At 61.5% G+C, this 56,225-nt stretch carries 54 protein-coding genes and 1 other RNA gene (2 of these 55 cut by a window edge); 23 read left to right on the forward strand and 32 right to left on the reverse strand.

Annotation, left to right across the window (positions count from 1 at the left end):
• Positions 1-580: the 5' portion of a 2OG-Fe(II) oxygenase gene (locus IB241_RS07830; protein WP_192298236.1), read on the reverse strand. Its footprint begins 53 nt before the window's first position; the window shows 580 of its 633 coding nt (coding positions 1-580); its start codon is at positions 578-580; the stop codon falls past the left edge of the window.
• A gap of 132 nt (positions 581-712) precedes the next feature.
• Here IB241_RS07830 and IB241_RS07835 point away from each other — a divergent pair, with 132 nt between their 5' ends.
• Complete coding sequence (locus IB241_RS07835; RefSeq protein ID WP_192297892.1) at positions 713-1,465, forward strand: DUF2059 domain-containing protein; 753 nt, start codon at positions 713-715, stop codon at positions 1,463-1,465.
• Positions 1,466-1,585: 120 nt separating this feature from the next.
• Here IB241_RS07835 and IB241_RS07840 read toward each other — a convergent pair whose 3' ends face one another.
• Positions 1,586-2,509, reverse strand: a complete 924-nt coding sequence (locus IB241_RS07840; RefSeq protein WP_192298237.1) for an alpha/beta hydrolase — start codon at positions 2,507-2,509, stop codon at positions 1,586-1,588.
• A gap of 99 nt (positions 2,510-2,608) precedes the next feature.
• Here IB241_RS07840 and IB241_RS07845 point away from each other — a divergent pair, with 99 nt between their 5' ends.
• The gene (locus IB241_RS07845; RefSeq protein WP_192297893.1) at positions 2,609-3,184 is read left to right on the forward strand and encodes a DUF6436 domain-containing protein; all 576 of its coding nucleotides are present in this window, start codon (positions 2,609-2,611) and stop codon (positions 3,182-3,184) included.
• 30 nt (positions 3,185-3,214) lie between these two features.
• Entirely contained in the window at positions 3,215-5,569 is a 2,355-nt protein-coding gene (locus IB241_RS07850; RefSeq protein ID WP_192297894.1) for a penicillin acylase family protein, read from the forward strand.
• Between the two features lie 144 nt (positions 5,570-5,713).
• Here IB241_RS07850 and IB241_RS07855 read toward each other — a convergent pair whose 3' ends face one another.
• Entirely contained in the window at positions 5,714-6,679 is a 966-nt protein-coding gene (locus IB241_RS07855) for a GlxA family transcriptional regulator (protein ID WP_192297895.1), read from the reverse strand.
• A gap of 163 nt (positions 6,680-6,842) precedes the next feature.
• Between IB241_RS07855 and IB241_RS07860 the strand changes: the two genes are divergently transcribed.
• Positions 6,843-7,481 (forward strand): HD domain-containing protein, encoded by a 639-nt coding sequence (locus IB241_RS07860; RefSeq protein ID WP_192297896.1) that lies wholly within the window; start codon positions 6,843-6,845, stop codon positions 7,479-7,481.
• 134 nt (positions 7,482-7,615) lie between these two features.
• Here the strand turns inward: IB241_RS07860 and IB241_RS07865 are convergent, their stop codons facing one another.
• From IB241_RS07865 to IB241_RS07895, 7 genes are all read right to left on the reverse strand, one after another.
• A complete protein-coding gene (locus IB241_RS07865) occupies positions 7,616-8,500 on the reverse strand; it encodes an ABC transporter permease subunit (protein WP_056860728.1) in 885 nt (294 codons plus the stop codon).
• The gene (locus tag IB241_RS07870) at positions 8,497-9,417 is read right to left on the reverse strand and encodes an ABC transporter permease subunit (protein ID WP_065902286.1); all 921 of its coding nucleotides are present in this window, start codon (positions 9,415-9,417) and stop codon (positions 8,497-8,499) included. The genes IB241_RS07865 and IB241_RS07870 overlap by 4 nt, the downstream gene beginning before the upstream one ends.
• On the reverse strand, positions 9,414-10,556 hold the full coding sequence (locus IB241_RS07875) for an ABC transporter ATP-binding protein (protein ID WP_192297897.1): 1,143 nt from the start codon (positions 10,554-10,556) through the stop codon (positions 9,414-9,416). The genes IB241_RS07870 and IB241_RS07875 overlap by 4 nt, the downstream gene beginning before the upstream one ends.
• Positions 10,557-10,623: 67 nt before the next feature.
• Entirely contained in the window at positions 10,624-11,718 is a 1,095-nt protein-coding gene (locus tag IB241_RS07880) for a polyamine ABC transporter substrate-binding protein (protein WP_192297898.1), read from the reverse strand.
• Between the two features lie 156 nt (positions 11,719-11,874).
• A complete protein-coding gene (locus tag IB241_RS07885; protein ID WP_192298238.1) occupies positions 11,875-12,969 on the reverse strand; it encodes a polyamine ABC transporter substrate-binding protein in 1,095 nt (364 codons plus the stop codon).
• Between the two features lie 193 nt (positions 12,970-13,162).
• Positions 13,163-14,527: an aspartate aminotransferase family protein gene (locus IB241_RS07890; RefSeq protein WP_192297899.1), complete on the reverse strand. Its 1,365-nt coding sequence runs from the start codon at positions 14,525-14,527 to the stop codon at positions 13,163-13,165.
• 58 nt (positions 14,528-14,585) lie between these two features.
• The gene (locus IB241_RS07895) at positions 14,586-15,944 is read right to left on the reverse strand and encodes a glutamine synthetase family protein (protein ID WP_192297900.1); all 1,359 of its coding nucleotides are present in this window, start codon (positions 15,942-15,944) and stop codon (positions 14,586-14,588) included.
• 608 nt (positions 15,945-16,552) lie between these two features.
• Here IB241_RS07895 and IB241_RS07900 point away from each other — a divergent pair.
• Both IB241_RS07900 and IB241_RS07905 read left to right on the forward strand, forming a co-directional pair.
• Positions 16,553-17,929 (forward strand): glutamine synthetase family protein, encoded by a 1,377-nt coding sequence (locus IB241_RS07900; RefSeq protein WP_003213894.1) that lies wholly within the window; start codon positions 16,553-16,555, stop codon positions 17,927-17,929.
• 231 nt (positions 17,930-18,160) lie between these two features.
• On the forward strand, positions 18,161-18,790 hold the full coding sequence (locus IB241_RS07905; RefSeq protein WP_192297901.1) for a TetR/AcrR family transcriptional regulator: 630 nt from the start codon (positions 18,161-18,163) through the stop codon (positions 18,788-18,790).
• 120 nt (positions 18,791-18,910) lie between these two features.
• On the opposite strand, the gene IB241_RS07910 is transcribed toward IB241_RS07905, so the two are convergent.
• From IB241_RS07910 to argE, 10 genes are all read right to left on the reverse strand, one after another.
• A complete protein-coding gene (locus tag IB241_RS07910) occupies positions 18,911-19,126 on the reverse strand; it encodes a TOBE domain-containing protein (RefSeq protein ID WP_003176783.1) in 216 nt (71 codons plus the stop codon).
• A gap of 28 nt (positions 19,127-19,154) precedes the next feature.
• Positions 19,155-19,961: an aliphatic sulfonates ABC transporter ATP-binding protein gene (ssuB, locus tag IB241_RS07915; protein ID WP_192297902.1), complete on the reverse strand. Its 807-nt coding sequence runs from the start codon at positions 19,959-19,961 to the stop codon at positions 19,155-19,157.
• A complete protein-coding gene (gene ssuC / locus IB241_RS07920; RefSeq protein WP_192297903.1) occupies positions 19,958-20,746 on the reverse strand; it encodes an aliphatic sulfonate ABC transporter permease SsuC in 789 nt (262 codons plus the stop codon). Before ssuC ends, ssuB begins: the two co-directional genes overlap by 4 nt.
• An 8-nt stretch (positions 20,747-20,754) precedes the next feature.
• On the reverse strand, positions 20,755-21,903 hold the full coding sequence (gene ssuD / locus IB241_RS07925; protein WP_192297904.1) for an FMNH2-dependent alkanesulfonate monooxygenase: 1,149 nt from the start codon (positions 21,901-21,903) through the stop codon (positions 20,755-20,757).
• A 25-nt stretch (positions 21,904-21,928) separates the two neighbouring features.
• Complete coding sequence (locus tag IB241_RS07930; RefSeq protein WP_192297905.1) at positions 21,929-22,897, reverse strand: sulfonate ABC transporter substrate-binding protein; 969 nt, start codon at positions 22,895-22,897, stop codon at positions 21,929-21,931.
• Between the two features lie 97 nt (positions 22,898-22,994).
• Complete coding sequence (ssuE, locus tag IB241_RS07935) at positions 22,995-23,588, reverse strand: NADPH-dependent FMN reductase (protein ID WP_159960795.1); 594 nt, start codon at positions 23,586-23,588, stop codon at positions 22,995-22,997.
• A 352-nt stretch (positions 23,589-23,940) separates the two neighbouring features.
• A complete protein-coding gene (locus tag IB241_RS07940; RefSeq protein ID WP_192297906.1) occupies positions 23,941-24,579 on the reverse strand; it encodes a peroxiredoxin in 639 nt (212 codons plus the stop codon).
• Between the two features lie 277 nt (positions 24,580-24,856).
• The gene (locus IB241_RS07945) at positions 24,857-26,191 is read right to left on the reverse strand and encodes an OprD family porin (protein WP_192297907.1); all 1,335 of its coding nucleotides are present in this window, start codon (positions 26,189-26,191) and stop codon (positions 24,857-24,859) included.
• Between the two features lie 721 nt (positions 26,192-26,912).
• A complete protein-coding gene (argA, locus tag IB241_RS07950) occupies positions 26,913-28,214 on the reverse strand; it encodes an amino-acid N-acetyltransferase (RefSeq protein WP_192297908.1) in 1,302 nt (433 codons plus the stop codon).
• Positions 28,215-28,349: 135 nt separating this feature from the next.
• Positions 28,350-29,498, reverse strand: a complete 1,149-nt coding sequence (gene argE, locus IB241_RS07955) for an acetylornithine deacetylase (RefSeq protein ID WP_192297909.1) — start codon at positions 29,496-29,498, stop codon at positions 28,350-28,352.
• A 158-nt stretch (positions 29,499-29,656) separates the two neighbouring features.
• On the opposite strand from argE, the gene IB241_RS07960 reads away from it, so the two are divergent.
• The gene (locus IB241_RS07960) at positions 29,657-31,024 is read left to right on the forward strand and encodes an inorganic triphosphatase (RefSeq protein WP_192297910.1); all 1,368 of its coding nucleotides are present in this window, start codon (positions 29,657-29,659) and stop codon (positions 31,022-31,024) included.
• A 114-nt stretch (positions 31,025-31,138) separates the two neighbouring features.
• Here IB241_RS07960 and IB241_RS07965 read toward each other — a convergent pair whose 3' ends face one another.
• A complete protein-coding gene (locus IB241_RS07965; RefSeq protein WP_192297911.1) occupies positions 31,139-31,609 on the reverse strand; it encodes an Lrp/AsnC family transcriptional regulator in 471 nt (156 codons plus the stop codon).
• Between the two features lie 127 nt (positions 31,610-31,736).
• Here IB241_RS07965 and IB241_RS07970 point away from each other — a divergent pair, with 127 nt between their 5' ends.
• The 7 genes from IB241_RS07970 to IB241_RS08000 all read left to right on the forward strand — a co-directional run bounded on the left by IB241_RS07970 (position 31,737) and on the right by IB241_RS08000 (position 37,818).
• Positions 31,737-32,075 carry a hypothetical protein gene (locus tag IB241_RS07970; protein WP_192297912.1) on the forward strand — a complete coding sequence of 113 codons (339 nt, stop codon included), beginning with the start codon at positions 31,737-31,739 and terminating at the stop codon, positions 32,073-32,075.
• Between the two features lie 83 nt (positions 32,076-32,158).
• Positions 32,159-33,838 (forward strand): GspE/PulE family protein, encoded by a 1,680-nt coding sequence (locus tag IB241_RS07975; protein WP_192297913.1) that lies wholly within the window; start codon positions 32,159-32,161, stop codon positions 33,836-33,838.
• 66 nt (positions 33,839-33,904) lie between these two features.
• A complete protein-coding gene (locus IB241_RS07980; protein ID WP_010207363.1) occupies positions 33,905-34,825 on the forward strand; it encodes an SPFH domain-containing protein in 921 nt (306 codons plus the stop codon).
• 10 nt (positions 34,826-34,835) lie between these two features.
• A complete protein-coding gene (locus IB241_RS07985; RefSeq protein WP_192297914.1) occupies positions 34,836-35,282 on the forward strand; it encodes an NfeD family protein in 447 nt (148 codons plus the stop codon).
• A 69-nt stretch (positions 35,283-35,351) separates the two neighbouring features.
• On the forward strand, positions 35,352-35,666 hold the full coding sequence (locus IB241_RS07990; protein ID WP_003176799.1) for a DUF2388 domain-containing protein: 315 nt from the start codon (positions 35,352-35,354) through the stop codon (positions 35,664-35,666).
• 190 nt (positions 35,667-35,856) lie between these two features.
• Positions 35,857-36,522, forward strand: coding sequence for an outer membrane protein (locus tag IB241_RS07995; RefSeq protein ID WP_192297915.1), 666 nt, complete (start codon positions 35,857-35,859; stop codon positions 36,520-36,522).
• Between the two features lie 156 nt (positions 36,523-36,678).
• The gene (locus IB241_RS08000) at positions 36,679-37,818 is read left to right on the forward strand and encodes a DegT/DnrJ/EryC1/StrS family aminotransferase (RefSeq protein WP_192297916.1); all 1,140 of its coding nucleotides are present in this window, start codon (positions 36,679-36,681) and stop codon (positions 37,816-37,818) included.
• A gap of 51 nt (positions 37,819-37,869) precedes the next feature.
• Here the strand turns inward: IB241_RS08000 and gcvH are convergent, their stop codons facing one another.
• The 9 genes from gcvH to IB241_RS08045 all read right to left on the reverse strand — a co-directional run bounded on the left by gcvH (position 37,870) and on the right by IB241_RS08045 (position 47,298).
• Positions 37,870-38,253, reverse strand: coding sequence for a glycine cleavage system protein GcvH (gene gcvH / locus IB241_RS08005; protein ID WP_192297917.1), 384 nt, complete (start codon positions 38,251-38,253; stop codon positions 37,870-37,872).
• A gap of 53 nt (positions 38,254-38,306) precedes the next feature.
• Entirely contained in the window at positions 38,307-39,389 is a 1,083-nt protein-coding gene (gene gcvT, locus IB241_RS08010) for a glycine cleavage system aminomethyltransferase GcvT (RefSeq protein WP_192297918.1), read from the reverse strand.
• 156 nt (positions 39,390-39,545) lie between these two features.
• Positions 39,546-41,162 carry an ABC transporter permease gene (locus IB241_RS08015; protein ID WP_192297919.1) on the reverse strand — a complete coding sequence of 539 codons (1,617 nt, stop codon included), beginning with the start codon at positions 41,160-41,162 and terminating at the stop codon, positions 39,546-39,548.
• Positions 41,163-41,342: 180 nt separating this feature from the next.
• Positions 41,343-42,347, reverse strand: a complete 1,005-nt coding sequence (locus IB241_RS08020) for an extracellular solute-binding protein (RefSeq protein WP_192297920.1) — start codon at positions 42,345-42,347, stop codon at positions 41,343-41,345.
• A gap of 161 nt (positions 42,348-42,508) precedes the next feature.
• Positions 42,509-43,726, reverse strand: coding sequence for a 2-octaprenyl-3-methyl-6-methoxy-1,4-benzoquinol hydroxylase (locus IB241_RS08025; RefSeq protein WP_192298239.1), 1,218 nt, complete (start codon positions 43,724-43,726; stop codon positions 42,509-42,511).
• A gap of 9 nt (positions 43,727-43,735) precedes the next feature.
• Positions 43,736-44,221, reverse strand: coding sequence for a DUF4442 domain-containing protein (locus IB241_RS08030; RefSeq protein ID WP_192297921.1), 486 nt, complete (start codon positions 44,219-44,221; stop codon positions 43,736-43,738).
• A complete protein-coding gene (ubiH, locus tag IB241_RS08035) occupies positions 44,214-45,401 on the reverse strand; it encodes a 2-octaprenyl-6-methoxyphenyl hydroxylase (RefSeq protein ID WP_192297922.1) in 1,188 nt (395 codons plus the stop codon). Before ubiH ends, IB241_RS08030 begins: the two co-directional genes overlap by 8 nt.
• Positions 45,398-46,720, reverse strand: a complete 1,323-nt coding sequence (gene pepP / locus IB241_RS08040) for a Xaa-Pro aminopeptidase (RefSeq protein WP_192297923.1) — start codon at positions 46,718-46,720, stop codon at positions 45,398-45,400. The genes ubiH and pepP overlap by 4 nt, the downstream gene beginning before the upstream one ends.
• A gap of 20 nt (positions 46,721-46,740) precedes the next feature.
• Positions 46,741-47,298, reverse strand: a complete 558-nt coding sequence (locus IB241_RS08045) for a YecA family protein (protein WP_058426458.1) — start codon at positions 47,296-47,298, stop codon at positions 46,741-46,743.
• Positions 47,299-47,436: 138 nt separating this feature from the next.
• Here IB241_RS08045 and IB241_RS08050 point away from each other — a divergent pair, with 138 nt between their 5' ends.
• The 4 genes from IB241_RS08050 to IB241_RS08065 all read left to right on the forward strand — a co-directional run bounded on the left by IB241_RS08050 (position 47,437) and on the right by IB241_RS08065 (position 48,841).
• Positions 47,437-47,646: a TIGR02449 family protein gene (locus tag IB241_RS08050; RefSeq protein ID WP_003177365.1), complete on the forward strand. Its 210-nt coding sequence runs from the start codon at positions 47,437-47,439 to the stop codon at positions 47,644-47,646.
• Positions 47,643-47,960 (forward strand): cell division protein ZapA, encoded by a 318-nt coding sequence (locus tag IB241_RS08055; protein ID WP_159937738.1) that lies wholly within the window; start codon positions 47,643-47,645, stop codon positions 47,958-47,960. Before IB241_RS08050 ends, IB241_RS08055 begins: the two co-directional genes overlap by 4 nt.
• A gap of 30 nt (positions 47,961-47,990) precedes the next feature.
• Positions 47,991-48,169: non-coding RNA, 6S RNA (gene ssrS / locus IB241_RS08060), on the forward strand.
• Positions 48,170-48,226: 57 nt separating this feature from the next.
• Positions 48,227-48,841 (forward strand): 5-formyltetrahydrofolate cyclo-ligase, encoded by a 615-nt coding sequence (locus tag IB241_RS08065; protein WP_192297924.1) that lies wholly within the window; start codon positions 48,227-48,229, stop codon positions 48,839-48,841.
• A gap of 24 nt (positions 48,842-48,865) precedes the next feature.
• Here the strand turns inward: IB241_RS08065 and IB241_RS08070 are convergent, their stop codons facing one another.
• Positions 48,866-49,015: a hypothetical protein gene (locus IB241_RS08070; protein WP_092355790.1), complete on the reverse strand. Its 150-nt coding sequence runs from the start codon at positions 49,013-49,015 to the stop codon at positions 48,866-48,868.
• Between the two features lie 194 nt (positions 49,016-49,209).
• On the opposite strand from IB241_RS08070, the gene IB241_RS08075 reads away from it, so the two are divergent.
• The 4 genes from IB241_RS08075 (at position 49,210) to IB241_RS08090 (ending at position 54,598) form a co-directional block, all read left to right on the forward strand.
• Complete coding sequence (locus tag IB241_RS08075) at positions 49,210-49,659, forward strand: EVE domain-containing protein (protein ID WP_192297925.1); 450 nt, start codon at positions 49,210-49,212, stop codon at positions 49,657-49,659.
• A gap of 141 nt (positions 49,660-49,800) precedes the next feature.
• Positions 49,801-50,766, forward strand: a complete 966-nt coding sequence (locus IB241_RS08080; RefSeq protein WP_192297926.1) for an HlyD family secretion protein — start codon at positions 49,801-49,803, stop codon at positions 50,764-50,766.
• Positions 50,763-53,480 (forward strand): ribosome-associated ATPase/putative transporter RbbA, encoded by a 2,718-nt coding sequence (rbbA, locus tag IB241_RS08085; protein WP_192297927.1) that lies wholly within the window; start codon positions 50,763-50,765, stop codon positions 53,478-53,480. The genes IB241_RS08080 and rbbA overlap by 4 nt, the downstream gene beginning before the upstream one ends.
• Positions 53,480-54,598 (forward strand): ABC transporter permease, encoded by a 1,119-nt coding sequence (locus IB241_RS08090; RefSeq protein WP_192297928.1) that lies wholly within the window; start codon positions 53,480-53,482, stop codon positions 54,596-54,598. The genes rbbA and IB241_RS08090 overlap by 1 nt, the downstream gene beginning before the upstream one ends.
• A gap of 118 nt (positions 54,599-54,716) precedes the next feature.
• On the opposite strand, the gene IB241_RS08095 is transcribed toward IB241_RS08090, so the two are convergent.
• On the reverse strand, positions 54,717-55,124 hold the full coding sequence (locus IB241_RS08095; protein WP_192297929.1) for a flagellar basal body-associated protein FliL: 408 nt from the start codon (positions 55,122-55,124) through the stop codon (positions 54,717-54,719).
• 150 nt (positions 55,125-55,274) lie between these two features.
• On the opposite strand from IB241_RS08095, the gene IB241_RS08100 reads away from it, so the two are divergent.
• A protein-coding gene (locus IB241_RS08100) for an NADPH:quinone oxidoreductase family protein (protein ID WP_192297930.1) crosses the window boundary here: on the forward strand, positions 55,275-56,225 show its 5' portion. It continues 27 nt past the right edge of the window; only the first 951 of its 978 coding nucleotides appear in the window; the start codon lies at positions 55,275-55,277; its stop codon lies off the right edge, out of view.

Genomic DNA, 56,225 nt, shown 5'->3' on the forward strand with positions numbered 1-56,225 from the left:
CGCGCGTGGCGGGCAGCACTTCATGGGGCACTTCGCCAGACAGGAACACCACCAGGCTCCCTCCCGCTGGGTCCACGTCGTATTCGACACCGTCCTTGAGGTACATGCGCAACTGGCCGCCCTGCTCGGACAGCCAGGCCTCGTTCAAGTAGATCACCGCCGAGACCGTGCGCCGGTCATCGTCGCGAAAGCGGTCGAGGTGCTTGAGGTAAAACGCCCCTGGCGGGTACATCGCGAAGTGGCTTTCGAAGTCTTCCAGGCCAAGGAACAGGCTGCGGTTCATCGCCAGACGCAGGCTGTCCATCAACGCCATGTAGGTATCGCAGACGGGCGAGTCACCCTCCTCCAGCCACTGGATATGGTCACCACGGATACCCTCACGGACCTCCTGGGTCGGACCACGTCCTACAGCCGCCGGTGCCAATTCACCTTCAGCCGCACGTTTACGGCACTCAGCCGCCAGTTCCAGGGTCAGAGCCTGGGGCACGAAGCCGTCCTGCCGCGACCAGCCCTTTTCAGCCAGGTCGTCGACAATACGTTGCAACAGCGGGTGATCGAGGGGTATTTGCATGGCGCGCATAGTATCCATACGCCTGTGAATCCGACAGAGCCGCCGAGCATCTGAATACACTTTAGTCAGGCGACTGATAGGACTTCTCGACAAATCCTACGCCCGACACGGACAATAGTGGCCGACTGACAGGAGTCCCTAATGCGTCGTTTGTTTTTATCCTTGCTGATGTTCTGCGTAATGCCCGCCTGGGCAGACGGCCATGACCAGTTGTACAAGGTCGCCGGCTGGGCCGAACAACGTGCGCATTTCAATGACGCCCTCAGTGCCGCCCAGCAACGCTACCGCAACAGCCTGCCGCCGGCGGTTTACCAAGCGCTGGTAGACAACAGCAATAAACGCTTCGCCGCCCAGGCCATGGACCAGCGTGCCGAGGCGCAGTTGCGCAAGAATTTGGCGGACCCGGCACCCGCGCTGGCGTTCTTCCAGTCGCCCTTGGGCCGCAAAATCGTGGCCGCCGAGTTGCTGGCCACGCGCCGCGACCAGTTGGCGAAAAATGCCCAGGGCTTGCCGAAAATCGAAGCCGACGCCACTCGCAGCCTGATCATCGGTCACCTGGCGCAAGCACTGCCCGCCCGTGAAGCGGGCGCGGAAGTCAGCCTGGCGATTGCCGGGGTGGCTGCCGACAGCTTGAGCCAGATGATTCCCGGCCTGCTTGGCGGTGGCCAGGCCCAGGGCATGTTGAATGGGCAGCGCGAACGGCTGATGCAGCAGATTGGCAATGATCTGAACAATACGTTGCTGTACGTCTATCGGGATTTGTCCGACCCGGAGCTGGAAGAATTCGCCACGTTTGCCGAATCACCAGAGGGTAAGGCGTATTACCAGGCGGCGCTGGCGGCGATTCGCGCAGGGCTTGCTGTGGGCCAAAGCACTTCAAGCCTGACGCAGTAATCAGTGTGGAATGGGCTTATGTGGGAGCGGGCTTGCTCGCGAATGCGGCGGCTCAGTCAAAACATCTGTGACTGACACACCGTATTCGCGAGCAAGCCCGCTCCCACATTTTGAACGGTGTTACTTCAGTTGGTCCGTGAGGAAACTGAAGTACTCCTGGCGAATCTCCGCAATCTCATTCGCCAAGTGATGCCTGCCCCGCGCCAGCATCAATATCTCCGGCTGATCGAACTTGCCCCGCAGCACCTGCAAATTGTGCCGCCAGTCCACCGTCATATCTTCCTCGCCCTGCACAATCACCGGCCGTCGCGAGCTACGCGGGGCGGCTTCGATGCGCTTGATCCAGCGGGCCAACGCACCCACCCACGCTGTCGGCAGTTGCCGTGGTTGCAGCGGGTCGGCTTCGAGGAACGGCTTGAACGCGGGGTCGTTGGTGTTATCGCTGAACCGCCGCGCAATGCCTTTGACGAACGGCCGCAGCAGGTAATAACTGACCTGCGACCAGCCCCACGAACGCGGTCGCACCAATGGCGACAACAGGAACGTCTTACCCTGGGCCGGGCTGTCGGCGCCATGGTTGAGCAAGTGATCCACCACCACCGCACCGCCGGTGCTTTGCCCGAACAGGTGCCACGGCTGCGGCAATTGCAGCGTCAGGGCCTCGGCAAATAGCGCCTGCAGCACCTGCTGGTACACCGCAAAATCATCAATGCTCGCCCGCTCGCCGCTGGACAGGCCGTGGCCCGGCAAATCGCAGGCAATCACCACAAAGCCCTGCTCCAATGCCCACTTCACCACGTGGCGATACAGCCCCATGTGGTCGTAGAAGCCGTGATACATGAACATCGTCGCCACAGGCTGGGCTGGCCACCACACTTGCGCAACAACCTCGAACCCGGCCACCTCGAAACGCCCCAGGCGACTGACGGCCTGATCAAGCCCGTAGAAACGCTGGTAGACCCGCGCCTCGGCGCTGAGCGGTTGCGCGTCCACCAGGGGCCGCAAGCTTTCGCGCAGATGATCGGGGTCAAAGGTGACGGGCATAAAGGCTTCCAGACTGGCGGCGCAGATGAATATCGAGCTGCGATATTCATCTGTCAGGACAAGCATGGCAAGCTACGCGACCTTCGAGGATACATCTGAATGCGACCGTCCTACCGTTCCGCCCTGTTCGCCAGCCTGCTCCTGGTCATCTGCGCCGGTGTGCTGTGGGCGGCGTATGACTGGTTCCAGGGCCGCTATCTGCGCGCTTTCAGCGAACACACGGCGGTGTTTTCCGGCGATCCGTTGACACTGCCTGCCGACCTCGCCGGCCCCGGCCCGATCCGCCTGGTGCATTTCTGGGACCCGGCATGCCCGTGCAACGTCGGCAACCAGCAACACCTGGGCGAGCTGATCGAGCGCTACGCGCCCCAGGGCGTCGAGTTCTACGCCCTGCAAAAACCCGGCAGCCACGGCCAACTACCGGAAAACCTGCGCCAGATGAAAATCCTCAACGCCCTTCCCGGCGCCGACCAGGTGCCCGCCAGCCCCGCCGTGGGCATCTGGGATCGCAGCGGCAAGCTCGCGTATTTCGGGCCCTACAGCGAAGGGCTGACGTGCAACTCCAGCAACAGTTTTATCGAGCCGATCCTCATGGCACTGCAGAGCGGACGCGAAGTGAATGCCACGCACACCCTGGCGGTGGGCTGCTATTGTTCGTGGCCTAAGGATCAGTAGTCCGTCCCCCATTCTTGCCAAGGAAAGTTCATGAAGCGCGTCTTGCAGGTTCTCGCGGTTCTGCTGGTGTTGGTCGCCCTCGGCGCAGGCCTGTACATCTACAGCAAGCAACCGACCCGCCAGGGCACGGTGATGCTGAGCAACCTGCAAGGCTCGGTCACGGTGCGCTATGACGACCGTGGCGTGCCGCATATCCGCGCCGAAAACGAGACCGATCTGTACCGCGCCCTGGGCTATGTCCATGCCCAGGACCGGCTGTTCCAGATGGAAATCATGCGGCGCCTGGCCCGCGGCGAGCTGGCCGAAGTGCTCGGGCCCAAGGTGCTGCAGACCGACAAGCTGTTCCGCAGCCTGCGCATTCGCGAGCGCGCCACCACCTATGTGGCGCAGTTGGACCATGAGTCCGCGCACTGGAAAGCCCTGCAAGCCTATCTGGACGGCATCAATCAGTATCAGGACAGCCACGCCAGCCCGGTGGAGTTCGACGTGCTGGGCATCCCCAAGCGCGCGTTTACCGCCGAGGACACCATCAGCGTCGCCGGGTACATGGCCTACAGCTTTGCCGCCGCGTTTCGTACCGAACCTTTGCTGACTTACGTACGCGACCAGCTGGGCAGCGACTACCTGAAAGTCTTCGACCTCGACTGGCAACCCAAGGGTGCCCTCAACCTCGCCGCCAGCGATTGGCAAACCCTCGGCGCCCTTGCGTCCCTGAGCGAGCAGGCACTGGCCGACAACGGCTTGCCGCAATTCGAAGGCAGCAACGCCTGGGCCATCAGCGGCAACCGTACCAAGAGCGGCAAGCCGTTGCTGGCGGGCGACCCGCATATCCGCTTCTCGGTGCCGTCGGTGTGGTACGAGGCGCAGCTGTCGGCGCCGGGCTTTGAGCTGTATGGCTATCACAACGCGCTGGTGCCGGTGGCGTTCCTGGGGCACAACCTGGACTTCGGCTGGAGCCTGACCATGTTCCAGAATGATGACCTCGACCTGATCGCCGAGAAGGTCAACCCGGACAACCCCAACCAGGTCTGGTACCACGACCAATGGGTCGACATGACCCAGACCGAGCAACAAATCAAGGTCAAGGGCCAGGCGCCGGTCAGCCTCATCCTGCGCCAATCGCCCCACGGGCCGATCATCAATGACGTGCTCGGGGAAAATGCCGGCAAGACGCCGATTGCCATGTGGTGGGCATTCCTCGACACGCAGAACCCGATCCTCGAAGGTTTCTACCAGCTCAACCGTGCCGACACCCTGGCCAAGGCCCGCGCGGCGGCGGCCAAGGTGTCGGCGCCGGGTTTGAACATCGTCTGGGCCAATGCCAAGGGCGATATTGGCTGGTGGGCCTCGGCCCAACTGCCGATCCGCCCGGCCGGGGTCAACGCCGGGTTTATCCTCGACGGCAGCACAGCCCAGGCTGACAAGCTGGGCTTCTACCCCTTCAGCGCCAACCCCCAGGAAGAAAACCCGGCACGCGGTTACGTGGTGTCGGCCAATGCCCAGCCGGTCTCGCCCACCGGCATGGAGATCCCGGGCTATTACAACCTCGCTGATCGCGGCCAGCAGTTGAATGCGCAATTGAGCGACAAGAGCGTGAAATGGGACGTGAACAACAGCCAGGCCTTGCAACTGGGCACCACCACCGCCTTCGGCCCGCGCCTGCTGGCGCCGCTATTGCCGGTGCTGCGCGAGGTGGTCAAGGACCCGGCGCAGTTGCCACTGCTGGAGCAACTGGCCAGCTGGAAAGGCGACTACCCGCTGGACTCCATCAGCGCCACGCTGTTCAACCAGTTCCTGTTCAACCTCGCCGACGCGGCGTTCCACCCCAAGCTCGGCGACGGCATGTTCAAGACCCTGCTCGGCACCCGTGTGATCGACGCCGCGCTGCCGCGTCTGGCCGCATCGGCGGATTCACCCTGGTGGAATGGCCAGCGTGCCGAGACCGTCAAGCGCGCCTGGGACAACAGCCTCGCGCACCTCAAGGCCACCTTGGGCGATGACCCGAGCCAGTGGCAATGGGGCAAGGCCCACACCCTGACCCACGGCCATCCGCTGGGTATGCAGAAGCCGTTGGACAGCGTGTTCAACGTCGGCCCATTCCCGGCGCCGGGCACCCATGAAGTGCCGAACAACCAGTCCGCCGCTATCGGCCCGGCGCCATGGCCGGTGACCTATGGCCCATCTACCCGACGCCTGATCGACTTTGCCGACGTGGCTCACGCCCTGACCATCAACCCGGTGGGACAAAGCGGGGTGCCGTTTGATCGGCATTATGGGGATCAGGCGGAAACGTATATCGAGGGAGGCTACGAGCAGGCGCACTTCAGCGATGAAGAAGTCACGGCAAACACCCGTGGCACGTTGAAACTGCTGCCAGCCCGATAACGGCTTGGAATCCGGTCAAAATGTGGGAGCGGGCTTGCTCGCGAATACGGTGTGTCAGTTACAGATGTTTCTACTGATCCACCGCATTCGCGAGCAAGCCCGCTCCCACAAAAGCCCGCTCCCACAGTTGGTCCGAGTACAGCTTCAGACCGGCGCGGCAAAGTTGAGCCGGAACTGTTGCGGCGTCACCCCAAGCCTGCGATTGAACACACTGCGCATATGCTGGGCATCACGAAACCCGCACTGATAGGCCACCGTCTTGAGCGGCGTGTGCGTGCTTTCGAGCATCACCCGCGCCGCATCCACCCTTGCCCGCTCGACAAACTCCGCCGGGGTGATCCGCGCTTCACGGGCAAACACCCGGGAGAAGTTGCGCGCACTCATATTGGCCGCCTTGGCCAGGTCGACGATGCCCAGGTCACCAGTCAGGTTGGCCAGCACGTAGAGCTGCACCAACGCCACCGCCGAGGTGGTTTCGGCGTGGGGCGTCAGGAACGGACTGAACTGCGACTGCCCGCCCGCTCGCTGGGTGAATACCACCAATCGCTTGGCCACGCTCAGCGCGACTTCCGGGCCGTGGTCCTGGGCCAGCAAATACAGCGACAAGTCGATGCCCGCCGTAACCCCGGCCGAGGTGTAGAGATTGCCGTCCTGCACGTAGAGACGGTCGGCTTCGACCCTGGCCGACGGGCACAGGCGCGCCAGGTCGGCGGCGTCATTCCAGTGGGTGGTAACGGTTTTGCCCTCCAGCAGCCCGGCGCGAGCCAGCATGAACGCGCCGTTGCAGATCGAACCGAAGCGCTGGGCACGGGCGGCGGCGGCGCGCAGCCAGGCGTCGAACCCGGCGCCGAAATCTTCGAAAGGCAACCGTGGGCCGCCGGCGACCAGCAAGAGGTCATAGGGCTCAAGGGCTTCGCTGTAATGCCGATGGGCCTGCAATGACAAGCCATTGGAGGCGGTCATGTTGCCGTGGCCGAGGCCGATGACGTCCAACTGGTAGTGGTCCTGGGTTGGCAGGAAGCGGTTGGCCTCGCAGAACACGTCCATCGGACCGCTCACGTCCAGTGACTGGACGCCGGGGAAGATCAGGATGGCGACGGTTTTGCTCATGAACAGGCACACCTTCTCTAACTGGATAAACACAGCTCCCACATTGGACTGTGTACACCCTTGGCATGAAGTGGCGGCACATTGGCCGGGATCGCGCCCTCGCGGCGATGGCTCCGCCAGGGGTGCGCGATCAGACTGGAATTCTTCCCACAGGAGAACCACCATGACCACCATCGCCGGCATCCCGATCCCCGACAGCGCCCTCGCCAAGGCCACCACCGAATACATCCGCGACGTCGAATCCGACCTGCTCTACCACCACTCGCGCCGGGTGTTTTTGTTCGGCGCCTTGAGCGGTGAGCGCAAGAGACTGGCCTACAACCCGGAGTTGTTGTACGTGGGCGCGATGTTCCACGACCTGGGCCTGGTGGCTGGCCATCGCAGTGACAACGAACGTTTTGAAGTGGACGGCGCCAACGCGGCGGCAGCTTTCCTCAAGCCCTATGGCCTGAGCGAGGACGACATCGAACAGGTGTGGCTGTCCATCGCCCTGCACACCACCCCGGGCGTACCGCAACATCTGCGCCCGACCGTCGCGCTGGTGACTGCCGGCGTCGAGATGGACGTGCTGGGCATGGACTACGCCGCCTTCAGCGACACCCAGCGCGAAGCGGTGGTGCATGCGCATCCACGCGGTGAAGGGTTCAAGGAGTGCATCCTCTGCGCGTTCGCCGACGGCTTGCGCCATCGTCCGCAGACCACGTTTGGCAACGTGAAGACCGATGTGCTGGTGGATCAGGAGCCGGGGTTCAGGCCGATGAATTTTGTCGAGGTGATTCGCAAATCCCCTTGGGCCGCATAATCGCTGCCTTGAAATGCAATCAAATGTGAGAGCGGGCTTGCTCGCGAAGGCGGAGTGTCAGTCACCAGATTGACCGACTGATCCACCGCATTCGCGAGCAAGCCCGCTCCCACACTTTGACCCCGTTCCGACCTTTAGACCGGTGCGGGTGCTCTACGCTTGTCCGGCTGCTGCCAGCCATCCGCCGCCGCTTCTTCGATCGCTTGCTGGATGGCCTTCTTGCGCATCTCTTCGGCACGACGGCTGAAGAACCACACCAGGAAGGTCACCAGCGACACCGCCAACAGAATCAGGCTGGCCACGGCGTTGATCTCGGGTTTGACCCCAAGGCGCACCGCCGAGAACACTTCCATCGGCAAGGTGGTCGAACCCGGCCCCGACACGAAGCTGGCAAGTACCAGGTCGTCGAGGGACAGCGCGAACGACATCATGCCGCCCGCCGCCAACGACGGCGCGATCATCGGGATGGTGATCAGGAAGAACACCTTCCACGGCCGCGCGCCCAGGTCCATCGCCGCTTCTTCGATCGACAGGTCCAGCTCACGCAAGCGTGCCGACACCACCACCGCCACATACGCCGCACAGAACGTCGTGTGGGCGATCCAGATGGTGACAATGCCGCGCTCCTGGGGCCAGCCGATCATCTGCGCCATCGCCACGAACAGCAGCAACAGCGACAGACCGGTGATCACTTCCGGCATCACCAGCGGCGCGGTCACCAGGCCGCCGAACAGCGTGCGGCCCTTGAAGTGGCTGATACGGGTCAGCACGAATGCCGCCAACGTGCCCAGCGCCACGGCGGCCACCGCCGTGTAGCAGGCGATTTCCAGGGAACGCGCCACCGAGCCCATCAACTGGGTGTTGTCCAAAAGGCCCACGTACCACTTGATCGACCAACCGCCCCACACCGTCACCAGTTTGGATTCGTTGAACGAGTAGATCACCAGGATCAGCATCGGCAGGTAGATGAACAACAACCCCGCCACCAGCATAAAGCTGGAGAAACTGAAGCGCTTCATATCTTGCCCTCCATCTCTTTGGCTTGGCTGCGGTTGAACAGGATGATCGGTACGATCAGGATCGCCAGCATCACCACCGCCAGAGCAGAGGCCACCGGCCAGTCACGGTTGTTGAAGAATTCTTGCCACAGCACTTTACCGATCATCAGGGTTTCCGGGCCACCGAGCAGTTCCGGGATCACGAACTCGCCCACTACCGGGATAAACACCAGCATGCAGCCGGCGATGATGCCGTTCTTGGACAGCGGCACGGTGATCTTCCAGAAACTGTTGAAGGTACTCGAACCCAGGTCGGATGCGGCTTCCAGCAGGCTCTGGTCGTGTTTCACCAGGTTGGCGTACAGCGGCAGGATCATGAACGGCAGGTACGAATAGACCACGCCGATATACACCGCGATGTTGGTGTTGAGGATCTGCAGCGGTTCGTTGATCAGCCCGATGGACATCAAAAAACCATTGAGCAAGCCGTTGTTGCTGAGGATGCCCATCCACGCATACACGCGGATCAGGATCGCGGTCCAGGTCGGCATCATGATCAGCAGCACCAGCACGGTCTGCATCTCTTTGCGCGCACTGGCAATGGCGTAGGCCATCGGGTAGCCGATCAGCAGACACAGCAGCGTGCTGAAGAACGCCATTTTCAGCGAACCCAGGTACGCGGCGATGTAGAGCTCGTCGTCGCCGAGCATCGCGTAGTTGGCCAGGTTCAGCACCAACTGCAGTTTCTGCTCAACAAAGGTGTAGATCTCGGTGTAAGGCGGGATCGCCACGTCGGCTTCGGCAAAGCTGATCTTCAGGACGATGAAGAACGGCAGCATGAAGAACAGGAACAGCCACAGGAAGGGAATACCAATGACCGCATGCCGGCCACTGGGGGTTATTCGTTGCAGGCGGCGCTTGAGCTTCTTCATGTTCATGAGCGCAGTACCACGCCGCTGTCGTCTTCCCACCACACGTAGACCTGGTCACCCCAGGTCGGACGCTGCCCACGGCGCTCGGCGTTGGCGACGAACGACTGCACCAGCTTGCCGCTCGGCAGTTCCACGTAGAACACCGAGTGGCCGCCGAGGTAGGCGATGTCGTGCACCTTGCCGCTGGACCAGTTGTGCTCGCAGGTCGGCATTTCGGAGGTGACCAGCAGCTTTTCCGGACGGATGGCGTAGGTCACCGACTTGTCTTCCACCGCCGTGGCGATGCCGTAGCCCACGTAGATGTCGCGGTCCAGGTCCGGGCACTTGAGCACCGCGTGGCCTTCGGCGTCATCGACCACCTGGGTTTCGAAGATGTTGACGTTGCCGATGAACTCGCACACCAGGCGGCTGGTTGGCGTCTCGTAGATGTCGATCGGGCTGCCGATCTGGGCGATCCAGCCCAGGTGCATGATCGCGATGCGCTCGGCCATGGTCATGGCTTCTTCCTGGTCGTGGGTCACCATCACGCAGGTCACGCCAACGCGTTCGATGATTTCAACCAGTTCGAGTTGCATCTGCGAGCGCAGCTTCTTGTCGAGGGCGCCCATGGGCTCGTCGAGCAGCAGCAGTTTCGGGCGCTTGGCCAGGGAACGGGCCAGGGCCACACGCTGGCGCTGGCCACCGGACAGCTGGTGCGGCTTGCGCTTGGCGTACTGGCTCATCTGCACCAGCTTGAGCATCTCGGCCACGCGGGCGTCGATCTCGGCCTTGGGGATCTTGTCCTGTTGCAGGCCGAACGCGATGTTCTGCGCCACGGTCATGTGCGGGAACAAGGCGTAGGACTGGAACATCATGTTGATCGGCCGCTCGTAGGGCGGCATGTCGGTGATGTCCACACCGTCGAGGTAGATGCGACCTTCAGTCGGGCGCTCGAAACCTGCGAGCATGCGCAGCAGGGTGGACTTGCCCGAACCCGAACCGCCGAGCAGGGCGAAGATCTCGCCTTTCTTGATTTCCAGGGACACATCGTCCACGGCAATCGTCTCGTCGAACTTCTTCGTGACCCGGTCGATTTTGACCAGCACCTTCTTCGGTGTCTGGTCCCCTTCGAGGGCTTTCTTATAGGCGCCGGAGGCAACTGCCATTTACGAAACTCCCAAAAAAAAACGGTGCTGTTCGCTCTGTGCAAGCGAACCCTGGATAGTTTGAGCCTTACTTGCCCGTCTTGACCTTGGTCCAGATACGGGTCATTACACGCTGCACTTTCGGGGGTAGCTCGAAGTTGACGAACGTCCTGTCGAGAACCGCCTGCGGTGGGTAAACCGCTTCGTCGGTGCGTATCGATTGCTTCATCAGTTTGTCCGCCCCCTGATTAGGGTTGGCATAACCGACGTAATCACTGACCTGAGCGATCACCTCAGGTTGCAGCAAATAGTTGATGAAGGCGTGGGCCTCTTTGACGTTGGTGGCATCCTTGGGGATCGCCAGCACGTCAAACCACAGGTTGCCGCCTTCTTTCGGAATCGCGTAGGCGATGTTCACGCCTTTGCCCGCCTCGGTCGCGCGGGCCCTGGCCTGGAACACATCACCAGAGAAACCCGCGGCCACACAGATGTTGCCGTTGGCCAGGTCGGAGATGTATTTGGAAGAGTGGAAGTAGGTCACGTAGGGCCGCACTTTAAGCAGCTTTTCCTCGGCCTTCTTGTAGTCGTCCGGGTTGGTGCTGTTCGGGTCCAGGCCCATGTAGTTGAGCACCGCCGGCAGCATTTCATCCGCCGAATCCATGAACGATACGCCGCACGTGGCGAGCTTCTTCATGTTCTGCGGTTCGAACAGCACCGCCCAGGAGTCGATCTTGTCGATGCCCAGCACTTGCTTGACCTTATCGACGTTGTAACCAATGCCGTTGGTGCCCCACAGGTACGGCACCGCGTATTGGTTGCCCGGGTCGTTCTTTTCCAGGCGCTTGAGCAGCATCGGATCGAGGTTGGCGTAGTTGCTCAACTGCGACTTGTCGATCTTCTGGAATGCGCCCGCCTTGATCTGCTTGCCCAGGAAGTGGTTGGACGGCACGACCACGTCGTAGCCGGTACGCCCGGCCAGCAACTTGCCTTCCAGGGTTTCGTTGGAATCAAACACGTCATACACGGGCTTGATGCCGCTGGCTTTTTCGAAGTTGGCCAGGGTGTCGGTGCCGATGTAGTCCGACCAGTTATAAATATGCACCGTCGATGCGGCCTGCACGCTCAACGTCAGCGTGATACCTGCACCCACCAGCATGGCTTTGCGAAATAAAGAAATTGGCAAGTGGAGGTCCTCTTAAATAGTTGGGCCTTGAAGTTGTTGCCCGGCAACAAAACCGGCGCGCAACTTACCCTCGATAAACCGATCCGGCAAAACTTTCTGTCATTTAATTTGTGGGAGGGGGCTCACTGCTTGGCCTCCTCCCACAGGTTTCAAGGCTTACTTGCCGGACTTGATCTTGGTCCAGCTGCGTGTCATTTCACGCTGAGTAGCGGCTGGCAGGTCGGCAATGGCGTAGAGCTTGGCTTGCACGTCCGCCGGCGGGTAGATGCCCGGGTCGCTGGTGATGTCTTTATCCACCAGGGCGGTGGCTTTCTCGTTGCCGTTCGGGAAACGCACGCTGTTGGTGATCGCCGCCATGACTTCCGGCTTGAGCAGGTAGTTCATGAACTTGTAGGCGGCGTCGACGTTTTCGGCATCTTTAGGGATGGCGACCATGTCGAAGAAGCTGCCAGCGCCTTCTTTCGGAATGTCGTAGGCCACCTTGACCTTGCCACCGGCTTCAGCCGCGCGGGACTTGGCCTGTTGGATGTCACCCGAGTAGCCCACGGCCACGCAGATGTTGCCGTTGGCCAGGTCGGAAATGTACTTGGACGAGTGGAAGTAGCCGATCGAAGGACGGATCTTGAGGAACAGGTCTTCGGCTTGCTTGAGGTCTGGCTTCTTCTGGCTGTCGGTCGGCAGACCGAGGTAATGCAGGGCGATTGGCAACATTTCGGTTGGCGAATCGAGGAAGCTCACGCCGCAGCTCTTGAGCTTGGCGATGTTTTCAGGCTTGAGCAGCACGTCCCACGAATCGATCTTGTCCACGCCCAGCGCAGCCTTGACCTTCTCCGGGTTGTAGCCGATGCCGATGGAGCCCCACATGTACGGGAAGGCATGCTTGTTGTCCGGGTCGCTGACCGACACGGCTTTAAGCAGGGATTTGTTCAGGTTGTCGTAGTTCACCAGTTTGGACTTGTCCAGTTCCTGGTAGACACCGGCCTTGATCTGCTTGGCGAGGAAGTTGTTCGACGGTACGACGATGTCATAACCGGACTTGCCTGCCAGCAACTTGGCTTCCAGGGTTTCGTTACTGTCGAAAACGTCATACACCACTTTGATGCCCGACTCTTTCTCAAAGTTGGCGATGGTGTCCGGTGCAATGTAGTCGGACCAGTTGTAGACGTGCAGGACTTTATCGTCCGCCTGGGCCGCGCCCGCCATTGCGCCCATCAGGGACAAGGCGAGGAGGGTCTTGCCAGCGTTCTTCAAACCTAATGCCTTCATTTGGTGATGCTCCAATTTTTCTTTTTTGGGCCACGTTCTTACAAGGTTTTGCGACCCTTCCAAAGGGCGACAAAACAGGGCGACAGTCTGGCAAGTTCAGAGGCCGGCTTTCAACCAAAGCCTCATCTATAACTGCTCAGCACGCAGCGCTCGAAAGCCTGCGTGCTGAGCCTAGCACTTAGCCCTGCAATGCCGCCAAAGTCAGGTCCAGGCAATGGCGAGCCTTGGTCACCAGCTCGTCGATCTCTGCCTTGCTGATCACCAGCGGCGGCGAAATGATCATGGTGTCGCCCACGGCGCGCATGATCAGGCCATTCTCGAAGCAGAACGTGCGGCAGATCATGCCCACACCCTTGCCTTCATAGCGTTTGCGCGTGGCCTTGTCTTGCACCAGCTCAATCGCACCGAGCATGCCCACACCGCGAACTTCACCCACCAACGGGTGATCAGCCAGTTCCCTCAGACGTTTCTGCAAATACGGTGCCGTTTCCTCGTGCACGCGGCTGACGATTTTTTCATCGCGCATGATACGGATGTTTTCCAGGGCCACTGCCGCTGCCACCGGGTGGCCGGAGTAGGTGAAACCGTGGTTGAAATCGCCGCCTTCGTTGAGCACGTCCACCACTTCATCGCGCACAATCAAGCCGCCCATGGGGATGTAACCCGAGGTCAGGCCCTTGGCGATGGTCATCATGTGTGGTTTCAGGCCATAGAAATCGCTACCGAACCACTCACCGGTACGGCCGAAACCGCAGATCACTTCGTCGGCCACAAACAGGATGTCGTACTTGGCGAGGATTTCCTTGATGCGCGGCCAGTAGGTCTCAGGCGGCACGATCACGCCGCCGGCGCCCTGGATTGGCTCGGCAATAAAGGCGCCCACGTTGTCCACGCCCAGTTCCAGGATCTTCTCTTCCAACTGGTTGGCGGCCCACACACCGAATTCTTCCGGGCTCATGTCGCCGCCTTCGCCAAACCAGTACGGCTGGGCGATATGGACGATACCCGGGATCGGCAAGTCGCCCTGTTCATGCATATAGGTCATGCCGCCCAGGCTGGCGCCGGCTACGGTGGAACCGTGGTAGCCATTCTTGCGGCTGATGATGGTTTTTTTGTTCGGCTGGCCCTTGATCGCCCAGTAGTGGCGGACCATGCGCAACATGGTGTCGTTGCCTTCGGAGCCGGAACCCGTGAAGAACACGTGGTTCATGCCGGCGGGCGCGATGTCGGAAATGGCCTTCGCCAGTTCCAGCACCGGCGGGTGAGCGGTCTGGAAGAACAGGTTGTAGTACGGCAGTTCTTTCATCTGCTTGGCGGCGGCGTCAGCCAGTTCATCGCGACCGTATCCGATCGCCACGCACCACAGGCCGGCCATGCCGTCGAGGATCTTGTTGCCTTCGCTGTCCCACAGGTAAACGCCGTGGGCTTTGGTGATGATCCGTGGGCCTTTCTCTTTCAATTGCTTGAAGTCACTGAACGGCGCCAAGTGATGCTCACTGCTCAAGGCTTGCCATTCACGGGTTTGCGGGTTGTTGCTGGACATACCAATCTCCTAGACTTTTCAGTGAAGGGCGCGCGGGTTACCCCGTGCGCCCGGCGCATCAGACGGCGAAGAGCAGGAATTCCCGCTCCCACGAACTGATCACGCGCTTGAAGTTTTCATGCTCGGCCCGCTTGACCGCGACGTAGCCTGTGATGAATTTCTGACCCAGGTATTTCTCGATGGTCTTGCTGTTTTCCATGCGCTCCAGGGCATCTTCGATGGTCAACGGCAGGCGCAGGTTGCGTCGCTCGTAACCACGGCCGACCACAGGTGCGCTCGGGTTATGGCCTTCGACCATGCCGATGTAGCCGCACAGCAGGCTGGCGGCAATCGCCAGGTACGGGTTGGCGTCGGCGCCCGGCAGGCGGTTTTCCACACGACGGTTCTGCGGGCCGGCATCCGGTACGCGCAGGCCGACGGTGCGGTTTTCTTCACCCCATTCCACGTTGACCGGCGCCGACGTGTCGGGCAGGAAGCGGCGGAACGAGTTCACGTTGGGGGCGAACAGCGGCAGCAATTCAGGGATGAATTTCTGCAGGCCGCCAATGTGGTTGAGGAACAGCTGGCTCATGGTCCCGTCTTCATTGGAGAAGACGTTCTTGCCGGTGGCGATGTCGATGATGCTCTGGTGCAGGTGCATCGCGCTGCCGGGCTCGCCGGTCATGGGCTTGGCCATGAAGGTGGCGGCCACGTCGTGCTTGAGCGCGGCTTCACGCATGGTGCGCTTGAATACCAGGATCTGGTCGGCCAGGGACAGCGCGTCGCCGTGACGGAAGTTGATTTCCATCTGCGCGGTGCCGTCTTCGTGGATCAGGGTGTCGAGGTCCAGCTCCTGCAGTTCGCACCAGTCGTAGACGTCTTCGAACAACGGGTCGAATTCGTTGGCCGCTTCTATAGAGAAGGACTGGCGACCGGTCTCCGGGCGACCGGAACGGCCGATCGGCGGTTGCAGCGGGAAGTCGGGGTCTTCACAGCGTTTGGTCAGGTAGAACTCCATTTCCGGTGCCACGATGGGCTGCCAGCCTTTGTCGGCGTAGAGCTGGAGAACTTTCTTGAGCACGTTGCGCGGCGACAGCTCGATCGGGTTGCCTTGCTTGTCGTAGGTATCGTGGATCACCTGCGCGGTCGGCTCGACGGCCCAGGGCACCAGGTAGACGGCGTTCTGGTCGGGGCGGCAGATCATGTCGATGTCGGCCGGGTCGAGCAATTCGTAATAGATGTCGTCTTCGACATAGTCGCCGGTCACGGTCTGCAACAAAACACTCTCGGGCAGGCGCATGCCTTTTTCGGCGATGAACTTGTTGGTCGGCGAGATCTTGCCCCGGGTGATGCCGGTCAGGTCGCCAATCATGCATTCGACTTCTGTGATCTTGTGGTCTTTCAACCAATCGGTGAGCTGGTCGAGGTTGTTACTCATAAATGCCTCTGGGCTGGGTTTCCTGGCATCCATTAAAGGCCAGGCGTTGGTTGACGCAGCATCCGCGTCGTCTTTTCGTTCCGGATAGGAGCTTACCTGCCATTTGTGGTGGTGTTGCATTCCTAAAGCAAAAGCCGTGCAGAATCATGAGCGGCACCTTGGCAGGCGCGCTTCTTGAGACAGGCATAGGAGTCGCGAGGCGGTAAAGACGCAGGCGGTTGAACCGTCAAGAATATTGACCGGAACACCCACACGGGCAAAGGAAGAATGAGCGATGGAACTGGCCTGCCTGAAGCAGGCAGAGACGCCGGATGGAGACAGGCGACGCATGAAACACCCCGGTATTATTGCTGTTATGGGTTTGAATCGAGCTTAGCCTTGTTCATTTTTTTACACAACTCCCCCGTAAAAAATACAACACGGCCCGCTCAAGCCCGCGAGTCCTACACCATTCAAAGCGGAAAAATCGCCCCAAAAAGCCCCAAAAAAGCCATTGCAGCGCTTTTTTAGGGCAAAAAAGGCCTCGCTTGACTTCGGCATGCCGTTCGGGTTGACTGAAACCAGAAAAGATCAATGATTGATATTTTTAACAACAAAGGTGTTGCATCATGTCGGTACCCCCGCGTGCCGTTCAGCTTAACGAAGCGAACGCGTTCCTTAAGGATCATCCTGAGGTTCTGTACGTAGACCTTCTAATTGCGGATATGAATGGTGTGGTGCGCGGCAAGCGCATCGAACGCACCAGCCTCCACAAGGTTTACGAGAAGGGCATTAACCTGCCTGCCTCTTTATTTGCCCTGGATATCAACGGCTCGACGGTGGAAAGCACCGGCCTGGGCCTGGACATCGGTGATGCTGACCGAATCTGTTATCCGATCCCCGACACCCTGTGCAATGAGCCCTGGCAAAAGCGTCCAACCGCGCAACTGCTGATGACCATGCACGAACTCGAAGGTGAACCTTTCTTCGCCGACCCGCGCGAAGTGCTCCGCCAAGTTGTAAGCAAATTCGACGACCTCGGTCTGACCATCTGCGCCGCCTTCGAGCTTGAGTTCTACCTGATCGACCAGGAGAACGTGAACGGCCGCCCACAACCGCCCCGCTCGCCGATCTCCGGCAAACGCCCGCACTCGACACAGGTCTACCTGATCGACGACCTCGACGAATACGTCGACTGCCTCCAGGACATCCTGGAAGGTGCCAAGGAGCAAGGCATCCCGGCCGACGCCATCGTCAAGGAAAGTGCCCCGGCGCAGTTCGAAGTGAACCTGCACCACGTCGCCGACCCGATCAAGGCGTGCGACTACGCGGTACTGCTCAAGCGCCTGATCAAGAACATCGCCTACGACCATGAAATGGACACCACCTTCATGGCCAAGCCTTACCCAGGCCAGGCAGGCAACGGGCTGCACGTGCACATCTCCATTCTGGACAAGGACGGCAAGAACATCTTTGCCAGCGAGGATCCCGAGCAGAACGCCGCATTGCGTCACGCAATCGGCGGTGTGCTGGAGACCCTGCCCGCCCAAATGGCGTTCCTGTGCCCCAACGTCAACTCCTACCGTCGTTTCGGCGCACAGTTCTATGTGCCGAACTCGCCGTGCTGGGGCCTGGACAACCGCACCGTGGCGATTCGCGTACCGACCGGCTCGTCCGACGCCGTACGTATCGAACACCGCGTGGCCGGCGCCGACGCCAACCCGTACCTGCTGATGGCCTCGGTCCTGGCAGGCGTGCACCACGGTCTGACCAACAAGATCGAACCGGGCGCACCAGTGGAAGGCAACAGCTACGAGCAAAACGAGCAGAGCCTGCCGAACAACCTGCGTGATGCCCTGCGCGAGCTGGACGACAGCGAGGTGATGGCCAAGTACATCGATCCTAAATACATCGATATCTTCGTCGCCTGTAAGGAAAGTGAGCTGGAGGAGTTTGAGCACTCCATCTCCGACCTTGAGTACAACTGGTACCTGCATACCGTCTAACCGGCGGCTGCATAAAAAGAACGCCACAGGCTTTTGGTCTGTGGCGTTTTTTTATGGGTTTAATTCGGGAGACCGAGGTGGCCTCATCGCAGGCAAGCCAGCTCCCACAGTTGACTGCATTCCAAAGCTGGAACTCGGGCAACTGTGGGAGCCGGCTTGCATGCGATGGCGGCCTTGAAGACAACACAGTTTCCTGCTCATACAATGCCCGCTGCCTTGTAGGAGACTTCCATGCCCCCCCGCCCCGCCGCCCCTCGCAAACCCCGCGCCCGCAGCCAGGCCCGGATCGACGCGATCCTCGACGCCGCCCGCACCTTGCTGGCCGCCGAAGGGGTGGCCGGTTTGTCGATCTATAGCGTGGCCGAGCGCGCGCAGATCCCGCCATCGTCGGTGTACCACTTTTTCGCCAGCGTACCGGCGCTGCTGGAAGCGTTGACGGCGGATGTGCACGCGGCCTTCCGTGCAGCAATCCAGGCGCCCATCGAGCATGAATCACTCAAGCACTGGCGGGACCTGTCCTACATCGTTGAACAGCGCATGCTGACCATCTATGAGCACGACGCCGCCGCACGCCAGTTGATCCTGGCGCAGCACGGGCTGACCGAAGTGACCCAGGCCGACCGTCAGCATGACTTGGAATTGGGCGACTTGATGCTCACGGTGTTCAACCGCCACTTCGAAGTGCCGACCTTGCCCAAAGACGTGGATGTGTTTGCGCTGGCACTGGAACTGAGCGACCGCGTGTATGCACGCTCGATGCATCAGCATGGGCTGATCACGCCGCGCATGGCGGAGGAAGGGATGCGGGTGTTTGATGCGTATGTGGGGCTGTATTTGCCGGCCTACCTGCCCAAGCGTTGAACCTTGTGGTGGCGGGGTGGGCCCCTTCGCAGGCAAGCCAGCTCCCACATTTGACGGTGTTCACAAATCAAAATGGGGGAGCTGGCTTGCCTGCGATGGCGACCTCAGGAACGCTGCCAATCACAACTTGGCAATCGACACCTCAGTCGACTTAACAAAGGCAATCACCTCACTGCCAATCACCAGTTCCAGCTCCTTGACCGAGCGGGTGGTGATCACGGAAGTGACAATGCCGGACGCGGTCTGCACGTCGATTTCCGACAGCACGTCGCCTACGACGATTTCCTTGATGGTGCCTTTGAACTGGTTGCGCACGTTGATGGCTTTAATAGTCATGGAGTTCTCTCTTCGTGGGACGCGTGAGTTATTGAGCCCAACGCAATTGCGTAGGCAGCGGTGAAACAGGTTCGGGTTCCGGCGGCGTGCCGGGCAGCGACAGCACACGGTTGAGCACTTCGGCTTCCAGCGCCGCCAGGCGATGGGAACCCCGGGCGCGCGGGCGTGGCAGGTCGACGATCAGGTCCAGGCCGATTTCGCCGTCTTCGATCAAAATCACCCGGTCGGCAATCGCCACGGCTTCGCTCACGTCGTGGGTCACCAACAACACGGTAAAGCCGTGCTTGCGCCAGAGGTTTTCGATCAGTTGCTGCATCTCGATACGGGTCAGTGCATCCAGTGCGCCCAGCGGTTCGTCGAGCAGCAACAGGCGCGGTTGGTGGATCAAGGCGCGCGCCAGGGCCACCCGTTGTTTCTGGCCGCCGGACAGGGCCGCCGGCCATTCATTCGCACGCTCGGCCAGGCCGACCGCTTCCAGGGCTTCCAAGGCTTTGGGGCGCCAGTTGCCCTTGAGGCCCAGGCCCACGTTGTCGATGATCTTTTTCCACGGCAGCAGGCGTGCTTCCTGGAACATCAGCCGCGTGTCTTCAATCGCCTCGCTCAACGGCGCGGAACCAGCCAACAACTCACCGCTGCTGGCCTTGTCCAGGCCGGCGAGCAGGCGCAGCAGGGTACTTTTGCCGCAACCGCTGCGACCGACCACCGCTACGAATTGACCGGCCGGAATATGCAGGTCGATGTCCTTGAGCACTTCCCGCGCACCAAAGGCCTTGCGCAGCTTGCGCACAGCCAGCGGGATCCCCTTGAGCAGGCGCGGAGGTTGTTGAGCAGTCATGCCGCACCTCCTTTATTTACTTGATACGCCGGATGCCAGCGCAGCCACACACGCTCCAGGCCGCGCGCCGCGAGGTCGGCGAGCTTGCCGAGGATCGCGTACATCACGATGGCCAGCACCACCACGTCGGTTTGCAGGAACTCCCGGGCGTTCATTGCCAGATAACCGATGCCCGAGCTGGCGGAGATAGTTTCCGCCACGATCAGCGTCAGCCACATAAAGCCCAGGGCAAAGCGCACCCCCACCAGGATCGAAGGCAGCGCACCCGGCAGGATCACCTGACGGAACAGGCTGAACCCGGACAAGCCATAGCTGCGCGACATTTCCACCAGCGCCGGGTCGACGTTGCGGATGCCGTGGTAGGTGTTCAGGTAGATCGGGAACAGCGTGCCGAGGGCGACCAGGAAAATCTTCGCGGTCTCGTCGATGCCGAACCACAGGATCACCAGTGGGATCAGCGCCAGGTGCGGCACGTTGCGGATCATTTGCACCGAGCTGTCCAGCAGGCGCTCGCCCCATTGCGACAGGCCGGTGATAAAGCCCAGGGCCAGACCGATGCCGCCACCGATCACAAACCCCAGGCCCGCACGCCAGCCACTGATGGCCAGGTGCGTCCAGATTTCGCCGCTGGCCACCAAGTGGACTCCAGCTGCGATCACCGCGCTCGGCGCCGGCAGAATGCGCGTCGACAACCAACCGGCCGACACCGACAGCTGCCATATCGCCAGCAACAGGATCGGCAGCACCCAGGGCGCGACGCGATGGCTCAATTTTTCATAGTTCATGGGCCGCCTCAGCTCGCCGACGCAGCTTTGGGAAGGATGTCGTTGGCGACCATCTCGCCGAACGGGCTGACGTACCCGGCGCCTTTGGGCAGTTCGGGACGTTCGACATCCAGATGTGGGAACAGCAGTTCGGCGACGCGATACGACTCTTCCAGGTGTGGGTAACCGGAGAAGATAAAGGTGTCGATACCCAGGTCCGCGTATTCCTTGACCCGCGCCGCGACGGTCGGGCCGTCGCCCACCAGCGCCGTGCCCGCACCGCCGCGCACCAGGCCGACGCCGGCCCACAGGTTGGGGCTGACTTCGAGGTTATCGCGGCTGCCGCCGTGCAATGCGGCCATGCGTTGCTGGCCCACCGAGTCAAACCGCGACAGCGAGGCCTGGGCGCGGGCGATGGTGTCGTCGTCGACGTGAGAGATCAGCTTGTCGGCGGCTTTCCATGCCTCTTCGTTGGTTTCGCGCACGATCACATGCAAGCGGATGCCGAAGCGCAGGGTGCGCCCAAGGTTCTCGGCCTTGGCCCGCACCTGGGCGATTTTTTCCGCGACGGCGGCAGGCGGCTCACCCCAGGTCAGCACCATGTCCACCTGTTCGGCCGCCAAGTCCTGGGCCGCGTCGGAGGAACCGCCGAAGTACAGCGGCGGACGCGGCTGCTGGATCGGCGGGTAGAGCAATTTGGCGCCTTTGACGCTGATGTGCTCGCCGTCATAGTCCACGGTTTCGCCTTCCAGCACGCGCCGCCAGATGCGGGTGAACTCCACCGAGGCCTGGTAACGCTCCTCATGGCTCAGGAACAAACCATCACCGGCCAACTCTTCCGGGTCCCCGCCCGTCACCAGGTTGAACAACGCGCGGCCGCCGGACAGACGGTCCAGAGTCGCGGCCTGACGCGCCGCCACCGTCGGGGAGATGATCCCGGGGCGCAGGGCGACAAGGAATTTCAACCGCTGGGTCACCGGGATCAGCGACGCGGCCACCAGCCACGAGTCTTCGCACGAACGCCCGGTGGGGATCAGCACCCCGCCGAAGCCCAGGCGATCAGCGGCCTGGGCCACTTGCTGCAAATAACCGTGGTCAACGGCGCGAGCGCCTTCGGCGGTGCCAAGGTAATGGCCGTCGCCGTGGGTGGGCAGGAACCAGAAAATATTGAGGCTCATGGAGTTGTCTCCTGAAGTAGTCGGATTACGGCGCTTTGGCAACGGCTGCGGGTGGCGTCCAGATCACGTCCTTGATGCTCAAGGGTTTGGGGATCAATTTGAGTTGGTAGAAGCTGTCGGCGATTTTTTGCTGGGCGGCGACCACTTCCGGCGTCAGGAACAGCGCGCCGTAGCCCTGGCGTTTCACCGAGGTCAGGGTGATGTCGGCCGGCAGGCCGAGCAGCGGTGCGACTTGTTCAGTGACTTCCTGCGGGTTGGCCTTGGACCACTCGCCCACGGCGCGCACTTCTTCGATCAGCGCCTTGACCACTTCCGGGTGTTTTTCGGCGTAAGGCTTGGTGGCCAGGTAGAACTGATGGTTGTCGGCGATGCCGGTGCCGTCACGCAGGGTGCGCGCTTGCAGTTGTTTCTCGGCGGCGGCCTGGTACGGGTCCCAGATCACCCAGGCGTCCACGCTGCCGCGCTCGAACGCGGCGCGGGCATCGGCGGGCGGCAGGAATACGGTCTGCACGTCGGTGTATTTGAGGCCGGCGTCTTCCAGCGCACGTACCAGCAGGTAGTGCACGTTGGAGCCTTTGTTGAGCACGATTTTCTTGCCCTTGAGCTCGGCCACGGATTTGATCGGCGAGTCTTTCGGCACCAGGATCGCTTCGCTGGTCGGCGCTGGCGGCTCGTAGGCGACATAAAGCAGGTCGGCACCGGCGGCCTGGGCGAACACCGGAGGGGTTTCGCCGGTGACGCCAAAGTCGATGGAGCCGACGTTGAGGCCTTCGAGCAATTGCGGGCCGCCTGGGAACTCGGTCCACTGCACGTTGACGCCTTGGGCGGCGAGGCGTTTTTCCAACGTGCCCTTGGCCTTGAGCAGCACCAGCGTGCCGTATTTCTGATAACCGATCCGCAGGGTCTCGGCGGCTTGGGCTTGAACAATGGCGCCGAAGGACACAGCCGCAGCAAACAGTGCGACCAGGCCACGACGCAAGATGGCAGTGCGCATGGCGCTCTCTCCAAATAATGCGTTTAGGGGGTTGGCTGCACCTGCTTGGCCGTTGGCGGCTGAGTAAGGTGAGTAAATCTTTTTAGTGCGGTGAGGCTCAAATGCTCCAGCGAGCACTCAACAAACGTTCATTCAACACATGGGGGTCCAGCGGTTTCGGGCGACGGGCCATGGCGCCGTAGAGCGTTTCCAGCGCTTCGTGCAAACGCTGTTCGAGTACCGGCACCAACTGCGCCTGGGCACTGCCTTCGGCGTATGCAATCTGGCTGTCTTCGGCAAAGATGCCGTGGAGCAATTCCTGGGCCTTGAGCGCCGACAGCACCGGCTTCAAGGCGTAGTCCACCGCCAGCATGTGGGCGATGCTGCCGCCGGTGGCCATTGGCAAGACGATCTTGTGGGCCAGGGCGCGTTCGGGCAGCAGGTCCAGCACGGTTTTCAGCGCACCGGAGAACGAGGCCTTGTACACCGGCGTGGCGATCACCAGACCGTCTGCGTTGGCGACCTGTTGCAGCAGGTCGATGACCTTGGGGCTATCGAAACGGGCGTGCAACAAGTCTTCAGCCGGGAAGTCCCGAATCTGGTAACTCACCACCTCCACACCTTTGTCTTGCAACCACTGACGGGTTTTTTCCAGCAACACCCCGGAGCGGGAACGCTGGCTGGGACTGCCTCCAAGTGTTACGACCAACATGCAGTAATTCCTTGAGCAAGTGCCGGCGGTTCGCTGTGTGGCGATGGCGCCAAGATGGAACAGACCTTATCAGCAGATTTATATATCTATAAATCTTATTTTTTCATTTGTTTATTCTTTAAATGCATATGCGGATGATGAAACGCCGGGCGAAAAAAAAGGCCGTGAAAACGGCCTGAAAACCCCTGCATTGTGAGCCTTGAAATGAGATCTGGAACATGTGGAAGGCGCGCTGTGTGGGAGCGGGCTTGCTCGCGAACGCGGTGTATCAGCCACCGAATGTATTGGCTGACACTCCGCGTTCGCGAGCAAGCCCGCTCCCACACAAGCCCGCTCCCACAGGGTTGCTGTGTTAACGATTGGGCTGAGGGGTCAGGCGCAGGTACGGCTTCACGGCACGGTATCCCTTGGGAAAGCGCTTCTTGATCTCGTCCTCATCCTTGAGCGACGGCACGATCACCACTTCATCACCGTCCTGCCAGTTGGCCGGCGTGGCGACTTTGTAGTTGTCGGTCAGCTGCAACGAGTCGATCACCCGCAAGATCTCGTGGAAGTTACGCCCGGTGCTGGCCGGATAGGTGATGGTCAGGCGAATCTTCTTGTTCGGGTCGATCACGAACAGCGAACGCACGGTGAGGGTGTCACTGGCATTCGGGTGGATCAGGTCGTACAGGTCCGAGACCTTGCGGTCGGCGTCCGCCAGGATCGGAAAGTTGACGATGGTGTTCTGGGTTTCGTTGATGTCTTCGATCCACTTGTGGTGCGAATCCACCGGGTCGACCGACAGGGCGATGGCCTTGACGCCGCGCTTGGCGAATTCATCCTTGAGCTTGGCGGTGAAGCCCAGCTCGGTGGTGCACACCGGAGTGAAGTCCGCCGGATGGGAAAACAACACCCCCCAGCTGTCGCCCAGCCATTCGTGGAAACGAATCTTGCCGGCGCTGGAATCCTGTTCGAAGTCGGGGGCGATGTCGCCCAGTCTTAGGCTCATGATATGGCTCCTGGTGAGTGCTTATGGAGCCTACTGTGCATGGGTTGCAGATTATTTAAAAAGAATAAATATCGATTTATCTAGACGATAAAGGAATATTAAAAATGTGTTCATTGGACGCGGCAATGCGCGAGGCGCACCATCGTTTCCAAGGTTCGAGAAGGCCTTGAGACGCTGTACAAAGAGGGGTTCAGGAAGGGCTTGCGGGGGTTTGGCCCGACTTGAAAGGCAAGACACCTTGCCCGGCGTTGCGCCGGGCAAGGTTTTACAAACAGTCTTACAGGATCGGCAGGGTGTAGCTGACGATCAGACGGTTTTCGTCCTGGTTACGCTGAGTAGCCACTTCGGAACGCAGCGAAGCGTTTTTCCAGGCAACGCCCAGGCCTTTGAAAGTACCTTCAGGTACTACGTAGCCCAGGTTGAAGTCGCGTTCCCACTCGCTTTTCTCGCCAGTGGCAGCAGCGATGTTGTCGCCCTTGAGGTACATGACGGAAGTAGTCAGACCTGGCAGGCCGACAGCAGCGAAGTCATAGGCGTACTGGGCCAACCAGGTGCGCTCGCCGGCGCGTTGGAACTTGCCGATCTGCACGTCGGTGATCAGGTACGAAGAAGCACCGTCACCCTGGTTGAGGAACGGGAAGTCGCTCGTGCCGTTCACGCGCTGGTAGCCGGCGCTGATCGCGTGGCCTTGCAGGGCGTAGGTGAACTTGGCGCTCCAGGTGCGGTTGTCGACTTCACCGTTGTTCTGGTAGCCAGAAGCGCGGTAGCCGGCAATACGACCTTCCTGACTGGCGTTTTTGCCATCGGAGTCACTGTTGAAGTAACGCAGGTCGGTCTTGAACACGCCCACTGGCAATGCCCAGTTGTGGGACAGGCCCAGGAAGTGCTGCTTGTAGAAGTCGGACAGGTTGCCGTAGTAGTACTGGGCAGTCAGGTCCTTGGTGATCTTGTAGTCACCACCGGCGTAGTAGAACTCGTTGCTGCGGGCGTTGGCAGTCGCGGTGCGGGTAGCGCCGTTGGAGCCAGCGATGGTCAGCGAGTCGTTGTTCGACGAGTTACGGCCTTTGGCGTGTTCCAACTTACCGCCAACCAGGGTCAGGTTGTCGATGTCATTGGAGGTGATCTGGCCACCTTCAAAGGTTTGTGGCAGCAGACGACCGTCGTTGGAGGTCACAACCGGCAGTTTTGGCTGCAGGGTACCCAGCTTCAGTTCAGTCTTGGAGATCTTGACCTTGCCGGTCAGACCGATGCTGCCGAAATCGTTCACCGCACGACCGTCGCTGTCGCTTGGGAACACAATGCCGCCCTTGTTGGCGCTATTGTTGTTGTAGGCAGTGCCTTTACCCGAATCCAGGCGCACGCCGTACAGGCCAATTGCGTCAAGACCAAAACCTACGGTGCCTTGGGTGTAGCCGGAAGCAAAGTTGAAGATGAAGCCTTGGCCCCATTCTTCTTGCTTGTTCGGCTTGGCAGTGCCGTCACGGTTGTCTTGGTTGATGTAGAAGTTGCGGGCAGTAACGCTCGCCTTGCTGTCTTCGATGAAACCGGCAGCGCCTGCTTGCTGGGCGATTGCGCCCAAAGCTACAGCCAAAGCCAAGGTGGACTTCTTCATGTACCGCTCCTCTCATTTCTAATTTTTGTATTTCTTTGGTCTCGGGTCTGACGCCCTTGATCCACAGATGCGCGATTAGCACCGGATAGTGACTGGCAAGTCAATCGTAACCTTGTGTGTCTACTACCTTCGTCTAACAGCAGTTGATTTGGTCCCTGCAGGGTAATGAGTTTTTCATACACCCAAAAAGAATTGTTTCATTCTTTTTCATACGATTTGGGAATAAGCATTTGTGCGACATGGACTGGTCAGCGTAGACGACCCGCTCCACAAGCTAATTCCTAAAGGGTATTTTTCGACGCTTTTTTAGACCGATTAGTGTGGCCGTATCGTTTCTTACGTCACCCACGATCAAAAAGGCGACGCCATCATGGCCAAACGCATATCCTCCCGTCAATTTGTTACAGTTTTAGTGTCACTAATAATTTCTTCTGCTGTCTAAGCCAGCCGATTTGCCCATCGGCAACCTCGGTTCAAATCTTCTCGGTCGCCCCTTCGCGCAATCTATCCATCGTCGCGCTCATCGTATAGGCGCAAATCAAGCTTTCTGAAGCATGGATAGCCCGCAACGGCAGTCACGTTGTCGCAGGGGGCATGGGCACCCAGCCAGGCAAATGCAAAAGGGGGCTTGCCCCCGATGGCGGAGTATCAATATCAGATGGACTGACTGACATTCCGCTATCGGGGGCAAGCCCCCTCTGCATTGGCTTGAAAGCCGGGTTTACAGCGCCTTTTCGAAGATCTTCGAATTGCGCTGATAGTTGTACAGCGACGCCCGCGCCGATGGCAGGCGATCCACGCTGCTCGGCACGAACCCACGCTCGCGGAACCAGTGGGCGGTGCGGGTCGTCAGCACGAACAAGGTCTTCAAACCCTGCGCCCGCGCACGGGTCTGGATGCGCTCCAGCAATACGTCGCCGCGCGCGCCGTGGCGGTACTCCGGGTTCACCGCCAGGCAGGCCAGCTCGCCCGCGTCCGAATCAGCGATCTGATACAGCGCCGCACACGCGATGATCATGCCCTCGCGCTCGACCACGCTGAACTGCTCGATCTCACGCTCCAGCACCTCCCGCGAGCGGCGTACCAGAATGCCCTGCTCTTCCAGCGGGCTGATCAAATCCAGCAAGCCGCCCACGTCTTCAATCGCCGCTTCGCGCACCAGCTCGAATTGCTCCTGGGCCACCAGCGTGCCGCCGCCGTCGCGGGTGAAAAGTTCGGTGAGCAACGCGCCATCTTCGGCGTAGCTGACGATATGGCTGCGCCCTACCCCGCCACGGCAGGCTTCGGCGGCGGCATCGAGCAATTCGGCTTGATAGTTGCTGCTGCCCAGGCGTTGCAGGTGCGCCGGTACTTGCTGCGGGCGCAGTTCACGCACCAGGCGACCGTTTTCATCGAGCAGGCCCATGTCGGCGCCAAACAGCAGCAGCTTATCGGCGCCCAGGTCGATGGCGGCGCGGGTGGCGACGTCTTCGCAGGCCAGGTTGAAGATCTCGCCGGTGGGCGAATAACCCAGCGGTGACAGCAACACGATGGAGCGCTCGTCGAGCAGGCGGTTGATGCCCTTGCGGTCGACCCGGCGCACTTCGCCGGTGTGGTGGTAGTCCACGCCTTCGAGCACGCCGATCGGCCGTGCGGTTACCAGGTTGCCGCTGGCCACCCGCAGGCGCGAGCCCTGCATTGGCGAAGAGGCCATGTCCATCGACAGGCGCGCTTCGATGGCGATACGCAGGTGGCCGACCGCGTCGATCACACACTCCAGCGTGGCGGCATCGGTGATGCGCAAGCCTTCGTGGTAAGCCGGAGTGAGGCCGCGGGCTTCAAGGCGGGTTTCAATCTGCGGGCGCGAACCGTGCACCAGCACCAGCCGCACGCCCAGGCTATGGAGCAGCACCAGGTCGTGGACGATATTGCCGAAGTTGGGGTGTTCCACACCGTCGCCGGGCAGCATGACCACAAAGGTGCAGTCGCGGTGGGCGTTGATGTAAGGGGACGCGTGACGAAGCCAATTAACGTAGTCGGGCATAACACCTGGGCCTGTAATAAAAAGCAGCCGAAAAAGGATCAATCGTGAAAGCGCACAGCAGGCTGATGGTTATCGTCGGAACAGGCTTGGCGACACGCTCGCTCTCCTTCTATGTACGAACAGACAGGGGTTAATTTATGCAGGTTTCAGGCAGTAATGTTCGATCAGTTCCCGCAATAGACGCACTGTAGGCGTCAAGCGTGACATTTCGAGGTACTCGCCCGGCTGATGGGCGCAGGCGATGTCGCCAGGGCCGAGCACCAGGGTTTCACAGCCAAGGCGCTGAAGATAAGGTGCTTCGGTGCCGAACGCTACTGCTTCGGCACGATGACCGGTCAATCGTTCCGCCACGCGCACCAGCTCGGCGTCTTCGGGCTGCTCGAACGGCGGCACTTCGGGGAACAGCGGCGCGTAGTCGATCTTCACCTGATGGCGCTCGGCCAGGGGCTCGAGCTTCTGGCGGATGGCATCGCGCAGCACCTGCGGGTCCATGCCCGGCAGCGGGCGCAGGTCGAACTCCAGGGAACATTGGCCGCAGATGCGGTTGGGGTTGTCGCCACCGTGGATGCAGCCGAAGTTCATCGTCGGCTGCGGCACACTGAATTGCGCGTTGCGGTACTCGCGCTGCCAGGTCTGGCGCAGGCCGCGCAGTTCGCCGATGGCGTCGTGCATGGCCTCAAGGGCGCTGTGGCCCAGGCTCGGGTCCGACGAATGGCCGCTGCGGCCCAGGATGTCGATGCGTTCCATCATCACGCCTTTGTGCAGACGGATCGGCTTGAGGCCCGTCGGCTCGCCGATCACCGCCGCACGGCCCAACAGGCGCCCGGCTGCGGCCAGCGCGCGGGCGCCGGACATGGAGCTTTCTTCATCGCAGGTGGCGAGGATCAGCAGCGGTTGCTTGAACGGTTGCTCCAGCAGCGGCAGCACCGCTTCAATGGCCAGGGCGAAAAAGCCCTTCATGTCGCAACTGCCCAATCCTACCCAGCGGCCGTCGACTTCCGTCAGCTTCAGCGGATCGGTCTTCCACAACGCCGCGTCGTACGGCACGGTATCGCTATGCCCCGCCAGCACCAGGCCACCGGGGCCGCTGCCGAAGCTGGCGAGCAGGTTGAACTTGCCGGGGCTGACTTGCTGGATGTCGATGGCAAAACCCAAATCCCCCAGCCAGCTGGCGAGCAAATCGATCACCGGGCGGTTGCTCTGGTCCAGAGACGCTTGGGTGCAACTGACCGACGGCGCGGCAATCAGCGCAGCGAACTGTTCTTTCATGGACGGTAACGGCATGCGCGGCCTCTCAACTTCCCGGATGAGTCCCACTATAGAGCCATCTGTACGACACAATAAACCGTTGCGGCGCGTTGCCGGGCTCAGTCCTGTACACTGCACGACCTTGGCAGCCACTCTTTTCCCCGGCTGCGCTCCCGATCCTGGATTTTCCGGCCATGCAGAAAGAAACCGAAATCAAGCTCCGCGTCAGCCGCGAAACACTCGCCGCGCTGCGTGAGCACCCGCTACTGAAAAAACGCAACAAAAGTGGCTGGGAACGCCGTGAGTTGATGAACCAGTATTTCGACACCCCCGAGCGCGACCTGGCCCAGGCCAAAGTCGCCCTGCGCCTGCGCAAGGACGGTGACGAGATCATCCAGACCCTCAAGACCCGCGGTCAGAGCATCGCCGGCTTGTCGGAACGCAACGAGTACAACTGGGACCTGCCCAAAGCCAAGCTCGACGTGAAAAAGCTCGACGGTGAATGCTGGCCCGAGCAACTGGCCGAACTGGACAAAAAGACCCTCAAGCCGATCTTCACCACCGACTTCGTGCGTGAACGCGCCGAAATCGCCTGGGGCCGTGGCAAGGCCAAAGTAGTCATCGAAGCCGCACTCGACCTGGGCCACGTGGTGGTCGGCAAGCAGAAAGAAGAAATCTGCGAGCTGGAACTGGAACTGCGCGAAGGTGAACCGGCCGCCCTGCTGGAACTGGCCGCCGAACTGGCCGCGACCCTGGCGTTGATGCCGTGTGACATCAGCAAGGCCGAACGCGGCTACCGTCTGTATGACGCCAGCAGCTACTCCCTGAGCCTGCCCGCGCCGCAGATCCACGCCGAAATGCCTCTGGACGATGCCTTCGCCGCGATCATGTGGCACCTGCTCGGCAGCAGCCAGCGCCTGGCCGAGCAATACCGTTTCAATGGCCACTGGCGCCTGCTGCAAGACTGGGTCGACAACCTCGGCGAAATGCGCGCCCTGGTCGGCAGCCTGGGCCAGGCCGCACCGCGTCAATCCACCAGCGAACTGCGCAGTGCACTGGACGCCCTGCTGGAAGACTGGCGCCCACTGGTGCAAGCCGGTGATGACGACGAAGACATCCGTAAGGCCGCGCCGGAGCAATTCGCCGAGGAACTGGAGGACGTGCGCTGGGGCCTGTTCTCACTCAACGCCTCCCGCTGGCTGCTGGCCCGCACCTGGACCGCCGACCGCAACGTGCGCGGCAACCGCCAGGGCGCGGCGCAAATCACCAACTGGCTGCCGCGCCTGCTGGCCGACGACGCCGTCGCCCTGCAACTGCCGCGCTACCAGCAACAGCCGGAAGACCTGGCCGAGCAACTGCCGCGCATCGAACGCATCCAGGCCTGGCTGCACCATGCGCGCCAGGTGGTGGACATCCCGGAACTGGACCGCCTGTACGGCGAGCTGAACAAGTTGGCGCAACTGGCCAACCAGCCGATCACCGATGAGTCGCTGGATGCGCGGATGCATCAGGCGATTGCGGTGTATCAGAACCGGGCTTGGAAGACTCTGCTGCGTCTGTAATCCAAATGTGAGAGCGGGCTTGTGTGGGAGCGGGCTTGCTCGCGAAAGCGGTGGGTCAGTTAGCTGATTTCTGACTGGCACACCGCATTCGCGAGCAAGCCCGCTCCCACAGGGTCAGCGCAACACTGGCAGGCTGGTAGTGGACTTGATCTGCGAAAGCGCCACAATCGAATTGACCTCCTGAATCCCCGGCACCATCGACAGCTTCTCAAAGAAAAACCGCTCGTACGCCTCAATATCCGCCGTCACGATGCGCAACAGAAAATCCACCGCCCCCATCAGCACATAACACTCCAGCACTTCCGGAAACCCGCGAATCGCGTCGGTAAATTCGGTGAAGTTGGAGCGACCGTGGGCGTTGAGTTTGACCTCGGCGAAAATCTGCGTGTTGAGGCCGATTTTCTTGCGGTCCAGCAAGGTCACCTGGGCGCGGATCACGCCCTCTTCCTTGAGTCGCTGGATACGCCGCCAACACGGCGACTGGGACAGGCCGACCTGCTCGGCAATCTGCGCGCTGGAAAGCGAGGCGTCCTCTTGAAGCAGGGCTAGGATGCGGCGGTCGTAGGCGTCCAGCTCGCTGTGCATATAAATACCTTCTATGGCGCTTATCTTGAATTGTATGATTCGATTATTCGCAAATCATGCCCATTTTAGATAAGAAATCTCCGCTGCCGAATGTAAAAATTTCTCCCATCACTTGTGGAGATGTCCCATGCACGCCGTCGAAACCACCCAACCTGTCACCCGCGTCGATGCGTGGGCCGTCAACAGCAGCCATTGCCAGGCGCATTACCAGATCGTCGCCGAAGCGGAGCCGGACGTGCTGTGCCGGGTACTCAACTATTTCGCGCTGCAATTTTTGACGCCGCAACAGGTGACGATGAGCCGCGAGCAGGACCTGCTGACCCTCGACATCTTGATGGATGGCCTGAGCTGGCACCGCGCCCAGGTGATCGGTGAAAAGATTCGAAACCTGATCAGCGTGTGTTCACTGGAACTGTGGCCGGCCGATTCCGCGCGGCCTGGCGCGGTAATGGCGAGTGCTCAGTAAAAACCTGCAATACACCTCGCCACTGAGCGGTTCAGGGGCTGACTAGCCTGGGATGACACCCCAAGCCACCCAGGAACACCTTGATGTCCGTTGATCAGCGATTGGAATTGCAGCAGTTATTGCCGGCCTTGATCACAGCCGGGTTGGTGACCGCCGAGGTGGCGAAACGCCTGCTGGCACTGCCGGTCTGCCCTACCCAACATCCCCTCGAATGCATCGCCGCCCAGGGCGTCCCTCTGGAAACCCTCACTCAGTGGCTCGCCGAACAGGCCGGGCAAGCGTATTGGCGCATCGATCCGCTGAGCATCGACGTGGCGAAGGTAGTGCCCTTGATGTCCCACGCCTTCGCCCAGCGCCACACCATTCTCGCGGTGGCCGTGGACGCGCAGACCGTTACCATCGCCAGCGCCCAGCCCTACGTGACCCGCTGGGAGGCCGGCCTGGCGCAGGTGCTCAAACGCACGATCAAGCGCGTGGTCGCCAACCCCGAGGACATCCGCCGCTGTATCGGTGAGTTTTATCGCCTGGCCACGTCCGTCAGCGGCGCCGACCAAAAGCTCGCTGCGCCAGGCAACGCCGATCTGCTCAACCTCGGCGCCAGCGACCAGGAGCCGGACGCCAATGACGCGCATATCGTCAATATCGTCGATTGGCTGTTGCAGTACGCCTTCGGCCAGCGCGCCAGTGACATCCATATCGAACCCTGCCGTGAGCAAGGCCGCGTGCGCTTTCGCATCGACGGCCTGCTGCACGACGTGTATCAGTTTCCACCCCAGGTCACGATGGCGGTGGTCAGCCGCCTCAAAAGCCTGGGGCGAATGAACGTGGCGGAAAAACGCAAACCCCAGGACGGCCGGGTCAAGACCAAAAGCCCGGCGGGGGCCGAGGTCGAGCTGCGCCTCTCGACCTTGCCGACGGCGTTTGGCGAGAAACTGGTACTGCGGATTTTCGACCCGCAGGTGCTGCTCAAGAGCTTTGATCAACTGGGCTTGTCAGGTGACGACCAGCAGCGCTGGCACGCCATGACACGCCAGACCAACGGCATCATCCTCGTCACCGGCCCGACCGGATCAGGCAAGACCAGCACGCTGTACACCACGCTCAGGCAACTGGCGACACGGGAGATCAACCTGTGCACGGTGGAAGACCCCATCGAGATGGTCGAACCGGCCTTCAACCAGATGCAGGTACAACACAACATCGACCTGAGCTTCGCCAGCGGCATCCGCGCGCTGCTGCGCCAGGACCCGGACATCATCATGATCGGCGAGATCCGCGACCAGGAAACCGCCGAAATGGCGATCCAGGCCGCATTGACCGGGCACCTCGTGCTGTCGACCCTGCATACCAACGACGCGCCCAGCGCGGTCAGTCGTTTGCAGGAGTTGGGCATTGCTCATTATTTGATCAAGGCTACCCTTATAGGAGTGATGGCCCAGCGCTTGGTGCGACTGTTATGCCCGCACTGCAAGCGTGCGATGGGTGATGCCTACGAGGCCATTGGGTGTGCGCAATGCCGAAACAGTGGTTACCGGGGGCGTGCCGGGGTCTACGAAATCATGGTGCTCAATGATGACCTCAGGGCGCTGATCACGCCCGGTGCCGACGTACAGGCCTTGCGTCAACGTGCAATTGCCCAAGGCATGAGTAGCTTGCGCAAGGCCGCCACGGACAAGGTCGCCGCCGGCCTGACAACGATGGCCGAAGCGTTGCGGCTGACGCCTGGGGATTCAGAAACAAATCCGTTGATTGTTGCCGTGTGAAACCGTTCTTAACGGTGACAACACCGTTACAATCCGCTCACTGAAAACATCGGATAGGGAATCGCTATGCAGATCGGAACCGTACTGCTTCTTTTCGTGGGATTGGCCATCGCCATCCTGTTCATGGGCTTCAAGGTCGTCCCCCAGGGCTACCAATGGACGGTCGAGCGTTTCGGCCGTTACACCAACACCCTCAAGCCCGGCCTGAACATCATCATCCCGGTCATGGACCGCATCGGTCGCAAGATCAACGTGATGGAAAGTGTGCTGGACATCCCGCCCCAGGAAGTCATCACCGCCGACAACGCCACCGTGCAGATCGACGCCGTGTGCTTCTTCCAGGTGGTCAACACCGCGCAGGCGGCCTATGAGGTGAACAACCTCGAACACGCCATCCGCAACCTGCTGCAGACCAACATCCGTACCGTGCTCGGCTCCATGGAGCTGGATGCCATGCTCAGCCAGCGTGACGGCATCAACGAAAAACTGCTGAAAACCGTGGACGAAGCCACCGCGCCGTGGGGCATCAAGATCACCCGGATCGAGATCAAGGACATCAGCCCGCCCGCCGACCTGATGGCTGCCATGTCGGGCCAGATGAAAGCCGAGCGGATCAAGCGCGCACAAATCCTCGAAGCCGAAGGCCTGCGGGCGTCGGCGATCCTGACCGCCGAGGGCAAGAAGCAGGCGCAGATCCTGGAGGCCGAAGGTAGCCGCCAGGCCGCGTTCCTGGAGTCCGAGGCCCGTGAACGTCAGGCCGAAGCCGAAGCCCGCGCTACCCAGGTGGTGTCGGAAGCGATCGCGTCGGGCAACGTGCAGGCGGTCAACTACTTCGTCGCGCAAAAATACATCGACGCACTGGGCAAGCTGGCCTCCGCCAACAACAGCAAGGTCATCCTGATGCCGCTGGAAGCCAGCCAGGTGATCGGAGCGGTCGGCGGTATCGGCGAGATCGTCAAGGCTACATTCGACAACAAGAAAGGCTGAGGCCAGCGCCATGTGGGATTTCCTGCAGCATCTGTCGTTCTGGGATTGGCTGGCACTGGGTACGGTGCTGCTGATTCTCGAGGTTTTCGGCGCTGGCGGTTACCTGTTGTGGATGGGTATCGCCGCGGCTGCCGTGGGCGTGATCAAGTTCCTGGTGCCGCCCCTGGGGCTGGAGTGGCAGCTCCTGTTGTTTGCGCTGCTGTCCATACTGACAGCGGTGTATTGGTGGAAGCGCCAGCGCAGCAGTGCCAAGGTGAGCGACCAACCCGGGCTCAACGAGCGCGGCTCGGAGCTGATCGGTCACACCTTCATGGTGCACCAGGCGATTGTGGATGGACGAGGCAAGGTAAAAGTCGGCGATGGCGTGTGGATGGTGACCGGCCCGGACAGCCCTGTGGGCGCTCAAGTCCGGGTGGTTGGTCAGGACGGCGTGGTGTTGAGGGTTGAAACTGTTTAGTCAGTGAGGGAACTCGGTTGGACTAACTACAATCATAAAGAACAGATAACCCACCCGGAGTCACCCATCATGCGTCTCAAATATGCTGTCGCAACCCTTGCTGTGCTTTCCCTCCCTGTCGGTTCAGCCATGGCCGACAGTTTCTGGCGCAATGTCATCTCGTCGGGCGCCACTACCGGCTCGACGTACCTGACATTCAAAGACCACAAACTGGTGGTCGCTGCACAAGACGATGCAGGCAGCTTTGTCGCCAGCGACGGTGGCATCCGTGGCCCATACCTGGAAGCCGCGATGCAGAAAGTCCGCGCCGACAACCCTGGCCTACAGGCCACGGACATGGAGTTGGCCAACGCCATCCTTGCGAAAAACGCAGTTACCGAGTGATTCGTGCTCGATAAAAAATGCCGCTGTTAACCAGCGGCATTTTTTTGTCTTCCATTCCTACAGTCAATCTCGCCGGGGCACTACACAAGCACTCCTGCTTTCACAGCCCAATACAGCAAAGTCCTGTCGAGCCTCATCCGGGTGGGGAACAAGCTAAGGATTCCTTTTTAGATAAAGCGAATCACTGCCCATGCACAAGATTGCCTATGCACTGCTACTGTCTGCATTTTCCACCAGCTACGCCCAGGCAGAAAGCTGGTACGGATCAGTCAAATTCAACAGCGCTCGCCAGAACCTCGCCAGTTCGCTGCTCACCAGCCCTCGCGTGACAGAACGGGTGGACGCCCCGGACAGCAGCAAGTCTGTCGTGGCCTCGTTCGCCGCGGGCTATGCCTTCGACAGTGGCTGGCGTCTGGAAGGGGAATACACGATGCCGAACAACTCGACATTCAAGTCCTACTGGGCCCCCTTTAATGCCAACGTCAACAGCCTGCATGTCCAGAGCCAACGCTTGATGCTCAATGGCTACAAAGACATCTCGATCAACCCATGGTTGTCGTTCTACGGGATGGCCGGGGTGGGCGTCGCACGCGTTGAAGCCGAAGGCTATCAAACCAATGTGACCCGTCGTTTCGCCAATAACCGCCAGCATAACTTCGCCTACAGCCTAGGCATGGGGCTGGAAGCCAAGGTCACTGACCAGATCACACTGGGCACTGGTTACCGTTACATCGCAATGGGCGATGTTGAAACCGGCTACAACACCTTTGCGAACCGTGTGAACGCCCGGGATGAACAACTCAAAGGCAAGCTCAAGGAGCAGAATGTGTTTCTGGAAGCCCGCTACTCTTTTTGAAGCCTGCACAGAATGCCGCTTTTGAAGCGGCATTTTTAACCCGACGGTGACGATTCATTCACGCAGGACAGGCTATATTCAGTCGGACCGTGCAACTATGCCGGCACTGACCGATTCTTTACTCATCACCCCTTTGAAACGGATGCCTTCGTCGTCATGAGCCAACAGCCCTTTCTGCCGTTCTCCAAACCCATCATCGATGAAGCCACCATCTCGGCGGTTGGCGATGTACTGCGCTCGGGCTGGATCACCAGCGGGCCGAAAGTGCAGGCGTTCGAAGCACAGCTGTCGGAATATTTTGGCGGCCGGCCGGTGCGCACATTCAACTCGGGCACCTGCACCATGGAGATCGCGCTGCGCATCGCCGGGATCGGCGCGGGCGATGAAGTCATCACCACGCCAATCTCATGGGTCGCCACCGCCAACGTAATTCTGGAAGTGGGCGCCACGCCGGTATTTGCCGACATCGACCCGGTTACCCGCAACCTCGACCTGGCCCAGGTAGAAGCCGCGATCACGCCACGTACCAAGGCAATCATCCCGGTGTACCTGGCCGGCCTGCCCCTGGACATGCCGATGCTTTACGCACTGGCCAACAAGTACAACCTGCGCGTCATCGAAGATGCCGCCCAGGCCCTGGGCTCCAGCTGGGATGGCGAGCGCATCGGCGCCACTGGTGACTTCGTATCGTTCAGCTTCCAGGCGAATAAGAATGTCACCTGTTCCGAAGGTGGCTGCCTGGTATTGAACAATGCCGACGAAGCCCGCCTGGCAGAGAAGTATCGCCTGCAAGGCGTAACACGCACCGGTTTCGACGGCCTGGACGTGGACGTACTCGGCGGCAAGTTCAACATGACCGACATCGCCGCTACCATCGGCCTGGGCCAGTTTGCCCACATCGAAGAGATCACTGCCCACCGCCAGAACCTGGCGCGGCACTACTTCAAATGCTTCGGCAGCGACTTCGAAGAGAAATACGGTGCACAGCTGCCGCCGGCGGATTTTGAGAACAGCAACTGGCACCTGTTCCAACTGGTGCTGCCGGAACGCCAGGACGGCCTGCCCGCTCGCGCCACCTTCATGGAGCAGATGCAGGCCCGCGGCGTCGGCATCGGCTATCACTACCCGCCTATCCACCTGTTGAGCCTTTATCGGGCACAGGGGTTCAAGGAAGGCATGTTCCCGGTCGCGGAAAAGGTGGGGCGTTTGATCGTGTCGTTGCCGATGTTCACGGCGATGACGCAAGCGGATGTGGAGCGGTCGGTGGAGGCGGTAAAAGCCGTACTCAAACCCTGAGTAAACGCCAATCTGGGAGGGGCTTGCCCCCTCCCAGCTCTTTACCCGTGCTTACTCGCCGATGGCGGCTTTGTAGCCGGCAGCATCCAGCAGTTTTTCCAGGTCAGCCGGGTTGCTTGGCTTGAGCTTGAAAATCCAGGCGCCGTACGGGTCGGAGTTCAACAGCTCAGGGCTCCCACTCAACTCTTCGTTGACGGCAATCACTTCGCCAGCAACGGGCGCATAAATATCCGAAGCCGCCTTCACCGACTCAACCACACCGGCCTGGCCTTCAGCCTCGAACTGCGCGCCGACTTCCGCCAGCTCAACAAACACCACATCACCCAACGCTTCCTGGGCATGGTCGGAGATACCGACGGTCACAGTGCCGTCAGCTTCCAGACGGGCCCATTCATGACTCTCGGCAAAACGCAGGTCGGCCGGGATATTGCTCATAGTCTGTGTCCTCAAGAAGTAGTGTCAGCGGCCTTTGGCCTGCCGGAAATAGGTTAGATCAAGGTTTTACCATGGCGCACGAAGGTCGGCTTGACCACTCGAACCGGATACCACTTGCCGCGGATTTCCACTTCGGCACGATCAGCTGTCGCCGTCGGTACACGTGCCAGGGCAATGGATTTGCTCAGCGTAGGAGAGAAACTACCACTGGTGATCTCCCCTTCGCCAACATTGGCGATACGAACTACTTGGTGAGCGCGTAAAACACCTCGTTCTTCCAGCACCAACCCGACCAATTTGAATTGCACACCGGCCGCCAACTCGGCTTCCAGCGCGGTACGGCCGATGAAATTGCGCTCGGCCGGTTCCCAGGCAATGCTCCAGGCCATGTTGGCCGCAAGCGGCGAAACATCCTGGTGAATATCCTGGCCATACAGGTTCATGCCCGCTTCAAGGCGCAAGGTATCGCGGGCGCCGAGGCCAATGGGAGAAATGCCCGCGCCCACCAGGTCGTTGAAAAAGCCCGGGGCCTGTTCGGCGGGCAGCACGATTTCCAAACCGTCCTCGCCGGTATAACCGGTGCGTGCGATAAACCAGTCGCCATCGGCCAGGCCTTCAAACGGCTTGAGCTGATGAATCAGGGCGCCGCGGGACTGGGTGACCAACTCGGCGATCTTCTGCCGGGCATGGGGGCCCTGAATGGCGAGCATGGCCAACTCGGACCGCTCGTGCAGTTGCACCCCATAGTCACCCCGTTGCGCCTGCATCCAGGCGATGTCCTGGTCGCGGGTTGCGGCGTTGACCACCAGCCGGTAGCCGCTCTCGGTGCGGTAGACGATCATGTCGTCCACCACGCCGCCCTTTTCGTTGAGCATGGCGCTGTACAACGCACGGCCGCAGCCATGCAAGCGCTCGACATCATTGGCCAGCAGGTGCTGCAGCCATTCCTTGGCCTGGGGGCCGGTGACATCGATCACGGTCATATGAGATACATCGAACACCCCGCAGTCGCGTCGCACCTGATGGTGTTCTTCGACTTGCGAACCATAGTGCAGAGGCATATCCCAACCGCCAAAATCGACCATTTTCGCGCCGAGGGCGAGATGCAGGTCATACAGAGGCGTACGCTGTCCCATGGGTTTCTCCTTCCGGGCTTGGCGAAGGTGCGCAGCGTTGCCGTACGTGCTGAACGCCTTGATTTACAAGGCCGGCAACCACCTACAGCAACCCGGCCAGAAAGGCGGAGCGCACCGAATGCCGCGCATTGTAGCTGCAAGCCGTAGGACTGGCACCTAGCCGATTTGCCGAGCAGAGCGCCGGATCAGCCCGATCACCGGCAACAGGCCGACCAACACCAGCGTCAGGGCCGGCAACGACGCCCGCGCCCACTCGCCTTCGCTGGTCATTTCAAAGATCCGAACGGCCAGAGTGTCCCAGCCGAACGGACGCATCAGCAGGGTCGCGGGCATTTCCTTGAGCACATCGACGAACACCAGCAACGCCGCACTCAACGTCCCCGGTAGCAGCAACGGCAGATACACTTTGCAAAACAGTCGTGGCCCGCTCACGCCAAGACTGCGCGCCGCTTCCGGCAACGAGGGTCGGATTCGCGCCAGGCTGTTTTCCAGCGGCCCGTAGGCGACCGCCAAAAAGCGCACCAGATACGCCAGCACCAGCGCCGACAGGCTGCCCAGCAGCAACGGCTTGCCCGCACCGCCCAGCCAGCCCGACAACGGCACCACCAGCTCACGGTCCAGGTAGCTGAACGCCAACATGATCGACACCGCCAGCACCGAGCCCGGCAAGGCGTAGCCGACGTTGGCCAGGCTGATGCCGGAGCGAATCGCCCGGGTAGGCGCCAGCCGGTTGGCGAACGCCAGCACCAGCGCCACACTGACGGTCATCAGCGCAGCGATACCGCCCAGGTAGAGCGTATGCACGATCAGGCCCGAATAACGCTCATCCCAGTCGAAGCGACCGCGCTGCCAGAACCAGGCGACCAGTTGCAGCATCGGGATGACAAACGCGCAGGCAAACACCAACCCACACCAACTGCTGGCTGCCGCCGCCTTGAGCCCACGCAGGTGATACAGCGCCTTGCCCCGTGGCCGCTCGTTGCTCGGCCGGCTGGCGCCCCGGGCACGGCGCTCGCCGTACAGCACCAGCATCACCACCAACAGCAACAGGCTGGCCAGTTGCGCCGCACTCGACAGGCTGAAAAAACCGTACCAGGTCTTGTAGATGGCGGTGGTAAAGGTATCGAAGTTGAACACCGAGACCGCGCCGAAATCCGCCAGCGTTTCCATCAGCGCCAACGCCACGCCGGCACCAATCGCCGGCCGCGCCATGGGCAACGCCACGCGCCAGAACGCTTGCCACGGTGACTGCCCCAACACCCGCGCCGCTTCCATCAGGCCCTTGCCCTGGGCGAGGAACGCGGTGCGCGCCAGTAGATAGACATAGGGATAGAACACCAGCACCAATACGGTGATCACGCCGCTGGTGGAACGCACGCGTGGAAGGCGCAGGCCGGTGCCGAACCACTCGCGCAGCAGGGTTTGCACCGGCCCGGAAAAATCCAGCAGGCCGACAAACACAAACGCCAGTACATAGGCCGGAATGGCGAAGGGCAGCATCAGCGCCCAATCCAGCCAGCGCCGCCCGGGGAATTCGCACAGGCTGGTCAGCCAGGCCAGGCTGACCCCAAGCAGGGTCACACCGACGCCGACGCCCAGCACCAGAGTCAGGGTGTTGCCCAGCAGGCGCGGCATCTGGGTTTCCCAGAGGTGGGACCAGATCTGCACATCGATACTCTGCCACGACAGCAACAGCACGCTCAGCGGCAGCAGCACCAGGGCGGCGACGGTGAAAACCGGCAGGTACCAGCGGCGTTGGGCGGGGTGGGCCAAGGAAAAGCTCTCGGAATAATGAAGAATTTGAAGTCGCCGCTAACCAATGTGGGAGCTGGCTTGCCTGCGATAGCATCACCTCGGTATCACTGATACACCGAGGTGATGCTATCGCAGGCAAGCCAGCTCCCACACAAACCAGCTCTCACATTCAGGACTGCGGTGCCTGGCAGATTGTACTTAGTTCCAGCCAGCGCGATCCATCAGGCGGATCGCCTCGGCCTGACGCTTGCCCGCCACTTCCACCGGCAAGGTGTCCGCCACGAACTTGCCCCAGGTCGCCACTTCCGCCGACGGCGGCACTGCCGGGTTGGCCGGGAATTCCTGGTTCACGTCGGCGAAGATCTTCTGCGCCTCAGGCGTGGTCATCCACTCGACCAAGGCCTTGGCGGCTTCCGGGTGCGGCGCGTGCTTGGTCAGGCCGATGCCCGACAGGTTCACATGCACGCCGCGGTCGCCCTGGTTCGGCCAGAACAGCTTCACCGCCAGCTTCGGGTTCTGCTTGTGCAGGCGCCCGTAGTAATAGGTGTTGACGATGCCCACGTCGCATTGCCCGGCGTTGATCGCTTCGAGTACGGCGATGTCATCGGAGAACACGTCGGTGGACAGGTTGTTGACCCAACCCTTGACGATTTCTTCGGTCTTGGCCGCGCCATGGGTTTCGATCAGGGTGGCGGTCAGCGACTGGTTGTAGACCTTCTTCGCGGTGCGCAGGCACAGGCGGCCTTCCCACTGCTTGTCGGCCAGGGCTTCGTAGGTAGTCAGGTCACCCGGTTTCACCCGGTCAGTGGAATAGGCGATGGTACGGGCACGCAGGCTCAGGCCAGTCCAGGCGTGGGTGGAGGAGCGATACTGCAGGGGGATGTTCTTGTCGATCACCGGCGAGGTGAACGGTTGCAGGATGCCCATTTGCTCGGCCTGCCAGAGGTTGCCGGCATCGACGGTCAGCAGCAGGTCGGCGGTGGCGTTTTCGCCCTCGGCCTTGATGCGCTGCATCAGCGGGGCTTCCTTGTCGGTGATGAACTTCACCTGCACACCGGTCTTCTGGGTGTAGGCGTCGAACACCGGCTTGATCAGTTCGTCGATGCGCGAGGAGTAGACCACCACTTCGTCGGCTGCCTGCACGATGGTGCTGCCGATCAGGGTGAGTGCCAGGGCAGTCAGGAGGCGCTTGGGTGCCAACATGGGTGCGGTCTCTCATTTGCAAAAAGAGCGCAAATGATAAGGACTCACATTTGCCGGCGCTTGCTGGAGGCGTTACCAGATGTTGCATGAGTAGGATTTATAGTGGGGCTGACGGCCTCTTCGCAGGCAAGCCAGCTCCCACAGGGGACCGCGTTTCAAGCTCAGGGCTTTGCCAAATCAGGCAGATCGCCAGTCAGGCCCAAGGCTTGGCGCACGAACACCGCCTTGGCTTCGGGCATCTGGTCGACCATCTTCAGCCCGGCATTGCGCAACCAGCGCAGCGGCAGTTGGTCGGCCTGGAACAACCGCTCGAAGCCCTCCATCGCGGCCATCAACGCCAGGTTGTGCGGCATGCGTCGGCGCTCGTAGCGGCTCAGCACTTTTACATCCGCCAGGCGTTCGCCGCGCTCGGTGGCGGACAACAGCACTTCGGCCAGCGTCGCCGCATCGAGAAAGCCCAGGTTCACGCCCTGCCCCGCCAACGGGTGAATCACGTGGGCTGCGTCGCCGATCAACGCCAGGCCTTCGGCCACGTAGCGTTTGGCGTGGCGCTGGCGCAGCGGCACGCAGACACGCGGGTCGGCGCTGATCACCGTGCCCAGGCGGCCTTCAAAGGCGCGCTCCAATTCACGGCAGAAGCCTTCATCGTCCAGCGCCATCAGGCGCTCGGACTCCGTCGGCGTGGTCGACCAGACGATCGAACACCAGTCCTCCTGCCCATCGCGTACCAGGGGCAAAAACGCCAGCGGCCCGGTGTCGGTGAAACGTTGCCACGCCGTGCGCTGGTGCGGTTGGCTGCTGCGCACGCTGGTGACGATGGCGTTATGCAGGTAATCCCATTCGCGGGTCGCGGTGCCGGTCAGGCGGCGCACGGCGGAGTTGGCGCCGTCGGCCGCCACCACCAGCGGCGCGCGCAACTTGCGACCATCGGCCAGGGTCAGCAGCCAGTCATCGCCGGAGCGGCGCATCTGTTCCAGGCGCGCATTGGCCAGCAGGCCCAGGTCGCAGTCGTGCAGGCGCTCAAGCAAGGCATCCTGGACCACACGGTTTTCGACGATATGCCCAAGCACCTCGGCATGCACGCTGGCCGCCGAGAAGTGGATCTGCCCGGTGCCGCTGCCGTCCCACACCTGCATCTCGCCGTAAGGGCTGGCGCGGCGCTCGACGATGCCGTCCCACACGCCCAGGCGCTCGAGGATGCGTTGGCTGGCGGCCGACAAGGCGCTCACGCGGGGTTCGAACGCCGCGTCGTGAGCGAACGGCTTGACGCTCAGCGGGCTGCCGTCGAGCAGCAACACCTGCAAGCCACTGCCCTGCAACGCCAGCGCCAGGGCGCTTCCGACCATTCCGGCCCCGACAATCAGCACATCTGCGCGCATGTCCATGGTTTAAGCCTGTCTCGCTGGCGGCTTGCGCCGCACGTAAAGGGTTTTGTCGACGCGCGCCACCAGGGTGCCGGCGCCGTCATGAATCTGTACCTTGAGGTGAGGCAAGTACTTCTCGCCACCCTCGGTCTGCCGGCGGATTTCATCGAGCAACGTATCGTCGATGGAAAACTCGGCAAACACCGGGCCTTTGCCCGGCGAGATGAAATCGATACTCGCGGCCTTGTCCCAGACGATGTAGTCGCGGCCCAGGTTCTCCATGAGCATCAACATGTAGAAGGGATCGACCATCGAATACAGGCTGCCGCCGAACTGCGTGCCGACATAGTTGCGGTTGTACCAGCCCAGGCCCATGCGCACTTTGACGTGGCGAAAGTCGGCGCTCATCTGCTGCACGCTGACGCCCGCCCCCAGGTACGGCGGGTACAGGGTCATGATCCAGCGCAACAAGCGCGCCTTGCCCAGGAGCTCAATCAACCACTTACGCATCGGGACGCGTGCCCAGGCCCATGGCCTGACGGGCGAACCAGCGTTTGGCCGGCGGTAGCAGGTCGAGACCGAGCAGGCCCATGTTGCGGCCCAGGGCGACCAGCGGCTGGGCGCTGCCAAACAGGCGCGTGACCTGGTCGGAGAAGCCCACAGTAAGTTTCTGGTCCAGGCGCTGGCGCTCGCGGTAGCCTTGCAACGTCGCCAGGTCGCCCGGCACCTCAGGCCCGGCCAGCAAGGCTTCGGCCAAGGCATGGGCATCCCGCAGGGACAGGTTGAAGCCCTGGCCGGCAATCGGGTGCAGGCTGTGGGCGGCGTTGCCGAGGATCGCCAGGTGGGAGCGCACTTGTTCCTCGGCTTCCACCAGGGTCAACGGATACAGGTGACGTGCGCCAACTTGCTTGAGGGTGCCCAGGCGGTAGCCGAACACGCCCTGCAATTCACTGAGGAAGCTGCGCTCATCGAGGTTCGCCAGGCGCTGGGCGTCCATGCCGATGCGCGTCCACACCAGCGCGCAACGGTTGTCCGGCAGCGGCAGCAAGGCCATCGGGCCTTCATCGGTGAAACGCTCGAAGGCTTCGCCGTTGTGGGCTTCGCTCGGGGTGATGTTGGCGATCAGCGCGCTCTGGTTGTACGGCCGGGTTTTCACGCCGATGCCCAGTTGCTCGCGCAGGCCGGAACGGCCGCCGTCGGCCAGCACGGCGAGGTCGCATTCCAGCACGGTTTCATCGTTGAGGGTCAGGCGATAGCCGTCGGGCAGTGGTTCCATGCGCGTGACTTCAGCCGGGCAGCGCCAGCTGACCACGTCTTTATCCAAACCTTGCCACAGGCATTGGCCGAGCCAGGCGTTTTCGACGACGTAACCCAGGGCTGGCACGCCCTCTTCCATGGCAGACAGGCGCGCCGTGGAAAAACGCCCCCGGTCCGACACGTGAATCTGCTTGATCGGCTCGGCGCGACGGGAAATGTCCTGCCACAGGCCCAGGCGCTGATAAATCTGCCGGGCGCCGTAGGACAACGCCGACGAGCGCGCATCGTAGCTCGGCTGGTAGCTGTCGCCCGGTGCGAACGGCTCGATCATCACGATCTTCCAGCCACGCGCCTTGGCCCCGGCCTGCAACGCCAGGGCCAGACTGGCGCCCACCAGGCCACCGCCGATGATCGCGAGGTTGACCCGGCTCATCGGGCAGCCGCCATCAGCGCTTCGATCTCGGCGACGGTCTTGGGCACGCCGCCGGTCAGGATTTCACAGCCTTGCTTGGTCACTACCACGTCGTCCTCGATGCGCACGCCAATGCCACGCCATTTCTTTGCCACATTCTGGTTGTCCGGCGAGATGTAGATCCCCGGCTCCACGGTCAATGCCATGCCCACCTCCAGCACGCGCCATTCACCGCCCACCTTGTACTCGCCCACATCATGCACATCCATGCCCAGCCAGTGGCCGGCGCGGTGCATGTAGAAGGCTTTGTAGGCTTCGCTGGCGATCAACTCGTCGACGTCGCCCTGCAACAAGCCCAGCTTGACCAGCCCGGCGGTGATGACTTGCACCGTCGCCTCGTGGGCCTGGTTCCAATGTTTGTTGGGGGCGATCTGGGCAAAGGCGGCTTCCTGGGAGGCCAGCACAATCTCGTAGACCGCCTTTTGCTCGGGCGAAAACCTGCCGTTGACCGGCCAGGTGCGGGTGATGTCGCTGGCGTAGCAGTCGATCTCGCAACCGGCGTCGATCAGCACCAGATCGCCGTCCTTGAGCACGGCGTCATTCTGCTGGTAATGCAGGATGCAGCTGTTGCGCCCGGCGGCGACGATGGAGCCATAGGCCGGCATCTTTGCGCCGCCCTTGCGGAATTCGTAGTCCAGTTCGGCTTCCAGGCTGAACTCGTGCAAACCGGCGCGGCTGGCCTGCATCGCCCGTACGTGGGCCGCGCAGGAAATCCGTGCCGCCTCGCGCATCACCTTCACTTCCGCCGCCGATTTATACAGGCGCATGTCGTGGAGCAGATGATCCAGCGCAACAAATTCGTTCGGCGGCTGGGCGCCGAGGTGCGCTTTAGAGCGGATCACGTTGATCCACTCCATCAGGTGGCGGTCGAATTCGGCATTGCTGCCCATGGCCGAATACACCCGGTCGCGGCCTTCGATCAGGCCGGGCAGGATGTCGTCGATGTCGGTGATGGGGAACGCGTCGTCGGCGCCAAAGTCGCGGATCGCGCCTTCGGTGCCGGCGCGCAGGCCGTCCCACAATTCGCGTTCGGCGTTGCGTTCGCGGCAGAACAGCACGTACTCGCCATGCAGGCGACCGGGCATCAGCACGATCACCGCCTGGGGTTCGGGGAAACCGCTCAGGTACTGGAAGTCGCTGTCCTGGCGGTAGACATGCTCGACATCACGGTTGCGGATCGCCACGGCGGCGGCCGGCAGGATCGCGATGCTGTTGGGTTCCATCTGCGCCATGAGCGCCTTGCGACGCCGGGTGTATTCCGCTCTGGGGATATGAATCATGGGCAGATGGGCTTCCTTGCTTAGTGCAGCGACGGCTTGGGTGCGGCAGGTTCTGCGGACTTCTTGGTCTCGGTGAACAGCAGCAGCGGCGCGACGCGCAGGTACTCCATGACTTCCATGTAGTCGCCTTCGCCGTCTTCGGACTCTTCCAGGGCGTCTTGTACCTGGGAGATGGCCGCAAGGTCCTGCAACACTTCCTTGGCGTCGGTGCTCAGTTCCAGGCCGCCGGCGTTCACGCCGAAACCGTGGAGGAAGCCCTGGCACCATTGGCCCAGTGCGGCGGCGCGTTCGGTGAGCGGTGCGTCGTCGGTCGGCAGCAGCAGGACCACGGTGACGTCGTCACCGGTCAGCTCGCCCTTGACCATTTCCTGCAGGCCGATCAGCGCGTTGCGCACGTTGTCGGTCGGCTCGGTCTCCAGCAGTTCGGCCACATCGGCCAGCCAGTTGTCGGCATCAAAGCCTACGCCGGTGCAGCTGCGGCCCAGCAACACGCCGTGCAATTCGGCAGGCGAGCATGGGTGACCGCTGGCGCTCAGCAGTTTGGAAAAAGCATCGTACGGGGAGTTCTGAATGGGCATGGTGAGCTAGGCGCCAGACGGCGCAATGTCTAGAATGAAGCGCTGTATCCTAGCACCGGCAGACGTACCAAGACTATCAAGGGCGTCAGATCGTTTATCCTGCAGTTGCCATTCATCAGACAAATCCAGTGGAACCCAATGGAAGACACCGACCTGCAAGCGCTGATGGCCAGACTCGAGTTGCTAATTGATCGGGTTGAGCAACTTAAGAGTCAAAACGGACTCCTACTAGCTCAGGAAAAAACCTGGCGCGAGGAACGCGCTCACCTCATTGAAAAAAACGAAATCGCCCGGCGTAAGGTCGAATCGATGATTTCGCGCCTGAAGGCCCTGGAGCAAGACTCATGAGTTCAAGCAATAGCGTCACCGTGCAGATCCTGGATAAAGAATATTCGATCATCTGTCCCCAGGAAGAGCGCAACAACCTGGTGAGCGCCGCCCGCTACCTGGATGGCAAGATGCGTGAAATCCGCAGCAGCGGCAAAGTCATCGGCGCCGACCGTATCGCCGTGATGGCCGCGCTGAACATCACTCACGATCTGCTGCACAAGCAGGAGCGCCCTGACGTGCAGGCCAGCGGCTCGACGCGCGAGCAGGTGCGCGACCTGCTGGAACGTGTGGATCTGGTGCTGTCCAGCGATTCAGACACACCCAAGGGCTGATTGCCGCGACTGTTTAAGGTATACTCGCCCCACTCCCTGGCGTGTTTGCCAGTCGGCGATGTCCCTGAGCCGATTCGCACTACCCTGGAAGTTGCACGTTGGGCTGGTGTGCATGTCCGCTAGACGGAAAGCCTTAAAGCCTACTGCTTCTTCCACCTTGAACTTTCGGGTTCAAGGGCTAAGTCGACAGCGGCTCTGTCGGGGAGCCTGAATTCCCAAACTCAATGCCAGTCTTCGGACTGGCATTGTTTTATGAGCCGAAAACCATGACCGAACCTGCGCCGCTTTCCCGTCCGCAACTTCGACGCATGTTGCGCAAGGCCCGCCGCGAGCTCAGCCCGAGCCAGCAGCGCAAGGCCGCCCACGGCCTCTATCGGCAACTGGCACAGCAGCCGCTGTTTCGCCGGGCCAAACACATTTCCCTGTATCTACCGACGGACGGCGAAATCGACCCGCGCCTGTTGCTGCGTGCCGCCCAGCGCCGGGGCAAGGCCACTTACCTGCCGGTGCTCAGCGCGTGGCCACGCACCAAGATGGTGTTCCAGCGCGTGCGGCCTGGGGAAAAGCTAAAGCCCAATCGCTTCCGTATCCTCGAACCACGGGTCAACATCGGCCAACAGCGCAAGGTCTGGGCGCTGGACCTGGTGTTGTTGCCGTTGGTCGGTTTCGATGAGGCGGGTGGCCGCCTGGGCATGGGCGGCGGCTTCTACGACCGCAGCCTCGCTTACCTCGCGCGCCGCCAGAGCTGGCGCAAGCCGACGTTGCTGGGCCTGGCCCATGAATGCCAGAAGGTCGAGAAGTTGACGCAGGCGAGCTGGGATGTGCCATTGGCTGGCACCGTCACGGATAGGCAGTGGTATATCGCGCAGACGCCGCAGTAAAAAAAGCGGCGTCTGGAAGAAGGGTCAACGCTTGAAAGGTTGCGGCTGTTGCTGAGTCAATTCAACGGGAGCATCGGTCTTGTTCGACCACAAGCTTTGGGCATACCCGGTGGTCACGACGCCCAGACCAAACAAAATAACCAAAATCCATAGTAAATCCGGCTTACGTTGCATCGATTGCCCCCCTTCAGGCACCTCGTACACGATGACAACAACGTTCCTCAGGAGTCCGTTGCGGCGCTGTCAAGCTTAAAAGCGGGCATTCTGCGGTAACGTGAACCAACACGCAAACCTTGACGCCAACCGACTGTCGGTTTGTCATGCAATTGCCCGACAACTTGCCCAATCCCATTTTGAGGAGCGCAAAAATGGCCTACTGGCTGATGAAATCCGAGCCCGATGAACTCTCCATCAAGGGCCTGGAAAAGCTCGGCGAAGCTCGCTGGGATGGGGTCCGCAACTACCAGGCGCGCAATTTTCTGCGCGCCATGGCCGAGGGCGACGAGTTTTTCTTCTACCATTCCAGTTGCCCGGAGCCAGGGATTGCCGGCATCGGAAAAATCATCAAGGCAGCCTACCCGGACCCCACAGCCCTGGAGCCGCAAAGCCACTACTTCGACGCCAAGGCCACCCCGGACAAAAATCCGTGGAGCGCGATCGACGTCGCCCACGTCAAGACATTCCCCAAGGTGCTGGGCCTGGGCTACCTGAAGCAGCAAACCGCCCTCGCCGAGTTGCCGCTGGTGCAAAAAGGCAGCCGACTGTCGGTGATGCCGGTGACCGCCGAACAATGGGCGGCGGTGCTCGCCCTGGGTTAAACACCCAGAACCCGGCAGTCACGCGCCAGACGCATGCATCTGCACGCCGGGCGGGTTAGGCTTGTGCTTCATTTGACCGGAATCAACCGCCCCTGGGCGCCATCCGGTCAAACTAGGATGCTAATGCCGCAGGAAGCCGCCATGTCGACGAATCACCACACCTCCCGTCTTTTCGCCATCGCACTCATCGCCCTGTTGCTGGGTGCCGGCGGCTTCGGCTATTGGCGCTCCCTCCAGGACCGCCTTCCCGAAGGCCTGAGCATGGGCAACGGGCGCCTGGAATCCACCGAAGTGCAGATCGCCGCCAAGATCCCCGGGCGCCTGGCCGAGGTGCGCGTGGACGAAGGCGACAAGGTGCTCAAAGGCCAACTGCTCGCACGCATGGACACCCGCACCCTCGAGGCCCAACGCGCCCAGGCCGAGGCCGAAGTGCTGCGCGCCAAGGAAAACTTCGCCGCCGCCGAGGCCAATGTGCAACTGCGCCAAAGCGAGCAGTTGCTGGCCAACCAGGAACTCAAGCGTACCCAGGAGCTGTACAAGCGCGGCTTCGCCAGCAGCCAACTGATCGACCAGCAGCAAGCCCGGCAGAACACCGGCAACGCGGCGGTGATCGCCGCGCAAGCCCAGGTCAACTCGGTGAAGGCCGCCATCGGTGCGGCCCAGGCCCAAGTCGCCCAGCTCAACAGCGAGATCGACGACAGCAGCCTGCGCGCGCCCATCGACGGGATCATCCAACTGCGCCTGGCCGAGCCCGGCGAAGTGCTTGGCGCGGGCGGACGTGTGCTGCTGTTGATCGATCCGAATGACCAGTACATGAACCTCTACCTGCCCGCCTCCGTCACCGGTCGCCTGACCGTCGGCAGCGACGCGCGCATCCTGCTCGATGCCCTGCCCCAGCAACCGCTGCCGGCCAAGATCAGCTTTGTCGCCGCCAAATCCCAGTTCACGCCCAAAGAAGTGGAAACCCGCGACGAGCGCCAGAAACTGGTGTTCCGCGTCAAACTGCGCCTGACCCAACCCGACGCCGTGCCCCAAGCCAAACCGGGCATGCCCGGCGCCGGTTACGTGCGCACGGCAGACATCGCCTGGCCGGCCAACCTGCAATGACCGGCCTGGCGCTGCACGCCAGCGGGATCAGCCATCGCTACGGCAAACAACAGGCTTTGCTCGACATCGCCTTCAGCCTGCCCGCCGGAACGCGCTGCGGCTTGATCGGCCCGGACGGCGCAGGCAAGTCGAGCCTGCTGGGGTTGATCGCCGGGGTCAAAAAGCTCCAGGCAGGCCAACTGGAGGTGCTTGGCGGCTCGATCCAGGACCGGCGCCACCGCAACAGCCTCTACCCGCGCATCGCCTTCATGCCCCAAGGGCTGGGCGGCAACCTGTACCCCGAGCTGTCGATCAGCGAAAACATCCGTTTCTTCGCCACGCTGTTCGGCCTGTCCAGAGCCGACTGCGACCAGCGCATGCACAACCTGCTGCTGGCCACCGACCTCGCACGCTTCGCCGAACGCCCGGCGGGCAAGCTGTCCGGCGGGATGAAGCAGAAGCTCGGCCTGTGCTGCGCGCTGATCCACGACCCGGACCTGCTGATCCTCGACGAACCCACCACCGGCGTCGATCCGCTGTCGCGCCGACGCTTCTGGGAGCTGGTAGAAACCGTACGCAGCGAGCGCCCGCAGCTGACGTTGCTGGTGGCGACGGCCTACATGGAAGAAGCCGAACAATTCGAACATTGCCTGATGCTCGATCGCGGCAAACTGATCGCCGACGGCCTGAGCAGCGAACTGGCCGCCGCCACACCCAGTGGCAAACTGGATGAGGCCTTCACCCACTTCCAGGGCGACAGCGCCCACGACAACCAACCGCTGCTGATCCCACCCCGGGAAAGCGCCAACACCGACATCGCCATCGAAGCCCACGACTTGACCCTGCGTTTCGGTGATTTCACCGCAGTGAACAAGGTCAGCTTCGCCATCGGCCGTGGCGAGATTTTCGGCTTCCTCGGTTCCAACGGTTGCGGCAAGACCACCACCATGAAGGTGCTGACCGGGCTGATGCCGGCCACCGAAGGCAGCGCGAAGTTGCTGGGCAACCCGGTGAATGCCAAGGACCTGGCCACCCGCAAGCGCGTGGGGTTCATGTCGCAGAGTTTCTCGCTGTATGGCGAACTCAGCGTGCGCCAGAACCTGGTACTGCACGCGCAGTTGTTCGACCTGAACCCGGCCGAGAGCGGGCCGCGGATCGACGAGTTGATCCAGCGTTTCGACCTCGGTGATGTCGCCGAGCAACCCTCCGGCGAATTGCCCCTGGGCCTGCGCCAGCGCCTGTCATTGGCGGTGGCGGTGCTGCATCGCCCGGAAGTGCTGATCCTCGACGAGCCGACCTCGGGCGTCGATCCGGCGGCGCGGGATGACTTCTGGCGGCTGCTGATCGAGTTGTCCCGCGAACAGGGCGTGACCATCTTTCTGTCCACCCACTTTATGAACGAAGCCCAGCGCTGCGACCGCATTTCCTTGATGCACGCGGGTAAGGTGCTGGCCTGCGACACGCCGCACGCGCTGCAACAGCAGTTCCACGGCGACACCCTCGAAGCCGCCTTCGTCACCTGCCTGGAACAGGCCCAGGGCGAACCCGAACCGACTGCGCCCACCGCCACGGTCAGCGAAACCGCGGCGCCGCCGGTGAGCAAGCGCGGTTTCAGCCTGGCGCGCCTGTTGGCCGTGGCCAGCCGCGAAGGCAAGGAACTGCTGCGCGACAAGGTGCGCATGGCCTTCGCCCTGCTCGGCGCGATGTTCATGATGGTGATCTTCGGCTACGGCATTTCCCTGGATGTGGAAAACCTCGCCTTCGCCGTCTATGACCAAGACCAGACCCCGCAGAGTCGCGCCTACCTGGAGGCGTTCCGCAGCTCGCGGTACTTCGAGGAGCAGCCGGCGATTCAGGATTCGGGCGAACTGCACCGACGCCTGCAACGCTCGGAAATCAAACTGGCCCTGGAGATCCCCCCCGGTTTTGGCCGCGACCTCTACGCCGGTCGCCAACCCACCGTGGCCGCCTGGCTCGACGGCGGCATGCCGTTTCGTGCGGAAACCAGCCGCAACTATGTAGAAGCCGTGCACCAGGCCAACCTCCAGCAACTGGGCGAACTGAGCAGCCGGCCACAAAACACCTCGGCAGCGGCCAAACTGGAAACGCGCTTTCGCTATAACCAGGACGTGGTCAGCGTAAACGCCATCGGCCCCGGCGTAATGGCGCTGATCCTGGCGTTTATTCCGGCGATGCTCACCGCCCTCGGCATCGTGCGTGAAAAGGAGCTGGGCTCGATCACCAACTTCTACGCCACGCCGCTCACACGCCTGGAGTTCCTGCTGGGCAAACAGGCGCCGTACCTGGCCGTCAGCCTGATCAACCTGGCGCTGCTGGTGGCGATGAACCGCTGGCTGTTCGGCGTGCCATTCAAGGGCAGCGGCCTGACGTTGGCGTTCGGCGGCCTGCTGTATGTGCTGGCCACCACCGGCATGGGCCTGCTGATTTCCGCGTTCACCCGCACCCAGATCGCCGCGATCCTCGGCACCATGATCATCACCAGCCTGCCGACCATCCAGTTTTCCGGGCTGATCGTGCCGCGTTCGTCCCTGGAAGGCGCCGCCGCGCTGATGGGCATGCTGTTTCCGGCGGGGCACTTCCTCGACATTGCGGTAGGCACCTTTACCAAGGCCCTGGACCTGCGCCAGCTGTGGCCGCAGTGCCTGGCGCTGTTCGGGTTTTTCGTCGGGTTCACCGGGTTGAGCCTGATCATGCTCAAGAAGCAGGAGGCCTGATGCACAAGTTCGCGCACATCCTGCGCCTGGGTCTGAAGGAACTCACCAGCCTGCGCCACGACAGCGTCTTGCTGCTGTTCCTGTTCTACGCCTTCACCGTAGCCATCTATATGCCCGCCGCCGGTTCGGTGATTGGCGTACACAACGCCAGTGTGGCGTTTGTCGATGAAGACCACAGCACGCTCTCGCGGCAGATGGCCGAAGCGCTGCAGCCACCCGAGTTTCAAGCGCCTGTGCCATTAGCCTATGACCAGTTGGACAAGGTCATGGACAGCGGCGCGTATACCTTCGTCATCAATGTGCCGGCGAATTTCCAGGCCGACCTGCTGGCCGGTCGCCAACCCGACGTGCAGGTGAATGTGGACGCCACGGCAATGAGCCAGGCGTTTATGGGCGCAGGCTACATCGGGCGGATTTTCCAGCGTGAGCTGCTGGCCTATAGCGGGCAGACCGCCGCCGCGAGCAACACGCCGGCCCTGCTGACCACCCGCGCGCTGTTCAACACCAACCTGGAAGGCGGCTGGTTTCTGGCGGTGATCCAGATCGTCAACAACATCACCATCCTCGCCGTCGTGCTCACCGGCACTGCGCTGCTGCGGGAACGCGAGCACGGCACCCTCGACCATTTGCTGGTGCTGCCACTGACCGCGCTGGAAATCATGCTGGCAAAAATCTGGAGCAACATGCTGGTGGTGGTGTTGTGCACCTGGGTGTCGCTGGAGGTGGTGGTCAAGGGTTTGCTCGGCGTACCGCTGGCGGGGTCGCTGGGGTTGTTCCTGTTTGTCACGGCGCTGTATCTGTTTGCCAGCACCGCACTGGGGATCTTTCTCGCCACACTGGCCCGTTCGACGCCGCAATTTGGCTTGCTGGCGATTCCGGTGATTATCCCGATGCTGTTGTTGTCCGGCGGCAGTACGCCGTTGGACAGCATGCCCGAGTGGTTGCAGTGGGTGATGCAGGCGTCGCCCTCGACGCATTTTGTGAGCCTGAGCGCGGCGATTCTGTTTCGGGATGCGGGGGTGGCTGTGGTGTGGCCGGATTTGCTGGCGCTGGCGGGGATCGGGTTGGTGTTTTTTGCGGTGGCGTTGGGGCGGTTCAGGAAGAGTTTGGCGTCCTGAGGTGACTGTCAGGGCCTCTTCGCGAGCAAGCCCGCTCCCACATCCGACCGCATTCTCATGTTGAAACGCGGTCAACTGTGGGAGCGGGCTTGCTCGCGAATGGCGCGAAGCGCCCGGGTTACTGAATGATCAGGTTGTTGAACAACAGATCTTCCACCACTGGCTTGCCCGTCTCATCGTTCATCACTTGCTGAGTCTGCTTCAACGCTTCCTGGCGCAGTTTCTCTTTGCCTTCGACGGTGCTCATGGTCTCGTTGGTCTGCTGGGTGAACAGCGCCACCAGTTGGTTACGGATCAACGCATCGTTGGCTTTGACCGCCGCGGCCGCCTCGGTGCCGGTCACGCGCAGGGCGATGTCGGCCTTGTACACCTTCAGCTTGGCGGTGCCGTCCAGGCCATAGTTGCCGACGAACGGTGGCGTCAGGCTGATATAGCTGACTTTCGGCGCCTCGCCTTCTTTCGCTTCCTGGGCCTGGGCTGCCATCGGCAAGGTCAGGGCCAGCATCAACAGGATCCACGCTTTCACAGTTCATTCCTCACATTCGGTTGCGCGCTAGCATAACGCTAGCAACGCTCAGCACAAGCTTATGGCGACGTATCAGGCACGAGCATGCTCGTTGACCCCCAGACGCACCCTTCTACACTTATCGGCCACGACGCCCAAAGGAATAGTCCGATGAAAGCTGTGCTGTGCAAAGCCTTCGGCCCTGCCGAAACCCTGGTGCTGGAAGATGTCGCAAGCCCAGCGATCAAGAACAACGAGATCCTGCTGGACGTGCATGCTGCCGGGGTCAACTTCCCGGACACCTTGATCATCGAGGGCAAGTACCAGTTCAAGCCGCCCTTTCCGTTCTCGCCGGGTGGCGAAGCGGCAGGTGTGGTCAGTGAAGTCGGCGAGAAGGTCAACCACCTGAAGGTCGGCGACCGGGTCATGGCCCTGACCGGCTGGGGCAGCTTTGCCGAGCAGGTCGCGGTGCCGGGCTACAACGTGCTGCCGATCCCGCCGAGCATGGACTTCAACACCGCCGCCGCCTTCAGCATGACCTACGGCACCTCGATGCACGCGCTCAAACAGCGCGGTCACCTGCAACCCGGGGAAACCCTGCTGGTACTCGGCGCCTCCGGTGGCGTGGGCCTGGCGGCGGTGGAAATCGGCAAGGCCATGGGCGCCCGTGTGATCGCGGCGGCCAGCAGCGCCGACAAACTCGCGGTGGCAAAAGCCGCCGGTGCCGATGAGTTGATCAACTACAGCGAAACCAGCCTGAAGGATGAGATCAAGCGCCTCACCGACGGCAACGGCGCGGATGTGATCTACGACCCGGTGGGTGGCGACCTGTTTGACCAGGCCATCCGCAGCATCGCCTGGAACGGCCGCTTGCTGGTGGTGGGGTTTGCCAGCGGGCGCATCCCGGAGCTGCCGGTGAACCTGGCGCTGCTCAAGGGCGCGGCGGTGGTCGGGGTGTTCTGGGGCTCGTTCGCCCAGCGCCAGCCGCAAGACAATGCCGCGAATTTCCAGCAGCTGTTCACTTGGTATGGCGAGGGCAAGTTGAAGCCGTTGGTGTCGCAGGTGTATCCGCTGGAACAGGCGGCACAGGCGATCAATGACCTGGGGCAGCGTCGGGCTGTC

Source organism: Pseudomonas sp. PDM05, from assembly GCF_014851685.1.
GTDB lineage: Bacteria > Pseudomonadota > Gammaproteobacteria > Pseudomonadales > Pseudomonadaceae > Aquipseudomonas.

What these genes read in the sequence shown, in the direction of transcription:
- IB241_RS07860 (WP_192297896.1), top strand. Translation starts at nt 6,843, where the DNA reads ATGACCACCATCGCCGGCATCCCGATCCCCGACAGCGCCCTCGCCAAG.
- IB241_RS07855 (WP_192297895.1), bottom strand. Translation starts at nt 6,679, where the DNA reads ATGAGCAAAACCGTCGCCATCCTGATCTTCCCCGGCGTCCAGTCACTG.
- IB241_RS07940 (WP_192297906.1), bottom strand. Translation starts at nt 24,579, where the DNA reads ATGAGCCTAAGACTGGGCGACATCGCCCCCGACTTCGAACAGGATTCC.
- IB241_RS07905 (WP_192297901.1), top strand. Translation starts at nt 18,161, where the DNA reads ATGCCCCCCCGCCCCGCCGCCCCTCGCAAACCCCGCGCCCGCAGCCAG.
- IB241_RS07895 (WP_192297900.1), bottom strand. Translation starts at nt 15,944, where the DNA reads ATGAGTAACAACCTCGACCAGCTCACCGATTGGTTGAAAGACCACAAG.
- IB241_RS08025 (WP_192298239.1), bottom strand. Translation starts at nt 43,726, where the DNA reads ATGCGCGCAGATGTGCTGATTGTCGGGGCCGGAATGGTCGGAAGCGCC.
- IB241_RS07970 (WP_192297912.1), top strand. Translation starts at nt 31,737, where the DNA reads ATGCACGCCGTCGAAACCACCCAACCTGTCACCCGCGTCGATGCGTGG.
- IB241_RS07990 (WP_003176799.1), top strand. Translation starts at nt 35,352, where the DNA reads ATGCGTCTCAAATATGCTGTCGCAACCCTTGCTGTGCTTTCCCTCCCT.
- IB241_RS08075 (WP_192297925.1), top strand. Translation starts at nt 49,210, where the DNA reads ATGGCCTACTGGCTGATGAAATCCGAGCCCGATGAACTCTCCATCAAG.
- IB241_RS07965 (WP_192297911.1), bottom strand. Translation starts at nt 31,609, where the DNA reads ATGCACAGCGAGCTGGACGCCTACGACCGCCGCATCCTAGCCCTGCTT.
- IB241_RS08020 (WP_192297920.1), bottom strand. Translation starts at nt 42,347, where the DNA reads ATGTTGGCACCCAAGCGCCTCCTGACTGCCCTGGCACTCACCCTGATC.
- IB241_RS08080 (WP_192297926.1), top strand. Translation starts at nt 49,801, where the DNA reads ATGTCGACGAATCACCACACCTCCCGTCTTTTCGCCATCGCACTCATC.
- IB241_RS08050 (WP_003177365.1), top strand. Translation starts at nt 47,437, where the DNA reads ATGGAAGACACCGACCTGCAAGCGCTGATGGCCAGACTCGAGTTGCTA.
- gcvH (WP_192297917.1), bottom strand. Translation starts at nt 38,253, where the DNA reads ATGAGCAATATCCCGGCCGACCTGCGTTTTGCCGAGAGTCATGAATGG.
- IB241_RS08065 (WP_192297924.1), top strand. Translation starts at nt 48,227, where the DNA reads ATGACCGAACCTGCGCCGCTTTCCCGTCCGCAACTTCGACGCATGTTG.
- IB241_RS08090 (WP_192297928.1), top strand. Translation starts at nt 53,480, where the DNA reads ATGCACAAGTTCGCGCACATCCTGCGCCTGGGTCTGAAGGAACTCACC.
- IB241_RS07890 (WP_192297899.1), bottom strand. Translation starts at nt 14,527, where the DNA reads ATGTCCAGCAACAACCCGCAAACCCGTGAATGGCAAGCCTTGAGCAGT.
- IB241_RS07900 (WP_003213894.1), top strand. Translation starts at nt 16,553, where the DNA reads ATGTCGGTACCCCCGCGTGCCGTTCAGCTTAACGAAGCGAACGCGTTC.
- IB241_RS08070 (WP_092355790.1), bottom strand. Translation starts at nt 49,015, where the DNA reads ATGCAACGTAAGCCGGATTTACTATGGATTTTGGTTATTTTGTTTGGT.
- IB241_RS07980 (WP_010207363.1), top strand. Translation starts at nt 33,905, where the DNA reads ATGCAGATCGGAACCGTACTGCTTCTTTTCGTGGGATTGGCCATCGCC.
- IB241_RS08055 (WP_159937738.1), top strand. Translation starts at nt 47,643, where the DNA reads ATGAGTTCAAGCAATAGCGTCACCGTGCAGATCCTGGATAAAGAATAT.
- IB241_RS07850 (WP_192297894.1), top strand. Translation starts at nt 3,215, where the DNA reads ATGAAGCGCGTCTTGCAGGTTCTCGCGGTTCTGCTGGTGTTGGTCGCC.
- gcvT (WP_192297918.1), bottom strand. Translation starts at nt 39,389, where the DNA reads ATGGGACAGCGTACGCCTCTGTATGACCTGCATCTCGCCCTCGGCGCG.
- IB241_RS07875 (WP_192297897.1), bottom strand. Translation starts at nt 10,556, where the DNA reads ATGGCAGTTGCCTCCGGCGCCTATAAGAAAGCCCTCGAAGGGGACCAG.
- IB241_RS07995 (WP_192297915.1), top strand. Translation starts at nt 35,857, where the DNA reads ATGCACAAGATTGCCTATGCACTGCTACTGTCTGCATTTTCCACCAGC.
- IB241_RS07865 (WP_056860728.1), bottom strand. Translation starts at nt 8,500, where the DNA reads ATGAAGCGCTTCAGTTTCTCCAGCTTTATGCTGGTGGCGGGGTTGTTG.
- ssuB (WP_192297902.1), bottom strand. Translation starts at nt 19,961, where the DNA reads ATGACTGCTCAACAACCTCCGCGCCTGCTCAAGGGGATCCCGCTGGCT.
- IB241_RS08000 (WP_192297916.1), top strand. Translation starts at nt 36,679, where the DNA reads ATGAGCCAACAGCCCTTTCTGCCGTTCTCCAAACCCATCATCGATGAA.
- IB241_RS07930 (WP_192297905.1), bottom strand. Translation starts at nt 22,897, where the DNA reads ATGCGCACTGCCATCTTGCGTCGTGGCCTGGTCGCACTGTTTGCTGCG.
- IB241_RS07835 (WP_192297892.1), top strand. Translation starts at nt 713, where the DNA reads ATGCGTCGTTTGTTTTTATCCTTGCTGATGTTCTGCGTAATGCCCGCC.
- pepP (WP_192297923.1), bottom strand. Translation starts at nt 46,720, where the DNA reads ATGATTCATATCCCCAGAGCGGAATACACCCGGCGTCGCAAGGCGCTC.
- IB241_RS08030 (WP_192297921.1), bottom strand. Translation starts at nt 44,221, where the DNA reads ATGCGTAAGTGGTTGATTGAGCTCCTGGGCAAGGCGCGCTTGTTGCGC.
- IB241_RS07960 (WP_192297910.1), top strand. Translation starts at nt 29,657, where the DNA reads ATGCAGAAAGAAACCGAAATCAAGCTCCGCGTCAGCCGCGAAACACTC.
- IB241_RS07870 (WP_065902286.1), bottom strand. Translation starts at nt 9,417, where the DNA reads ATGAACATGAAGAAGCTCAAGCGCCGCCTGCAACGAATAACCCCCAGT.
- IB241_RS08045 (WP_058426458.1), bottom strand. Translation starts at nt 47,298, where the DNA reads ATGCCCATTCAGAACTCCCCGTACGATGCTTTTTCCAAACTGCTGAGC.
- IB241_RS07945 (WP_192297907.1), bottom strand. Translation starts at nt 26,191, where the DNA reads ATGAAGAAGTCCACCTTGGCTTTGGCTGTAGCTTTGGGCGCAATCGCC.
- IB241_RS07975 (WP_192297913.1), top strand. Translation starts at nt 32,159, where the DNA reads ATGTCCGTTGATCAGCGATTGGAATTGCAGCAGTTATTGCCGGCCTTG.
- argE (WP_192297909.1), bottom strand. Translation starts at nt 29,498, where the DNA reads ATGCCGTTACCGTCCATGAAAGAACAGTTCGCTGCGCTGATTGCCGCG.
- IB241_RS07840 (WP_192298237.1), bottom strand. Translation starts at nt 2,509, where the DNA reads ATGCCCGTCACCTTTGACCCCGATCATCTGCGCGAAAGCTTGCGGCCC.
- ubiH (WP_192297922.1), bottom strand. Translation starts at nt 45,401, where the DNA reads ATGAGCCGGGTCAACCTCGCGATCATCGGCGGTGGCCTGGTGGGCGCC.
- ssuE (WP_159960795.1), bottom strand. Translation starts at nt 23,588, where the DNA reads ATGTTGGTCGTAACACTTGGAGGCAGTCCCAGCCAGCGTTCCCGCTCC.
- IB241_RS07985 (WP_192297914.1), top strand. Translation starts at nt 34,836, where the DNA reads ATGTGGGATTTCCTGCAGCATCTGTCGTTCTGGGATTGGCTGGCACTG.
- ssuD (WP_192297904.1), bottom strand. Translation starts at nt 21,903, where the DNA reads ATGAGCCTCAATATTTTCTGGTTCCTGCCCACCCACGGCGACGGCCAT.
- IB241_RS07910 (WP_003176783.1), bottom strand. Translation starts at nt 19,126, where the DNA reads ATGACTATTAAAGCCATCAACGTGCGCAACCAGTTCAAAGGCACCATC.
- argA (WP_192297908.1), bottom strand. Translation starts at nt 28,214, where the DNA reads ATGCCCGACTACGTTAATTGGCTTCGTCACGCGTCCCCTTACATCAAC.
- ssuC (WP_192297903.1), bottom strand. Translation starts at nt 20,746, where the DNA reads ATGAACTATGAAAAATTGAGCCATCGCGTCGCGCCCTGGGTGCTGCCG.
- IB241_RS07845 (WP_192297893.1), top strand. Translation starts at nt 2,609, where the DNA reads ATGCGACCGTCCTACCGTTCCGCCCTGTTCGCCAGCCTGCTCCTGGTC.
- rbbA (WP_192297927.1), top strand. Translation starts at nt 50,763, where the DNA reads ATGACCGGCCTGGCGCTGCACGCCAGCGGGATCAGCCATCGCTACGGC.